Below are 50796 nucleotides of genomic sequence, written 5' to 3'. Positions count from 1 at the left end.
CCTCGGGGGGGGGGCCCGGCGCACCCTCGGGGCGCCCCCCCCCGCCTCTCCCGTCACCCGAGGCGGCGCAGGGCGGCGTCGGTGATCGCACCGATCAGCCCGGCCGCCTCCCTGTTCAGCATCTCCTCGTGGTCGCAGGGCACCCGGTGCACCGTGAGCGGCCCGCCGAGGTGCGGCTGCCAGCGCTCGGCCACCAGACCGTCCCCGGCGCCGTCCCCAGCGCCGTCCCCAGCGCCGTCCGCGACGAAGAGCAGCAACTCCCCGTCGAACCGCCCGGGGGTGAACTCCCGAGCGATGTCGGTGTGGTGACGCATCACGGTCATCAGCCGGGACAGCTCCGCCTCGTCCACACCCGCCCCGGCGGCGTGGTGGTCCAGGAAGGCGGACCGGATCTGCTGGTCGGTGGGGTTCGGGTCGCCCGGGTGCACCGGCTGGACGTCCAGCGCCGCCAGGAAGGCCACCGGCTCGCCGGCCGCCCGGAGTTGGACGGCCATCTCGTGGGCGACCAGCCCGCCGAAGGACCAGCCCAGCAGGTGGTACGGGCCGTGCGGCTGCACCCGCCGGATCCGGGCCAGGTACTCGGTGGCCAGCTCCCGCACCCCGACCGGCTTGCGCCACTGCCCGGCCGGCGCCGCGATGCCGTCGGACTGCAGGGCGTACACCGGCCGGTCCGGGTCCAGGTGCGCGGCCAGTTCGGCGTACGGCAGGCCGAAGCCGACGCCGCCGTGCACGCAGAACAGCGGCTCGGCGGTGCCGCCGGGCCGGATCGCCAGCAACGGCTCCAGCAGTGCCGACGGGAGCGGACCCCGCTCGGTGGGCCGGGCGGCCGCGGCCAGGGCCGCCACCGTCTTGTGGGTGAACACGTCGGCCAGCGAGAGGGTCAGCCCGGCCTTGGCCGCCCGGCCGACGATCTGCACCGAGCGCAGGCTGTCGCCGCCGAGCGCGAAGAAGTCCCCGTCGGCGTCGACCCGGTCCAGCCCGAGGACCTCCGCGAAGACCGCCGCGATCACCTCCTCGGCCGGGGTGCGCGGCGGGCGCACCCGGTCCGCGGCCCGTCCCGGCGCCACCGGCTCGGCCCCCGGCTCCGGCAGCGCCCGGACGTCCAGCTTGCCGTTGGCGGTCAGCGGCAGGGCTGGCAGCGTCACCAGGGCGGCCGGCACCATGTGCGCGGGCAGCGACTCGCCGAGGAAGGCCCGCAGCACCGGGACGTCGACGGCGGCCACTCCGGGCAGCGGCACCACGTACCCGACCAGCTGCCGGCCGCCGGTCGGCGTGCTGCGCACCCGTACCGCGGCCTGGACCACCACCGGGTGCCTGGTCAGCGCGGCCTCGATCTCGCCGGGCTCGATCCGGAAGCCGCGCAGCTTGATCTGGTGGTCCGCCCGGCCGACGTGCTCCAGGCTGCCGTCGGCCCGCCAGCGGACCAGGTCCCCGGTGCGGTACATCCGGGTGCCGGGCTCGCCGTACGGGTCGGCGACGAAGCGCTCGGCGGTGGTCACCGGGCGGCCCGGGTAGCCCCGGGCGAGCCCGGCCCCGGCGAGGTACAGCTCGCCGGTGACACCGACCGGCACCGGGGCCAGCGCCGCGTCCAGCACGTACGCCCGGTGGCCGCCCAGCGGACGGCCGATCGGCGGGCGGCCGGTGGGCAGCGGGCCGGTGCCCGGGAGCAGCCGGTCGCTCCAGGTGGCGCAGACCGAGGCCTCGGTCGGGCCGTAGGCGTTGCGCAGGTCGAGCCGCCCGGCGAGGCGGTCCACCAGGGCGGGCGGGCAGGCCTCGCCGCCGACGGCGAGCAGCAGCCCGTCCGGCAGCGGCGCGTCGTCCGGCAGCCCGGCCGCGACGGGGGGCGGCAGGATGGCGTGGTCGACCCGGTGCTCGGCCAGCAGCGCGGCCAACCGGTCCCCGGCGAACCGGCTCTCCTCGGTGGCGAACACCAGGGTGCCGCCGGTGCACAGCGAGGCGCCCAGCTCCCAGACGCTGGCGTCGAAGCTGAAGGACGCGAACTGCAGCACCCGCCGGCCCGGGCCCAGCAGCCCGTGCAGGGCGGCCACCAGGTTGACCGCTCCGGCGTGCGGCACGGCGACGCCCTTGGGCAGGCCGGTGGAGCCGGAGGTGTAGATGACGTACGCGGTGTCCTGCGGGGTGAGCGGCCGGGTGCGGTCGGCGTCGCCGGGGTCGGTGTCCGGCTGCCCGGCCAGTTCGGCGAGCGTACCGGGGGCGTCCAGCAGCAGCGGGACGGCGGCCGTCGGGGGCAGCTCCACCCCGTCGACGGCCAGTACCTGGACGGGCGCCGCGTCGCCGAGCAGGTGGGCGATCCGCTCGGCCGGGTAGCGCGGGTCCACCGGCAGGTAGGCGGCACCGGTCTTGAGCACCGCCAGCAGGGCGACCACCAGCTGCGGGGAGCGCGGCAGGGCCAGCGCCACGACGTCCCCGGGGCCGGCGCCGCGGGCCAGCAGCAGGTGGGCGAGCCGGTTGGCACGGGCGTTCAGCTCGCGGTGGTCCAGGCGTACGGTGCCGGGCCCGGCCGGGACGGCGTCGGGGGCGATCAGCGCCGGGCGGTCCGGGTGCTCGGCCGCGGCCCGCTCCAGCAGCGCGGGCAGGGTGGCGGCGCCGGACCACCCGGCGGCCGGCGGCGGGGCCGGCGGGCCGCTCCACTCGGTCAGCAGGACGCGCCGCTCCTCGGCGGTGAGCAGCTCCAGGGCGCTGAGCGGGGCGTCGGGGGTGCGGGCGGCGGAGTCCAGCAGGGTGGCCAGCGAGCGGGCCAGCCGGGTGGCGGTGGCGGCGGTGAAGAGGTCCTCGCGGTACTCCAGCAGGATCTCCAGCCCGGCCGGACCGCCGTCCGCCGCGGTGCGCTCGCGGACCTGGAAGGACAGGTCGAACTTGGCCGCGGTGGTGTCGACGGGCAGCACCTCGGCGGTCAGGCCCGGCATCGACGGCAGCGCCGCGTTCCCGGCGGCGGCGTTCCCCGAGGCGGCGTTCCCCGAGGCGGCGTTCCCGAAGGTGGCGTTCCCGAAGGTGGCGTTCTCGAAGGCCAGCACCACCTGGAAGAGCGGCTGGCGGCCGGTCGAGCGGACCGGGTTGAGCCCCTCGACCAGCTGCTCGAAGGGCAGCTCGGCGTGGGCGTAGGCGGTCAGGTCGGTCTCCCGGACGCGTCCGAGGAGTTCGCGGAAGGCCGGGTCGCCGGAGGTGTCGGTGCGCAGCACCAGGGTGTTCACGAAGAAGCCGACCAGCTCCCGGACGGCCTCCTCGGTGCGCCCGGCCACCGGGCTGCCGAGCGGGATGTCGGTACCGGCGCCGAGCCGGGTGAGCAGGGCGGCCAGCCCGGCCTGGACGGCCATGAACAGGCTGGCGCCGCCGTCCCGGGCGAGGGCGGCGAGCCGGGCGTGCGCCTCGGCGGGCAGTGCGCAGCGGACCTCCGCGCCGCGCTGCCCGGCCCGGGCCGGGCGCGGGAAGTCGGCGGGCAGCTCCAGCTCCTCCGGGATGCCGGCCAACACCTCGCGCCAGTGGGCGAGTTCGGCGGCGGCCAGGCTGTCCGGGTCGTCCTTGGCGCCGAGCAGGGCGCGCTGCCAGAGCGCGTGGTCGGCGTACTGCACCGGCAGCGGCAGCCAGTCGGGCGCCCGGCCCTCGGCCCGGCACCGGTAGGCGGTGGCGAGGTCGCGCACCAGCGGGCCGAGCGACCAGCCGTCGGCGGCGATGTGGTGCACCGTGAGCACCAGTGCGTGGTCAGTCGGTCCGAGGACGAACAGCCGTGCGCGCAAAGGGACTTGTGCGGACAGCACAAAGGGGTGGGCGGCCTCGGCGGCCAGCGTGCCGGGCAGTTCGGCCGCCCGCAGCTCCACTGACTCCAGTGCGCCGCCCGCGAGTTCGGCCTCGGCGACGGTGAGCACCAGCTGCGAGGGCAGGCCGTCCGCCTCGGCGAAGACGGTGCGCAGGCTCTCGTGCCGCTCCAGCACGTCCCGGACGGCGGCGGTCAGCGCGGCCCGGTCCAGCGGACCGGTCAGCCGGACGGCCAGCGGGATGTTGTAGGCCCCGGTCGGACCGTCCATCCGGTCCAGGAACCAGAGCCGCTCCTGGGCGTGCGACAGCGGCACGGTCGCGGGCCGCTCGACGGCGCGCAGCACCGGCCGGGCCCGCCCCCCGGCGGCCGTGGGCACCGGCGACCCGCCGGCCGGTCCTTCGCCGGCCCGCCCCCCGCCGGCCGGTCCTTCGCCGGCCGGTCCGCCGCCGGACAGCGTCCGGGCCAGCCCCTCGGCCGTCCGGGCGTCGAACAGCGCCCGCAGCGGGACGTCCCCGCCCAGCTCGGAGCGCAGCCGGTTGACCACCCGGGTCGCCGAGAGCGAGTGGCCGCCCAGCGCGAAGAAGTCGTCGTCCGCACCGACCCGCTCCAGCCCGAGGGCCTCGGCGAACACCGCGCAGAGCAGTTCCTCGCGCTCCCCCACCGGCGCCCGCCCGGTGCCCGCGCGCTCCTCCGCCGGGGCGGGCAGCGCCTTGCGGTCGACCTTGCCGTTGGGGGTCAGCGGCAGCTCGTCCAGCGGCACGTACACCGCCGGCCGCATCGACACGGGCAGCACCTCCGCCGCCCGCTCCCGCAGTCGGTCGAGGTCGAGGCCGGCCGGCACCACGTGGGCGACCAGCCGGACGTCCCCGGCCCGGTCCGCGCCGGCCGTGACGACGGCCTGCCGGACGCCGGGCTGCGCGGCCAGCACCGACTCGATCTCGCCCAGCTCGATCCGGTGGCCGCGGATCTTCACCTGGAAGTCGCTGCGCCCGGCGTACTCCAGCACCCGGCCGCCGGTGTCCCAGCGGGCGATGTCGCCGGTGCGGTACATCCGGCTGCCGGGCGGGCCGTACGGGTCGGCGGTGAAGCGCTCGGCGGTCAGGCCGGGCCGGCCCAGGTAGCCCCGGGCGAGGCCGGCGCCGGCCAGGTAGAGGTCCCCGTAGGTGCCGTCCGGGACCGGCCGCAGCGCGCCGTCCAGCACGTAGGCCCGGGTGTTGGCGATGGGGGCGCCGATCGGCGGCGGACCGGACCGCTCCCCGTCCAGGACGGCGGCCGTGGACCAGACGGTGGTCTCGGTCGGGCCGTAGACGTTGGTCACCGAGGCGCAGTGCGCGGTGAGGGTGCGGGCCAGCGGCTCGGGCAGCGCCTCGCCGCCGACCAGGGCGCGCAGCCCGGCCAGCCGAGGGGCGTGGTCGGCGGCGAGCGACTGCCACAGACTGGGGGTGGCCTGCAGCACGGTCGCGCCGAGACCGGTGACGGCCCCGGCCAGCGCGGCCGGGTCGCGGACGGTCTCCCGGTCGGCGAGCAGCAGTTCCGCGCCGGTGACCAGCGGGACGAACAGCTCCAGGTTGGCGATGTCGAAGCCGAAGGTGGTGACGGCGAGCAGCCGGTCGGCCGCGGTGACGGCGAAGCGCTCGGCCATGTCCCGGACCAGGTTGACCAGGGCGGCGTGCGGCACCACCACGCCCTTGGGGCGCCCGGTGGAGCCCGAGGTGTGGATGACGTACGCCGGGTGGTCGCCGGACGGCTCGCGCGGCGTGCCGGGCGCGGCCGCCGGCGGCAGGCCGTCCGGATCGTCCAGGACCCACGACTCACCGGCGAACGGGAGCAGTTCGCGCACCCGGCGGTGGGTGAGGGTGACCACCGGGGCGGCGTCCTCGATCATGAGCCGCAGCCGCTCCACCGGGTGGTCCGGGTCCAGCGGCAGGTAGGCGGCGCCGGACTTGAGGACGGCCAGCGCGGCCACCACGAGGTCCGTCGAGCGGTCGAGGGCGATCGCCACCACCCGCTCCGGGCCGGCCCCGGCGGCGACCAGTCGCTCGGCCAACTCGTCGGCACGACGGTGCAGTTCGCGGTAGCTCAGGCGCTGCCCGGCGCACCGCACGGCGGGCGCGTCCGGGGTACTGGCCGCCTGGGCGGCCAGCAGCGGGGCGAGCCAGGGGCCCGGCGGCGGGGTCGCGGTGGCGTTGCGGTCCTCCAGGATCCGGGCCCGTTCGGTCGCGTCCAGGACGTCGAGGCGGCCGCAGGGCCGGTCGGGCGCGACCACGGCGGCGGCCAGCAGCCGGGCGAAGCGCCGTCCGATCAGCTCCGCCTCGGCGGCGTCGACCATCGTGGGCAGGTGGTTCACCGCGAGGCCGAAGGGCGTGCCGGGGAAGACGGTGAGGGTGACCGGGAAGTCGGTGGCCGAACGGATGTCGACGCCGGTCACCCTGGAGTCGCCGGCGACCCCCAGACTGCCCATCGGGTAGTTCTGGAACATCAGCGCGGTGTCGAAGAGTTCGCCGCGCACGGGGGTGAGCTGCTGCACCTCGGCCAGGGTGAGGTGCTCGTGCGGCAGCAGCCCGGTCTGGGCCCGCTGGACGGCGGCGAACAGCTCGGCGGGGGTGCGCTCCGGGTCGACGTCCACCCGGACCGGCAGGGTGTTGGCGAACAGCCCGACCATCCGCTCGACGTCCGCGAGCCCGGCCGGGCGGCCGGAGCTGACCGCGCCGAACACCACGGTGGACTGGCCGGTCAGCCGGGACAGCAGCAGCGCCCAGCAGCCCTGCACCACCGCGTTGACGGTCAGACCGCGCGCCCGGGCGAAGGCGGTCAGCCGCTCCGCCACCGCCGGGTCGAGGTCCAGCGGGACGGAGCGCGGCAGCGCGTCCGCGCCCTCGCCCCGGCTGCGGCCGGCCGGCACCAGCCGGGTCGGCTCGGTCACCCCGGCCAGCGCCGCGCCCCACGCGGTCCGGGCCGCCGCGCGGTCCTGGGCGCCGAGCCAGGCGAGGTGGGACTGGTAGCGGGTCGGCGGCTCGGACGCCCCGGATCCGCCGGCCAGTTCGGCGAGTTCACCGAGCAGGGTGACCATCGACCAGCCGTCCAGCAGGATGTGGTGGACGGTCCACAGCAGCCGGCAGCGCCCGTCCCCGGCGCGGGCCAGGGTGAGCCGGTGCAGCGGCGGGCGGGCCAGGTCGAAGCGGCGCAGCCGGTCCTCCTCGGCCAGGCGCTCGAACCCGGCGTCGGCCTCCGCCCCGGCGCCCGGCACCGCGACCTCCCGCCAGGGCAGCGCGACCGCGGTCGGCACCACCTGCACCACCTCGCCGTTGCGACGGGGCCGGAAGCAGGCCTTGAGGTTGGGGTGCCGCTCCAGCAGCGCGCCCGCGGCGGTGCGCAGGGCGGCGGCCCCGGCTTCGGTCAGCTCCTCGAAGTCGAGCACCAGCTGAATGGTGTAGACGTCCGTCCCGGCGCGGTCGTACTCCGAGAGAAAGAGCAGTCCCTGTTGCAGCGGCGAGAGTGGAAGGACTTCACTGATGGCGGACGGCCGATTCAAACCGGGCTCCTCACGGAAGGCCCGCACAAGTGCGATGCAGGTGCGGTGCACGTACGGATTAACAAACGTTTTCCGATGGCGCTGACGGGCAACTGACCGGCAACTGACGGACGGCTGACGCACGACCGCCACCTGCGTGGTCGAACGCCGCACGGGGCCCGTCAGCAATCCGTCAGCCCTCCGTCAGCTCCTCGTCAGCGATCGGCGGGAGGCTTGCCGTCGAGGCTAATTCCTTACCGAAGGCCAGGAGTTCTCCGTGCCGGTCATTTCCGCGTCACACGAATTCGAGGTCAGTGACCTCTTCGTGAATCTTCAGCCGATCTTCGGGCACCGCCTCTTCCTGAAAGTGGAGGGATTCAACTTCGCCGGGTCCATCAAGCTGAAGGCGGCCCGGGAAATGGTCGCCCGGGCCGAGGAGTCCGGCGCGCTGCGGCCCGGTTCGACACTGGTGGAGTCCTCCTCCGGGAACATGGGCGTGGCACTGAGCGTGCTCGCCGCGGCGCGCGGCTACCGGTTCGTCTGCGTCACCGACTCCCGCTGCAACGAGGCCACCCGGCGGATCATGGAGTCCTACGGCACCGAGGTGCACGTGATCACCGAGCCGCACCCGGAGGAGGGCTTCCTCGGGGCGCGGATCCGGCACGTCCGGGCGCTGCTGGCCGAGGACGAGCGGCGGGTCTGGCTCAACCAGTACCTCAGTCCGGGCAACTGGATGGCCCACTACCGCACCACCGCGCCCGCCATCGCCCGCCAGTTCCCGGACCTCAGCGTGCTGTTCGTCGGCGCCGGCACCACCGGCACCCTGATGGGCTGCGCCCGGTACTTCCGGGAGCGGCGCCCCTCGGTGCGGGTCGTCCCGGTGGACAGCGTCGGCTCGGTCACCTTCGGCACCCCGCCGGCCCCCCGGCACATCCCGGGCCTGGGCACCAGCGTCCGCCCGCCGCTGCTGGACGACTCGCTGGTGGATCCCGCGATCCACGTCGAGGAGCGCGACACCGTGCGCACCTGCCGGGAACTGATGCGCGGGGGCTTCCTGTTCGGCGGCTCCACCGGCACCGCGGTGAGCGGGGCGGTGCGCTGGCTGGACGAGCACCACGGCGACGGCGTGGGCGGCGTGCGGACGCGGGTGACGGCCGTGACCATCGCGCCGGACCTCGGCGAGCGCTACCTGGACACCGTCTACCACGACGAATGGGTGGCCCGCTCGATCGGTCCGGAGGGCTTGCTGCCGGGCGTCGCCCGCGGCGGGATCGGCCTCGACGCCGGGTTGCACGCCGTGACGGGCTGAGCCGGGCGGACCGGGTCCGAAGGGTCACCACGGATCCGGTGGAGCGAGAGTTGCCAGAGACTTCGAAGCGGGCTGGGGCAGGGATGACGGAGCACGACGCAAGGACGACGAACCGGGGCGCGGTCCTGCCGCTCACCGCGGCGCAGGCCGAGATCTGGTTCGACGAACAGTTCGCCGCCGGGCCGCTGGCCTACAACATGGCGGACTACATCGACCTGCGCGGGCCGCTCGACCCCGAGCTGCTCGGTCGGGCCCTGGGGCAGCTGGGCCACGAGGCCGAGGCGCTGCGGGTGCAGTTCGTCGAGGAGGACGGCGGGCCCGGCCAGATCATTCGCCCGCTCGCCCAACTCCCACTGAAGCGAATGGACTTCACCGGCGACACGGAGCCGCTGGCGGCGGCCGAACGGTGGATGCGGGCGGACCACGCCGACCCGATCAAGATCAACGACTTCCCGCTGTTCCGCGGCGCGCTGATCCGGCTCGGCCCCGAACACCACCTGCTCTACCTGTGCATGCACCACATCCTCGCGGACGGCTTCAGCCGCGGGCTGCTCTACCCGAAGCTCGCCCGGCTCTACTACCGACTGGGCGCCGGGGCCGGGGCGCCGGAGCCGGAGGCCGGGGCGCCGGAGGACGGGGCGATGCCGCCCTTCCACCAGCTACTGGAGGCCGAACGCCGCTACCTCGACTCCAAGATGGTCGGCAAGGACCGCGACCACTGGACCGACCGGCTCACCTCCGAGCGGTACGGCCCGCGGCCGGAACTGGTCTCGCTCTCCGAGCAGGAGCCGGCCCCCGCCCGGGTCGCGCTGCGGGAGAGCGTCCGGCTCTCCCCGGAGACCACCACCGCGCTGAACGCCCTGGCCCAGGACGGCAAGGTCACCCTGCCGGTGCTGATGGTCGCCGCGATGGCCGCCTACACCCAGCGGGTCACCGGCGTCGCCGCGCCGCTGCTCACCCTGCCGGTCACCGGCCGGGTCGGCGCGGTCAGCCGGGCGATCCCCGGGATGCTCGCCAACTACCTGCCGCTGGCCGTCCGGATCCGGCCGGAGCTGACCCGCACCGAACTGCTGCGCGCGGCCTGGCGCGAGGTCGCCGGGGCGCTCCAGCACCAGCGCTACCGCGGTGACCGGATCCGCCGCGACATCGGCCTGCGGATCGACGACCAGCGCCCCTTCGGGCCGTTCATCAACGTGCTCGCCCAGGACCCGGAACTGGCCTTCGGCCCGGACTGCCGGGGCCTGGTGGTCAACCTCTCCACCGGCATCGTCAAGGACCTCATCCTGACCGTCCTCAACGCCGACGACGGCACGGTGGAACTGCACCTCGACGGCAATCCCGCCCTCTACACCGCCGCCGAACTCGCCACCCACCTGGCCCGGTTCGCGGCCTTCCTGGGCGCCCTCGCCACGATGCCCGGAGACCTCCCGCTCGGCCGGATCGGCCTGGGCGCGGACGGCGAGCCGCTCGGACTGCTCGGCGACTGGGACCGCACGGCCGCCCCCGACCAGGACCTGGTGGAGCGGGTGCGCGCGGTCGCGGCCGAGCGGCCCGACGCGCCGGCCGTGCGGGACGGACGTGAACGGGTCTCCTACCGCCGACTGCTGGCGCGTGCCGCCGGATCGGCCGCCCGGCTGACCGCGGCGGGCACCGGCCGGGGATCGGTTGTCGCGCTGCTCGCCGAGCCCGGCGTGCCGTTCGTCACCGGGGTGCTGGCCGTCCAGGCGGTCGGCGCCGCCTACCTCCCGCTGGACCCGGCCGCCCCCGCCGCCCGCAACGCCGCCCTGCTGGCCGACAGCGGCGCCTCCCACCTGCTGCTCGGCGCCGGCTGCACCGCGCCGGACGGCACCTCGGCCACCGTCCTGCCGCTGACCGAGCCCTCGGACGCCGACTGCACGGCCGAACTCCCCTCGCTGGGCTGTGGATCCGACCTCGCGTACGTGATGTTCACCTCCGGCTCGACCGGCCGCCCCAAGGGCGCGATGGTCCAGCGCTCCGGGATGATGAACCACCTCTGGGCCAAGGTCCACGACCTGGAGCTGGTCGCCGGCGAGGCGGTCGTCCAGAACGCTCCGCTGACCTTCGACGTCTCGGTCTGGCAGATGCTGGCGCCGCTGGTCGTCGGCGGCAGCGTCCGGGTCACCGGCACGGAGACCGCGGCCGACCCGCACGCGCTGTTCGCGCTGGTCCAGGACGAGGCCATCGCCGTCCTGGAGGTCGTCCCCTCGCTGCTGCGGGCCGCCCTGGACTCCTGGGACCTCGACGGCGACGCGCCCGAACTCCCGGAACTGCAATGGCTGGTGGTCACCGGCGAGGCGCTGCCCGCCGACCTCTGCCGCCGCTGGCACGACCGCTACCCCGACGTCCCGATGATGAACGCCTACGGCCCGACCGAGTGCTCCGACGACGTCACCCACGCCGTCATCGCGGTCGACGACGAACTCGACGCCCGGGTGCCGATCGGCGGGGCCGTCCGCAACACCCGGCTGTACGTGCTCAGTGACGAGCTCCAGCCGGTACCCGTCGGCGTGCCCGGCGAGCTGTACGTCGGCGGCGCCGGCGTCGGCCGCGGCTACCTCCACGACCCGGCCCGCACCGCCGCCACCTTCATCGCCGACCCGTTCGCCGGCCGGGGCAGCCGGATGTACCGCACCGGCGACCGTGTCGTCCAACGCCCCGACGGACAGCTGGAGTTCATCGAGCGCCGGGACCACCAGGTCAAGATCCGCGGCCGCCGGGTGGAGACCGGCGAGATCGAGGCCGTGCTCCGCGGCCTGGACACCGTCACCGACGCCGCCGTCGCCGTCCTCCCCGACGCCTCCGGCAACCCCCGGTTGGTCGGCTACCTCACCGGTCCGGGCGTCCGGCCCGACCAGGTGCGGGCCGAACTCGCCCAGCTGCTGCCCGCGTACATGATCCCGGCCTCCTGGCTGGTCCTGGACGCCCTGCCGCTCACCCCGAACGGCAAGCTCGACCGCAAGGCCCTGCCCCAACCCGACCCCACCCAGCAGGCCGAGCGCCGCGGCCCGCGCACCGAGCGCGAGCGGATCCTGTGCGAGGTCCTCGCCGAGGTGCTCGGCACCACCACCGTCGGCATCGACGAGGACTTCTTCGCCCTCGGCGGGGACAGCATCCGCTCCATCCAGGTGGTCAGCCGCGCCCGCAAGGCCGGACTGCTGTTCACCACCCGGGACATGTTCACCCACAAGACGGCTGCCGCCCTGGCCCGGATCGCGGGCGGCGGCACCGCCGACGAGCCCGCCGCGGAGGACCGCGAGGACGGCACCGGCCCGTACGACCTCACCCCGATCAGCGCCCAGTTGAGCCAGGACACCGGCAGCCTGGACGGGCCGGTGTCCTCGTACGGCCAGTACGTGGTGGTCAAGGTCCCCGTCGATCTGGACGTCGAGCGGCTGGACGCCGCCCTGCACGCCCTGGTCGACCACCACGACGCGCTGCGCACCCGGGCCACCGAGCCCTCCCCCGGACTCTGGCAGCTGGAGGTGCTGCCGACCGGAGCCCTGGCCGGCACCCGGCTGGCGACCACCGCGGAGCCCTCCGTACAGCCGGAGCAGTCCGGCCAGTCCGACCAGCCCGGCCAGCCCGGCCAGCCCGGTGGCCCCGATGTGCTCGCCTTCGCCGAGCGGCAGGCCACCGCCGCCCTCGCCCGGCTCTCGCCCGCCGACGCGGTGATGCTCCAGGCCGTCCTGATCCCCGCCGCGCCCGGTGCCGACAGCGCCCACCTGGTGCTCGGCGCCCACCATCTGGTCGTCGACGGCGTCTCCTGGCGGATCCTGCTGCCCGACCTGGCCGACGCCTGCACCGCGCTCGCCGAAGGCCGCGCCCCGGCCCCGGACCCGGTCGGCACCTCCTACCGCGCCTGGTCCCGGCTGCTCGCCGAGCAGGCCCGCACCCCGGTCCGCGGCTCCGAACTCGCCCTCTGGCAGGGCATCCTGGACGGACCGGACCCGCTGATCGGCAGCCGCCGGCTCGACCCGGCCACCGATGTGTACGGCACCCGGCGCACCCTGCGCCTGGAACTCGGCCCCGAGATCACCGGCCCGCTGCTCGCCGATGTCCCGGCGGCCTTCCACGCCGAGGTCAACGACGTGCTGCTGACCGGCCTCGCGATCGCCGTCGCCGACTGGCGCCGACGCCACGGCCACTCCGACCGCACCGGCACCCTGATCGAGCTGGAGGGCCACGGCCGCGAGCAGCTCAGCGACCGCCTGGACCTCTCCCGCACCGTCGGCTGGTTCACCGCCGCCTTCCCCGTCCGGCTCGACCCCGGCGCGCCCGACTGGGACGAACTGTGGTCCGGCGGGCCGGCGTTGGCCACCGCCCTGAAGCGGATCAAGGAACAGCTGCACGCCCTGCCCGACCGGGGCGTCGGCTACGGCCTGCTGCGCCACCTCAACCCGCACTCCGCCCGACTGCTGGCCGACCGGCCCGGGCCGCAGCTCGGCTTCAACTACATGGGCCGCTTCGACGCCCGGCGCAGCGGCCACTGGGAGCCGGCCGGCGGGGACGGCGTGGTCGGTACCGGCGCCCACCCGGACCTGCCGCTGCCGCACCTGCTGGACGTCACCCCGGCCACCGAGGACCGGCCGGACGGCCCGCACCTGGTCGCTAACTGGTCCTGGGCCGGCCGCACCGTCAGCGAGGAGACCGCCCGGGACATCGCCCGGACCTGGTTCCGCGCCCTGGAGCTGCTCGCCCGCCACCCCGGCCCCGGCGGCCACACCCCCTCCGACCTGCCGCTGGTCCGGCTCGACCAGTCCGAGATCGACGAGTACGAGGCCGAACTCCGCGCCGCCGGGAACGCGTTGACCGACGTCCTGCCGCTCACCCCGCTCCAGCAGGGCATGCTCTTCCACGCCGACCACGACGCCACGACCGAGCAGGACGTCGACGTCTACACCCTGCAGATCGTCGCCGACCTCGAGGGCGAACTCGACCCGGCCGCCCTGCGCGCCGCCGGCCAGGCCCTGCTCGACCGCCACCCCAACCTGCGCGCCGCCTTCCGTGCCCGGGCCGCCGGCGAACCCGTCCAGGTCATCCCCCGGCAGGCCCGGCTGCCCTGGCTGGCCACCGACCTGACCGAACTCCCGGAGCCCGTCCGGGCCGCCGAGCTGGCCCGGCTCACCGAGGCCGAACGCACCCGCCGCTTCGACCTCGCCGACCCGCCGCTGCTGCGCTTCGCCCTGCTCACCCACGGCGAGAACCGGCACCGCTTCGTCTGGACCAGCCACCACATCCTGGTCGACGGATGGTCGATGCCGCTGCTGGTCCGCGAACTGTTCGCGCTCAGCGCTCCCGCCTCCCCGGCCACGCCCGGCCCGGACGGCGCGCCCGTCGCCCCGGCCCCCGCCGCGCTGCCCGACCCGGCCCCCTACCGCGACTACCTCGCCTGGCTCACCGCCCAGGACCGCGAGGCCGCCCGTACGGCCTGGCGCGGGGCACTGGCCGAGCTCGACGGCCCGACCCTGGTGGTCCCCGCCGACCCGTCCCGGGTCCCCGCACTGCCCGAGTCGGTCCGCACCGAGCTGCCGCCCGAGCACACCGCCGCGCTGGCCGCCTGGGCCCGCGGCCGGGGCCTGACCCTGAACACCGTGGTCCAGGGCTGCTGGGCGCTGCTGCTCGGCCGGCTCACCGGCCGCCAGGACGTGCTGTTCGGCGCCGTCACCTCCGGCCGCCCGGCCGAGGTGCCGGAGGTCGAGGCGATGATCGGCATGTTCCTCACCACCGTGCCGGTCCGGGCCCGGCTGGACCCCGGCACCACCCTCGCCGAGCTGCTGCACGCGCTCCAGGAGCAGCAGAGCGCGCTGCTGCCGCACGAGCACCTCGGACTCGCCGCCATCCACCAGGCCGCCGGGCTCACCGGCGAGGCCTTCGACACCGTGGTGCTGTTCGAGAACTTCCCGCTGGACGAACGCCACCTGGCCGCCGGCGACGGGGGCCCCCGGGTGGTCCGCGCCGAGGCCCTGGACGCCCGGCACCACCCGCTCAGCCTGGTGGTGCACCCCGGCGAGGCGCTCAGCCTGCGCCTGGACCACCACCCGGAGCTGTTCGACCGGGCCGGGGTCGAACGGATCGCGACCGTGCTGCTGCACCTGCTGCGCACCGTCGCCGAACGGCCGGACCTGCCGCTGGCCCGGATCGACGTCACCGCCCCGACCGACCTCACCGGCACCGCCACCCCCGGCGAGCTCGGCGGACTGCTCGGCGACTGGGACCCTTCGCTCCCCGAGGAGAGCCTCGGCGTGGTCGAGCGGGTCCGGGCGGTGGCCGGGCGCACCCCGGAGGCCGTCGCGGTCACGGACGACGGCGGCGCGCTGAGCTACCGGGAGCTGGTCGAGGCGGCCGGCGGCCTCTCCGCGGCCCTGACCGGGGCCGGGGCCGGCACCGGCTCGGTGGTCGCGATGCTCGCCGAACCCGGCGCGCCGTTCATCACCGGGGTGCTCGGCGTCCTCGGTGCCGGCGCCGCCTACCTTCCGCTGGACCCGGCCGCCCCCGCCGCCCGCAACGCCGCCCTGCTGGCCGACAGCGGCGCCTCCCACCTGCTGCTCGGCGCCGGCTGCACCGCGCCGGACGGCACCTCGGCCACCGTCCTCGGCCTGGAGGGGGCGCTCACCGCCCCGACCCTGCCCGCCCCGACCCTGCCCGAGCCGGTCGGCACCGGGGCGGACCTCGCGTACGTGATGTTCACCTCCGGCTCGACCGGCCGCCCCAAGGGCGCGATGGTCCAGCGCTCCGGGATGATGAACCACCTCTGGGCCAAGGTCGGGGACCTCGACCTGGCCGCCGGCGAGGCGGTCGTCCAGAACGCTCCGCTGACCTTCGACGTCTCGGTCTGGCAGATGCTGGCGCCGCTGGTCGTGGGCGGCAGCGTCCGGGTCGCCGGGACGGAGACCGCGGCCGACCCGCACGCGCTGTTCGCGCTGGTCCAGGACGAGGGCGTGGCCGTCCTGGAGGTCGTCCCCTCGCTGCTGCGGGCCGCCCTGGACGCCTGGGACCTCGACGGCGACGCGCCCCGGCTGCCCTCGCTGCGCTGGCTGGTGGTCACCGGCGAGGCGCTGCCCGCCGACCTCTGCCGCCGCTGGCACGACCGCTACCCCGACGTCCCGCTGATGAACGCCTACGGCCCGACCGAGTGCTCCGACGACGTCACCCACGCCGTGCTGCGCGCGGGCGACCGGCCCGGCACCCGGGTGCCGATCGGCGGGGCCGTCCGCAACACCCGGCTGTACGTGCTCGGCGACGAGCTCCAGCCGGTACCCGTCGGCGTGCCCGGCGAGCTGTACGTCGGCGGCGCCGGCGTCGGCCGCGGCTACCTCCACGACCCGGCCCGCACCGCCGCCACCTTCATCGCCGACCCGTTCGCGGGCCGGGGCTGCCGGATGTACCGCACCGGTGACCTGGTCGTCCAACGCCCCGACGGGCAGCTGGAGTTCATCGAGCGCCGGGACCACCAGGTCAAGATCCGCGGCCGCCGGGTGGAGACCGGCGAGATCGAGGCCGTGCTGCGCACCCTCGACCCGGTCACCGACGCCGCCGTCACCGTCCTGCCCGACGACTCCGGCAACCCCCGGCTGGTCGGGTACCTCACCGGCCCGGGCGTCGACCCCGGGCGGATCCGCGACCGGCTGGCCGAACTGCTGCCCGGCTACATGGTCCCGGCCTCCTGGCTGGTCCTGGACACCCTGCCGCTCACCCCGAACGGCAAGCTCGACCGCAAGGCCCTGCCCCAACCCGACGCGACCGCCGACCAGCCCGCCGGCCGGGGCCCGCGCACCGAACCGGAGCGGATCCTCTGCACCATCCTCGCCGAGGTGCTGGGAACGGCCACCGTCGGCATCGACGAGGACTTCTTCACCCTCGGCGGGGACAGCATCCGCTCCATCCAGGTGGTCAGCCGCGCCCGCAAGGCCGGCCTCGCCCTCACCACCCGGGACGTCTTCACCCACAAGACCGCCGCCGCCCTGGCCCGGATCGCCGAGGAGGCCGGGGCGGAGGCCGCCGAGCCGGTCCCGGCCGAGCCCGCGGGCAGCCTGATCGAGCTCTCGGACGACGAACTGGCCGATCTGGAAATCGAGTTGAACGAGGAGCTGTCGTGACGACCGGCCTGAGAACGAGCCCATCCGGCACCCCCGCCCCGGCCGGGTCCGACACCAAGGGGAAGATCAGCGAGGTCCTGCCCCTCTCCCCGCTCCAGCAGGGCCTGCTGTTCCTCTCCTCCTACGACCGGACCGCGCCCGACCTGTACACCCTCCAGCTGGTCGCCGAACTGGACGGCCCGGGCGCGGCCGACGGCGAGCGGCTCGCCGCCCGGCTGCGCGCCGCCTCCGCCGCCCTGCTGCACCGCCACCCCAACCTGCGGGCCTGCTTCCGCCACCGCAAGAACGGCGAACCGGTGCAGGTCGTGCTCAAGGACACCGAGCCGCAGTGGGAGCTGCGGGACCTCACCCACCTGCCCGAGGCCGAGCGGGAGGCCGAGGCCCGGCGACTGACCGAGGAGGACCGGCTGCGCCGGTTCGACCTGGCCCGGCCACCGCTGATGCGGTTCACCCTGATCCGGCTCGGCGAGGGGCGCCACCGCTTCCTCTGGTCGGTGCACCACATCGTCCTGGACGGCTGGTCATTCCCGCTCGCCGTGCGGGAGCTGGGCCTGCTGGGCGACCCGGCCGGCGCCGCCGCGCTGCCCGCGCCCGCGCCGTACCGGTCCTTCCTGACCTGGCTCAACGGCCGCGACCACACCGCCGCCAGGGCCGCCTGGGCGGAGCTGCTGGGCGACCTGGACGGGCCGGTCCGGGTGCTGCCGCCGAGCGGACCATCGGCCGAACTCCCCGCCACCGCGGGGCGGTTGTTGAGCGAGCGGCACACCGCCGCGCTGTCCGGCTGGGCCCGCGGCCGGGGCCTGACCCTGAACACCGTGGTCCAGGGCTGCTGGGCGCTGCTGCTCGGCGGGCTCACCGGCCGCCAGGACGTGGTGTTCGGCTCGGTCACCTCCGGCCGCCCGGCCGAGGTGCCGGAGGTCGAGTCGATGATCGGACTGTTCGCCAACACCCTGCCGGTGCGCGCCGAACTGCGCCCGGACCGCCGGGCGAGCGAGCTGTTCGCGGCGCTGGCCGCGCAGCAGCTGGCGATGATGCCGCACGAGCACCTGCCGCTGGCCGAGGTGCAGGCCGCCTCCGGGGTGCGCGGCGAGCTGTTCGACACCGTGCTCGCCTTCCAGAGCTTCCCGATGGACGAGGCGGCGCTGTACCGGGAGTCCGGCGGCACCGTCAGCGCGGCCCGCATCCTCTCCGCCACCCACTACCCGCTGAGCCTCACGGTCTTCCCGGGCGACCGGCTGGACCTCCGACTCGGTCACCGGGCCTCGGTGTTCGGAGCGGACGAGGCCGAGCGGCTGCTCGACCGGCTGGTGGACGTCCTGGCGACGGTCGCCGAGGACCCGGACACCCTGCTCGCCCACCTCGGCGCGCCCGAAGGCGTCCCCGAAGGCGTCCCCGACGCGGCCGCCCCGCAGGGCACCCCCGCCGAGCGCACCCCGCCGGTCCGCCACACCACCGTCCCCGCGCTGTTCGCCGAACAGGCCGCCCGCACCCCGGAGGCCGTCGCGGTCACCGCGCCGGACGGCGAACTCAGCTACCGCGAACTGGACGAGCGCGCCAACCGGCTGGCCCACCTGCTGATCGCGCACGGCGCCGGCCCCGAGTCCTTCGTCGCCGTCGCGCTGCCGCGCGGCACCGACCTGGTCGTCGCCGTCCTCGCCGTGCTCAAGGCGGGCGCCGGCTACCTGCCGCTGGAGCCCGCCCACCCGGCCGAACGGACCGGCCACGCCCTGGCCGACGCCCGCCCCGCCCTGCTGCTCACCGCCACCGGCCTGCTGCCCGACACCCCCGGCCTCCCCCGGATCGACCTCGACGCCCCGCAGACCGCCGCGGCCCTCGCCGTCGCCCCGACCGACGCCCCCGCCACCTCCGTCGGCCCCGACCACCCGGCGTACGTGATCTTCACCTCCGGCTCCACCGGGCGCCCCAAGGGCGTGGTCGTCCCGCACCGCAACGTGGTCCGGCTGCTCGACGCCACCGAGCGGCGCTTCGGCTTCGGCCCGCGGGACGTCTGGACGCTGTTCCACTCGATCGCGTTCGACTTCACGGTCTGGGAGCTGTGGGGCGCCCTGCTGTACGGCGGCCGGCTGGTCGTGGTCCCGTACGACGTCTCGCGCTCCCCCGAGGCCTTCCTGGAGCTGCTCGCCGCCGAGCGGGTGACCGTCCTCAACCAGACCCCGTCCGCCTTCTACCAGCTGATCCGCGCCGACGCCGAACGCCCGCGCGAACTCGCCCTGCGCACCGTGGTGTTCGGCGGCGAGGCACTGGACCACGGCAAGCTGGCCGACTGGTACGCCCGGCACCCCGAGGACGCGCCGCGGCTGGTCAACATGTACGGCATCACCGAGACCACCGTGCACGTCACCGCGCACGAGCTGACCGCCGCGCCCACCGGGAGCGGCAGCGCGATCGGCCGCGCCGTCCCCGACCTGCGGACGTACCTGCTGGACGGCGCCCTGCGACCGGTCCCGGCCGGGGTGCCCGGCGAGCTGTACGTGGCCGGGCCGGGCCTGGCCCGCGGCTACCTCGACCGGCCCGCGCTGACCGCCGAGCGCTTCGTCGCCTGCCCGTTCGAAGGCGGCGGCGCCCGGATGTACCGCACCGGCGACCTCGGCCGGTGGCGGCCGGACGGCACCCTGGAGTACCTGGGCCGGATCGACGAGCAGGTCCAACTGCGTGGCTTCCGAATCGAGTTGGGCGAGATCGCGAGCGTCCTCGGCCGGCATCCGCTGGTCGCCGAGGCCACCGTCCTGGCCCGGGAGGACCGCCCGGGGGACCAGCGACTGGTCGCCTATGTCGTGCCGGCTGCCGCCGACCACGCCGAACCGGCCACCGGCCACGCCGAACCGGCCGCCGGCCACGCCGAACTGTCCGCCGAGCTGCGGGCGTTCGCCGCCGAACGACTGCCCGAGCACATGGTGCCCGCCGCCGTGGTCACCCTCCCCGCGCTGCCGCTGACCGGCAACGGCAAGCTCGACCGGCGCGCCCTGCCCGCCCCCGTCTACGCCACCTCCGCCCGGGCCCCGCACGGCCCAGGGGAACGACTGCTCTGCGCGATCTTCGCCGAGGTGCTCGGGCTGCCCGAGGTCGGTGCCGACGACGAGTTCTTCGCCCTCGGCGGCCACTCGCTGCTCGCCGCCCGGATCGTCAACCGGGTCCGGGCCGAACTCGGCGCCGAGCTCCAGGTCCGGGACCTCTTCGAGGCCCCCACCCCGGCCCGGCTCGCCCGGCGGCTGCCCGGCGCCGCCGGCCCGCGCCGCACCCCGCTCACCGCCGGCCCCCGCCCGGCCGTCCTCCCGCTCTCCCCCGCGCAGCAGCGGCTCTGGTTCGTCGAGCAACTGGGCGCCCCCGCCGGGCTGTACCACATCCCGCTGGCCGTCCGGCTCTCCGGCCGCCTCGACACCCCCGCCCTGGCCGCCGCCCTCCAGGACGTAGTGGCCCGGCACGAGGCGCTGCGCACCGTCTTCCCGCGCCGGAGCGCCGAGCCCACCGCCGAACAGCGGGTGCTCACGCCCGCCGAGGCCACCGTCGCCCTTCCGGTCAGCCGCAGCACCGAGGCAGACCTGCCCGCCGCACTCGCCGACGAGGCCGCCCGGAGCTTCCGGCTGGACCGCGAACTGCCGCTGCGCGCCCGGCTCTTCACCCTCGGCCCGGATCAGCACGTGCTCTCCCTGGTGCTGCACCACATCGCCGCCGACGGCTGGTCGCTCGCCCCGCTCACCCGGGACCTCACCGCCTGCTACCTGGCCCGCCGCGACGGCCGGCCCGCCGAACTGCCCCCGCTGCCCGTCCAGTACGCCGACCACACCCTCTGGCAGCAGGCACTGCTCGGCACCGAGGACGACCCGGAGAGCCGCACCTCCCGCCAACTCCACTACTGGACGGAGCGGCTGCGCGACCTCCCGGCGGAGCTGGCCCTGCCCTTCGACCACCCCCGCGGCCCCCGGACCGACCACCGCGGCGCGGCCCACCACGCCCTCGTCCCCCCGGAGCTGGCCGAACGGCTGCGCCGCACCGCCGCCGACTGGTCGCTCAGCCCCTTCATGCTGCTGCGCACCGCCCTCGCCGCGCTGCTCACCCGGCTCGGCGCGGGCACCGACATCCCGCTCGGCAGCCCGATCGCCGGCCGTACCGACGAGCAGCTCGACGACCTGGTCGGCATGTTCGTCAACACCCTGGTGCTGCGCACCGACACCTCCGGCGACCCGGCCTTCCGCGAACTCGCCGAGCGGGTGCGGGAGTCCGACCTGGCCGCGCACCAGCACCAGGAGCTTCCGTTCGAGAAGCTGGTCGAGGTGCTCAACCCGGAGCGCTCCACGGCCCGGCACCCCCTGTTCCAGGTGATGATCGGCCATCACCGCCCCGGCCCGGCCCCCGCCCCGGATCCGGAACTCACCGTCAGCGCGGAACCCGTCCCGACCGGCACGGCCAAGTGGGACCTCTTCCTCCAGGTCACCGAGGAGCCGGACGACCCGGGTTTCGGGCTCACCCTGGAGTACCGCACCGACCTCTTCGAGGCCGCCACCGCCCGGCGGATCACCGAGTGCTACCTGCGGCTGCTCGCCGCCGCCCTCGCCGCCCCCGCCACCCCGCTCTCCCGGCTGCCCCTGATCGCCCCCGAGGAACGGGCCGAACTGCTCGCCCTCGGCACCGGCCGGCTCGGCGAGACCGGGCCTCCCGGCACCGTCACCGCCCTGGTCGACCGCCGGATCGCCGCCGCCCCGCAGGCCGTCGCACTGGTCCACGCCGGACCGGACGGGCTCCGGCACACCAGCTACGCCGAACTGGACGCCCAGGCCAACCGCCTCGCCCGGCTGCTCACCGCCCACGGCGCCGGCCGCGGCGAGCTGATCGCCCTGCGCCTGGAGCGCGGCCCGGCCGTGGTGCGCACCCTGCTGGCGATCGCCCGCACCGGCGCGGCCTACCTGCCGATCGACCCCTCGTACCCCGCCGAGCGGGTCCACCACATGCTCGCGGACAGCGGCGCCCGGCTGCTGCTCACCGAGCGCTCCCTGGCCGGTCTCGACCTGCCCCCGCAGGTGCGACCGCTGGTCCTGGACGACCCGGCGACGGAGGCCGACCTGGCCGCCCGGCCGGCCGTCGCGCCCGAGGTCACCGTCCACCCCGACGACCTGCTGTACGTCATCCACACCTCGGGCTCCACCGGCCGCCCCAAGGGCGTCGCGGTCACCCACCGCGCCGCCGTCCGCCTGGTGCTTGGCCTGCCGGAGCTCGCCCCCACCGCCGAGGACACCTTCCTGTACTTCGCGCCGGTGGCCTTCGACGCCTCCACCTTCGAGATCTGGGGCCCGCTCGCCCACGGCGCCCGGCTGGCCGTCCAGCCGCCCGGCCCCGCCGATCCCGGGGCCCTGGAGGACTTCCTGGCCCGGGCCGGGGTGACGGTCGCCTTCCTCACCACCCAGCTGGTCAACACCCTGGCCGACACCCGCCCGCGCGCCCTGGCCCCGCTGCGCGCCCTGCTCACCGGCGGCGAGGCCCACTCCCGGGACCATCTGGACCGGCTGCGCGCCGCCCTGCCCGGCACCACCGTCCTCCACGTCTACGGCCCCACCGAGGCCACCACCTTCGCCACCGGCCAGGACCTCGGCCGCGCCGACGGCACCGTCCCGATCGGCCTGCCGATCGGCGACACCGGCGCGTACGTCCTGGACGAGGCGCTCGAACCGGTGCCGCGCGGCGTGGTCGGCGAGCTGTACCTGTCCGGCCCGGGCCTGGCCCGCGGCTACCTCAACCGGCCGGGAGCCACCGCCGAACGCTTCACCGCCGACCCGTACGGCCCGCCCGGCACCCGGATGTACCGCACCGGGGACCTGGTCCGCTGGGACCGGCACGGCCGGATCGAGTACGTCGGCCGGGCCGACCAGCAGGTCAAGATCCGCGGCCACCGGGTCGAACTCGGCGAGGTGGAACGCCTGCTGGCCGCCCACCCGGCCGTCGCCCGGGCCGCCGTGCTGGCCCCCGCCGACGCCGCCGGCCAGCGCCGGCTGGTCGCCTACCTGGTGCCCGCCGCGGGCCTCCCGGCGCCCGGGCCGGCCGAACTGCGGCGCCACCTGGCCCGCTCGCTGCCCGGCCACCTCGTCCCGGAGGCCTACGCCGCGCTGCCCGAGCTGCCGCTGAACGCCAACGGCAAGCTGGACGTCCGCGCCCTGCCCGCGCCGGTCGCCGCCCCCGCCTCGTCCCGCCCGCCCCGGACGGTCGCCGAACGCCTGCTCTGCGCGGCCGTCCAGGAGGTGCTGGAGCTGCCGGCCGCCGGACCGGACGACTCCTTCTTCGCCCTCGGCGGGGACAGCCTCAAGGCCATCCGGCTGGTCAACGCGACCACCCGGGCCGGCCTGCCGCTCACCCTCGGCGCGGTCTTCGAGCACCGCACCCTGGAGGCCCTGGCCGCCACCGCCGAACCCGCCTCCGGCTCCGCGACCGGCCTGGACCCGCTCGCCCCCGTCCTGCCGATCCGTCCCACCGGCAACCGCCCCCCGCTGTTCTGCGTGCACGGCGGCCTCGGCTTCGCCCTGCCCTTCGCCGCCCTCGCCGAGCACCTCGACCCCGCCCGCCCGGTGTACGGCCTCCAGGCCGACGGGCTGTCCGGCGACGGCCCGCTGCCCACCGACCTCGGCGGGGTCGCCGAGGAGTACGTGGCCCGGATCCGGGCGATCCAGCCGCACGGCCCCTACCACCTGCTCGGCTGGTCCTACGGCGGGGTGGTCGCCCACGAGATGGCCGTCCGGCTGCGCGCCGCCGGCGAACCGGTGGCCCTGCTGGCCAACCTGGACGCCTACCCCGACGACGCCCGGGGCGTCCGCCCCAGCGACGCCGAGTTCCTCGCCGACTTCTTGGCCGAAGCCGGCGCCGAGCCCGTCGACACCGGTGACTCCGCCCCGCTCACCCCCCGGAGCGTGGCCGCCCACCTCGCCCGCACCCCCGGCCCGCTGGCCGGCCTCCGGCCCGACCTGCTGGAACGCCTGCTGGCCGTCATGCGCAACAACCTCGAACTCTTCCAGCGGTTCACCCCGAACCGCCTCGACGACTGCCCGATGACCCTCTTCGTGGCCACCGGCGGCCCCCGCCGACCCACCCCGGAGGAGCGCGCCCTCAAGCTCAAGAGCTGGGCGCCGTACGTCGGTTCGGCCGTCCACGCGCACGACGTGGACGCCGGCCACCAGCAACTGCTGCGCCCCGGACCGGCCGCCGCGATCGGCGCCGTCCTCGAAGCGGCCCTCTCCGCCACCGACCACCAGTGACCCACCGAACCACCGACAGGAGCGCACCAGCATGGCGAACCCCTTCGACCGCGAAGACGGCACCTTCCTCGTCCTCGTCAACGAGGAGGGCCAGCACTCCCTCTGGCCGTCCTTCGCCGCCATCCCCTCCGGCTGGTCGGTGACGCTGGACGCCACCGACCGGGCCACCGCCGTCGCCCACATCGAGGCCAACTGGACCGATCTGCGCCCGCTCAGCCTGCAACGGCAGGGCTGAACCCGTAGGCCGCCGCCGGGGAATTCGCATTCCCCGGGGGCCGGCCCCGCCGACGCCGCCCGCCGCACCCGTGGAGCCCCCGTCCACGCGGTGCGGCGGGCGGCCGCGTTCCGTCCCCGGCCACCCTCCCCACCTGGGCTTTCAGCGGCGGCCAACCTCCGTCAGCGAAGAGTCAGTTGGACGTCATCGACCCGTCATCGGCGCTGATTAGTTTTCTGGCCGGAAGCTCATTCCGGGTGTCTGAAAAACGGAGGAAACGAGAATGACGACGGTTGCGCCGGAGCGCCTCACCCGTATCCGGGAAATCATCGCCGAGAACATCGACGTTCACACCGAGTTCTCCGACTCCGCCCTGTTCGTCGACGAGTTGGGCGCAGACTCGCTCAAGCTGATCGACGTGCTGAGCGCGCTGGAGATGGAGTACTCCATCGTCATCGACATGAACGAGCTGCCGAAGATGGTGAACGTGGAGACCACCTACCAGGTGACGGCGGCCGCGGCCGGCTGGTAGCCCACCCGCACCTCCCTCCCGTCACCCAACGCTCAAGGAGAGGTCCCATGGACTCCACCGCACAGTCACCAGCGGCCCCCCGGTCCGGCACCCCGGCCGGGCGCCGCCGGGTCGTCCTCACCGGCCTCGGGGCGATCTCCAGCATCGGCACGGGCGTCGCGGAGTACACCGAGGGGCTGCGGACCGGCCGCTCCGGCGCACGGCCGATCACCCGCTTCGACACCGAGGGCTTCGGCCAGAACACCGCCTGCGAGGTACCGGACTTCGAGCCGGAGCGCTGGATCCGCCGGGTCCCGCTCGAGGAGATGGGCCGGGCCGGACAGTTCGCCGTCGCCGCGGCCCGGATGGCGGTGGACGACGCCGGACTGACCGAGGCGGACCTCGGCGAGCGCCAGGCCGTGATCAGCGTCGGCACCACCGACGGCGAGTCCCACGACATCGGGCTGCTGGTCGAGCAGGAGCTGGCCGCCGGCCACCCGAAGGCGATCGACCCGGTGCTGTCCCGCCGGATCAACGCCGGCCGGCTGACCACGGTGATCGCCCGCGAGCTGCGGATGCCGAACGTGGAGCCGACCACCATCACCACCGCCTGCGCGGCCGGCAACTACTCGATCGGCTACGGCCTGGACGCGATCCGCTCCGGCGAGGTGGACATCGCGCTGTGCGGCGGCGCCGACGCCGTCTGCCGCAAGGCCTTCGCCCTGTTCAAGCGGTTCGGCGCGCTCACCCCGGACGTGGTCCGGCCGTTCGACCGCGACCGGCAGGGCATCCTGACCGGCGAGGGCGCCGGCATCCTGGTCCTGGAGAGCCTGGAGTCCGCGCTCGCCCGCGGCGCCCGGATCTACGCCGAGGTGCTCGGCTACGGCCTCAGCTGCGACGCCGCCCACGCCACCGCCCCCAACCGGGACGGCATCGCCCGCGGCATCCGGCTCGCCCTGGACGACGCCGGCGTCGAGCGCGACGAGATCGACTTCATCTCCGCCCACGGCACCGGCACCAAGGCCAACGACCGCACGGAGTCGGCCGCGATCCTGGACGTGTACGGCGACACCCCGCCGCGCACCGTCGCCGTGAAGTCGATGCTCGGCCACTCGATGGGCGCCGCCAGCGCGCTCGGCGCGATCGCCTGCAGCCTCGCCATCGAGCACCAGTTCATCCCGCCGACCATCAACCACCGGGAGACCGACCCGGAGTGCCCGCTGGACGTCGTCCCCAACCGGGCGGTCGACGCCGAGGTCCGGATCGTGGAGAACAACTCCAGTGCCTTCGCCGGCAACAACGCCATCCTGATCCTGGGCACGTACGGAGAGCGAGTCCGCTGATGACCACCACCACCCGCGCCCCCGAGGCCGCCGAGGCCCACCTGGCCCCCGAGACCCCGGTGATCACCGGCTGGTCCGCCGTCTCGCCGTACGGCCTGACCCGCCGGGCCTTCACGGAGGGCCTGCGCTCCGGCGCCCGGACCGCCGTCGAACCGGCCGAAGCCTACGGCCCGCTGCCCTCGCCCGAGGTCTGCCTGGTGCCCGGCTTCGACATCAAGGGCCTGCTCGGCCCGACCGGCACCGCCAAGATGGACCGGCTCACCGCCCTCACCCTGGTCGCCTCCGACGGCCTGCTGAACGACGCCGAGGGCAACCGGGTGGTGGCGACCGACGAGCGCACCGGCGTGGTCCTCGGCATCTCGATGGGCAGCCTGGAGAACGTCACCAACTTCCTGAAGCAGTCGTACACCAACGCGCTGCCCTTCCACGTGGACGCCGGCCGGATCCCCTTCGGCAGCCTCAACCACGCCGCCGGCGCCACCGCGATCCGGCACGGGCTCACCGGCCCCAACACCACCGTCGCGGGCGGCCGGGTCAGCGGACTGCTGGCGCTCAACTACGCCCGCCGGCTGCTCGGTCAGGGCCGGGCGACCAAGTACCTGGTGGGCTCGGCCGAGGAGTTCTCCGCCGCGCACGCCTGGATCGAGCACGCCGCCGTCGCCCCCGGCGACTCCTCCCCGCTGCTCGGCGAGGGCTGCGGCCTGCTGGTGGTCGAGCCGGCCGGCACCGCCCAGCACCCGCCGCTGGCCGCCGTGCTGGCGGTCGAGACCCGGGTCGACATCGACGACGACCCGGGCGCCGCGGTCACCGCCTGCGTGCGACGTGCCCTCACCCGGGCCGGCGCCGCCCCCGAGGAGGTCTGGGCCGCCGTGCCCAGCGCCGCGCCCACCGCGGCCGGCCGGGCCGAACGGGCGGCGCTGGAAGCGCTGTTGCCGGCCGAGGCGCTCACCGCGGTCCCGTCCATGGCCCTGCTCGGTGACACCAGCGCGGCCGCCGCCACCTTCCAGATCCAGGCGCTGCTCGGCGTCGCCGAGGCCGAGCCGGCCGCGGCGGGCCGGATCGCCCTGGTCACCGCCGTCGACCGGGACGGCGCGGTGGGCTGCGCGGTGCTGCGGCTGCTGAACCCCGCCCCGGCCACCACCACGAACGGAGTCCCGGCATGATCGCCCTGGTCAGCGGCGGTTCCCGGGGCATCGGCCGGGCCATCGTGCTGCGCCTCGCCCGGGACGGCTACGACGTCGCCTTCTGCTACCACTCCAACGCCGACGCCGCGGAGCGCCTGGTCAAGGAGGCCGGGGAGGCCGGCACCCGGATCACCGCCACCCGGTGCGACGTCGCCGACTCCGCCGAGGTCCGCGACTGGTTCGCCCGCACCGAGCGCGAACTCGGCCCGGTGGACGCCGCGGTCACCTCGGCCGGGATCACCAGGGACCGCCCGGTGATCCTGATGCCCGAGACCGACTGGGACCAGGTGCTGCGCACCAACCTCGACGGGGTCTACCACGTGTGCCGCGCGGCAGCCTTCGCGATGAGCAAGCGCCGCAGCGGAGCGATCGTCAATCTGTCGTCCGTGTCGGGGATTTACGGTAACGTCGGCCAGGCCAACTACGCCGCCTCGAAGGCGGGGATCATCGGCTTCACCAAGTCCCTGGCCAAGGAGTGCGGCCCGCGCGGTGTGCGCGCCAACGTGGTCGCCCCGGGTCTGATCGCCACCGACATGGTCGGCGACATGTCCGAGGCCGCGCTGGCGCGGATGCTGGGGAGCGTCGCGCTCGGCCGGGTCGGCAAGCCGGAGGAGGTGGCCGACCTGGTCTCCTTCCTGCTGTCCGACCGGGCGGCGTACATCAGCGGGTCGGTCTTCGAGATCCACGGCGGCGGCACGTTCTGATGGTCCGACGAGTGGGGGCGGGAATGCCGGAAGTGCAGGGTCCGACGGCCGGGGGCGGCAGGAACCGCTATGACGCGATCGTGGTCGGCAGCGGCCTCGGCGGCCTGTCCGCCGCGGCCTACCTGGCCGCCGACGGGCGCAGCGTGCTGGTACTCGAACAGCACGACGTGGCCGGCGGCAACGCCCACGTCTTCCGACGCCGGCGCAAGTACGAGTTCGACGTCGGCACCCACTACGTCGGCGACTGCGGCCCGGACGGGATGCTCCCGGCGATCCTGTCCGGACTCGGCGTCCGCGACCGGGTGGCGTTCCGCCCGATGGACAACGAGCAGGGCTTCGACCGGATCATCACCCCCACCGCCACCCTGGACGTGCCGGCCGGCTGGTCGGCCTACCGCGACCGGCTGCGCGCCGCGCTGCCCGAGGAGGCCGAGGGGATCGACCGCTTCGTCCACCTCTCCGAGGCGGTGGCCGCGGCCACCCGGGAGGCCCTGCTCGGCCGGCACCTGGTCGACCTGTTCCGCGAGTCCCCGGACACCATGCGCTGGGCCCGCCGGGCCCGCACCCTCGCCGACGCCCTGGACCACTGCCGCCTCTCCCCCAAGGGCCGTACGCTGCTCGCCGCCCAGGCCGGCAACTACGGCACCATGCCGGACGGCATCGCCTTCGCCGATCACGCCGCCATGATCGACCACTACATGCGCGGGGCGTACTACCCGGAGGGCGGCGGACAGGTCCTGGTGGCGGCCTTCGTCGAGGCCCTGGAAGCCCATGGCGGCGAGCTGCGCACCCGCTGCGAGGTGCGCCGGATCCTGATCGACCAGGGCCGCGCCACCGGCGTGGAACTCGCCGACGGCACCCGGATATCCGCCCCCCTGGTGATCTCCAACGCCGACTACCGCCGCACCGTGCTCGACCTGTGCGGCGGCGAGCGGGCCTTCCCCGCCGACGTGGTCGAGCGCACCCGCGAGGCCACCACGCGCGGCTCCATGGTCGCGGTGTACGTCGCCCTCGACACCGAGCTGTCCGGCCTGCCCAACGCCAACATCTGGTGGCACGGCAGCGACGACATGGAGGCCGCGCACGCCGCGACGCTCGAGGAGTGGGAGCGCCGCGGCACGGTGGACGAACTGCCCCAGCTGATGTTCTCCTTCGCCTCCCAGAAGGACCCGGGCGCGACCGCGGTCTGCCCGCCCGGCCACACCAACTTCCAGGTGCTCACCCTCAGCCCGCCCGGATACGGCTTCTGGGGCGTCCGGGGCGGCCCGGCGGACGGCGTCCGCTACCGCCGCGAAGCCGCCTACCAGGCCCGCAAGCAGCAGCTCACCGAGCTGATGGTGGCCGGCGCCGAGAAGGTGATCGGCCCCTTCCGGGACCGCGTCACCCACCTGGAGACCGCGACCCCGCTCAGCCACGAGCGCTACGTCCTCAGCTCCGGCGGCACCCCGTACGGCATGGCCGACTGGGGCAACGGCAACCAGCGGCCCGACGTGCGCACCGACGTCGAGGGCCTCTTCGTGGTCGGCCAGAGCACCCGCTACGGCAGCGGCCTGGCCGCCGTCGCCGGCGGCGGCACGGTCGCCGCCGGGCAGATCCTCGGCCGCCCGCTGCTGAACGAGGTGCTCGCCGGGACGGTGCTCGGCGACCCCGCCCGGCTGCCCGACCGAGGTCCGGGCTGGGACCCCCTGCTGGTCTCCCGCGGCCTCGCCCGCCGGCGCGCCAAGGGCCTCGCCCGGATCGGCTGAACCTCCCCTCCCGCCCTCGCCCCACCAGGAGCAGTGTTCCCATGACCAGTGCCACCACGGCAGACACCGCCGCCCCGGGTGTTCCGACCGCCGCCGCGCCGACCTTCTCCGTGGTCTCCGGCGCCCAGGTGCACGAGGCCCTCCACGGCCACGAGCAGGACGTCATCGCCACCGTCGAGGCCGCCTACCGGCTGCACGGCGAGGGGCGGACGGTCAACCCGGACTCGTACTTCCTGCGCTTCCCGGACCGTCCCGCCGACCGGATCATCGCCCTGCCCGCCTCGGTCCAGGGCGAGGTCGGGGTGCACGGCGTCAAGTGGATCTCCAGCTTCCCGGGGAACGTCGCGGCCGGCCTGCCCCGCGCCTCGGCCGTGCTGATCCTCAACGACGAGCGGACCGGCTACCCCTTCGCCTGCCTGGAGAGCTCGATCATCAGCGCGGCCCGCACCGCCGCCTCCGCCGCCCTGGCCGCCGCCCGGCTGGCCGACGCCCGCGGCGAACGCCCGCGCCGGGTCGGCTTCTTCGGCGTCGGGCTGATCGCCCGCTACATCCACACCTACCTCGCCGCCAACGGCTTCGAGTTCACCGAGGCCGGCATCCACGACCTCTCCGCCGAGCACGCCCACGGCTTCGCCGACTACCTGCGCCGGGCCGAGGGCGAGGAGCTGGCGGTCACCGTCCACGAGAAGCCCGAGGACCTGGTCTGCTCCGCCGACCTGGTCGTCTTCGCCACCGTGGCCGGCGAACCGCACGTGACCGACCCGGACTGGTTCGCCCACCACCCGCTCGTGCTGCACGTCTCGCTGCGCGACCTCTCCCCGGAGATCGTCCTCGGCGCCTGGAACGTGGTCGACGACATCGACCACTGCCTGAAGGCCGGCACCTCCCCGCACCTGGCCGAACAGCGCGTCGGCAACCGGGAGTTCGTGGCCGGCACGCTGTACGACGTGCTCACCGGGGCGATCACCCCGCCCGCCGACCGCCCGGTGGTCTTCTCCCCGTTCGGCCTCGGCGTGCTCGACCTGGCCGTCGCCAAGCACGTCTACGACCGCGTCCGGGCCGCCGAGGGGCTGCACACCGTCCCGGACTTCTTCCACGAGCTCAAGCGCTACGGCTGACCCGCGCCACCGGACGTCCCTCGGCGGACGCCCGGTGACCCGACGCCCGCCCCGGACGCCCGCCCCGCACCCGGGGCGGGCGTCCGTCGTCCGCCCCCGTCCCCGCGTCAGTCCCCGCGCCCGTCCCCGCGCCCGTCCCCGTCAGCAGCACGTCAGTTGAGCGTCAGCAGCCGGGGCGGAGAATCACCCCATGAGATCCTTTGCCACCCTGGCCGAGTTCACCGAGGCGACCGGCGAGCACCTCGGCTACAGCGACTGGCTCGAAGTCACCCAGGAGAACGTGGACCGGTTCGCCGGCGCCACCGGCGACCTCCAGTGGATCCACGTGGACCCCGTACGCGCGGCCGGTGGACCGTTCGGCGCCACCATCGTCCACGGCTACATGACGCTCGGCCTGCTGCCCGCGATGATGCGCGCGATCTTCGAGATCGAGGACGTCACGATGGGCGTCAACTTCGGCCTGGACAAGGTCCGCTTCCCGCACCCGGTCAAGGTCGGCGCCCGGGTCCGCGGCGGCGCCCGGGTGACCAGCGTCCGGGAGACCCCGGTCGGCCACCTGGCCGCGGTGCGGATGACCGTGGAGATCGAGGGCGAGTCCCGCGCGGCCTGCGTGGCCGACACCCTCTCGCTCTTCCTCGCCGACCCAACCCCCGTGGACGAAGAGGGGAGTTAGTACTACCGATTTCCACCTCCCGCCGCCCCCAGAATGGTCTCCACGGCCACCACGGCCGGGCAACGCGAAGGCACCAGAGAGGAGCGTGTCCATGGACCGCACGATGCAGCTCGGGGCGGACCCGGCACCCGTCGAGATCAGGGGCTTCTCCGCCTCCGCCGGATTCATCGGGCTGGGGCGCGCGTTGACGCTCTGCTGGCTCTCGGCCGCCGCATTCGGCCGCTCCCTGGGGCTCTCCACCGCGATCTCCCTGGTCGGCCGGGGCCTCGGCCTGGTGCCCCGGTCGATGGAGCGGGTGCGCGCCCTGGCGGCCCGCCAGCGCGCGCTGGCCGAGGACTGGTCGGGCGTCCGCATCCCGGGCCCGCCCGGGCCGCTGCCGCCCGCCCCCGAGGGCGCCTCCGGGGCCGTCGCCCGCTACCGCTGGATCCTGAGCGACCCGCAGACCAAGCGGGAGTTCACCTGGGTCCTCACCGACCCGATCGTCGGCGGCCTGCTCGCCTTCGGCCCGATCGCCCTGGTGCTCAGCGGCTTCTGGGGCATCTTCCTGGCCTTCTTCGGCGTCCCGCTGTCGCTCGAGTGGGACGGCCTCTGGTACCAGTTCATCCCGATCGACGGCCAGGCCACCGCGGTACTGGCCGGCGTGCTCGGCCTGCTCCAACTCCCGCTCGCCCTCTGGGTCGCGCCACGGGCCGTGCGCAAGCACGCCCTCTACACCCGCTCGATGCTCGCCCCGAGCGAGCAGGAGCTGATGGCCAGCCGGATCGAGCACCTCACCACCACCCGCAGCACCGCGGTGGACACCCAGATGGCCGAGATCCGCCGGATCGAGCGCGACCTCCACGACGGCGCCCAGGCCCGCCTGGTGGCGATGGGCATGACCCTGGACGCCGCCGAACACCTCCTGGAGACCAACCCGGACGCGGTCCGCGCCCTGCTGATCGAGGCCCGGGAGTCCTCCTCCAAGGCCCTGGAGGAGATCCGCAACCTGGTCCGCGGCATCCACCCGCCGGTCCTCGCCGACCGCGGACTCGCCGACGCGGTCCGGGCGCTGGCGATGGTCTGCCCGGTCCCCACCGAGGTCGCGGTGGACCTCCCCGGCCGCCCGGAGATGCCCGTCGAGTCCGCCGCCTACTTCGCCATCTCGGAGATCCTCACCAACGTCTCCAAGCACTCCCACGCCGACCGCGCCTGGATCGACATTCGGTACGATCACGGCATGCTGCGCATCACCGTCACGGACACCGGACGCGGCGGCGCGGACGCCACCCGCGGCACCGGTCTGCGCGGCATCGAACGACGGCTGGCCACCTTCGACGGTGTCCTCGCCGTCAGCAGCCCCGTCAACGGCCCGACCATGGTCACCATGGAGCTCCCGTGCGCATTGTCCTCGCCGAAGACCACTTCCTCCTGAGGGACGGCCTGATCCGCCTCCTCCAGGCCTACGGCCACGAGGTCGCCGCCGCCGTCGACAACGGCGCCGACCTCCTCCGCGCCCTCACCGACCACCAGCCGGACGTCGCCGTCGTCGACGTCCGGCTCCCCCCCAACTTCACCGACGAGGGCCTGCGCGCCGTCCTCACCGCCCGCCGCACCACCCCCGACCTCCCCGTCCTCCTCCTCTCCCAGTACGTCGAACCCCTCTACGCCCGCGAACTCCTCGCCAGCGGCGGCCGCGGCGTCGGCTACATGCTCAAGGACCGCGTCACCAACGGCTCCCAGTTCCTCGACTCCATCCGCCGCGTCGCCGACGGCGGCACCGCCATGGACCCCGAGGTCATCTCCCAGCTCCTCGTCCGCAAGGAACGCGACGAATCCGTCGCCGCCCTCTCCACCCGCGAACGCGAAGTCCTCGAATGGGTCGCCCAGGGCCGCTCCAACGCCGGCATCGCCCAAGGCCTCTTCATCACCGAGAAGGCCGTCGCCAAACACATCAGCAACATCTTCACCAAGCTCAACCTCCTCCCCACCGACGGAGACAACCGCCGCGTCCTGGCCGTCCTCGCCTACCTCGACCAGTGACCCCCGCCCCGGAGCACCCCAGAAGGCCCGGCCAGCTCAGCTGACCGGGCCTTCCACCTGCTGGGCCGCCTTCGGGACCCGAACCCGCGCCCCCCGACCTGGCCGCTCAGCCGGCCGGGCTCGTGCGCCGGGCGCTCACCAGGCCGTGCAGCGCCCGACCCGACCAGGCCCCGAGCACTCCCTGGAGCAGAGCGACCAGCAGCGTCACGGCCAGGATGAGCCAGCCGGTGGGCGGCAGGCCGGCGAGGGCGGCCGCGACCCGGGCCGTCGCGAGCACCGGCTCGGCGTCGATCGACCGCAGGGCGAGGGGCAGGGCCCAGCCGAGGGCCGCCGCCACCCCTGCGCACAGGACCCCCGTCCCGGCACGCGCCGACCGGAGCGACCCCCATGTGCCGACGACCCCGCCGACGACGAACGGCACGAACCACAGGTGCGCCGCGGTGCCCAGGGCGACGAGCAGCACGCCCCCGCCCGATGCGGCCAGCACCGCACGGGCACGGGGAGCCCCGGCCCGGCCGGCCGGCCGCTCCCGGGTGCCCGTGGGCATCGCGGATCCGGCCCGGGTGTCGATCTCGCCCATCAGCTCAGCCCTTCGCTCGCAGTGTCCACAACGCCCCGGCCTTCGCCTGGTCGTCCGCCCACGGCATGGGGCGCAGCTTGTCGTTCCACCAGTCCTCGACGAAGTTCCGGTACCACGGGGAGGCCGGGTTCTCGCTCTGGCCGCCCGGGTAGACCGCCGAGGCCGAAGCCGACCCCGGGCCGGTCCAACCGACCACCATCCGCCAGCTCGGTCCGAACGACGAGTTCATGCCGCCCTCCGCGGCGTTCACCGTCCAGCGGTCGCCCGGAGCCGGGTCCGGGCCGTGGCCGAGACCGCCCGCCCCGCTGATCGCCGGGATCTCCCTGGTGTGCAGGCGACCCCAGTTCCAGCCCGTCTGATCCTTGCCGAGCTTGGTCCGCAGGTCGCCGACAGCACGCTCGAAGGCGGTGCGCATCGCGCTGCTCGCGGTGCCGGTCCGGCCCGGCGGGCTGAAGGCGGCGTTCCCCGGGTCGCCCAGTGTCCAGGCCTCCAGGTCCTCGTCGAGGCTGGGCAGTCCGGCCGACACCTTGAGGTTCGGATGGGAGCCGACCGGCACCTTCGCGTCGTCCCACCAGGGCTGGAACACCTCCGAGAGGTAGTCGTTCCAGAAGGTCCACCAGATGCTCGCGGCGGCCGAGGACTCGGTCATCCGGTGGTCCCACCCGGTCAGCCGGGCGAGTGCGCCGCGCTGGTCGTCGTCCAGCGGGGCACCGCGCAGCGCCGCTTCGAGCTGCGGCACGATCAGCGTCGAGAGGTGGTCGGTGACATCGCCCTGGAGGGTGCCGAAGTCGGCGGCCGTCAGACCGGTCCGGCCCTCCAGGCTCTCGTACACCTGATCGGCGCGGTAGCCGTTGTCGAAGTACAGGCTCGTACCGATGTAGTACGGGTAGTCGCCGGAGACCGGCCGCTGGTTGGTGGTCGCCAGGACGTGTCCCGGCGGGTTGTGGGCCTGCGGCGTGGCCGCGTACGGAATCACTCCGGCCAGGTCGTCCTCGCCGGTCCCCGGCAGCGGCAGCCACGGCTCGCCGGCCTTGACGACCGGGAAGTACCCGGCGGACACCACGCCGATGTCGCCCTGCCCGTCGGCGTAGCTGAAGTTGAGGGTCGGCGCGTGCCAGTCCTGCAGCGCGTCGCGGAACTGCTGGTAGTTCTGGGCCTTGTCGACCGCGATGATCGCCTTGAGCGACCGGGAGACGTAGTTGCCCATCCAGGTGACCGAGGTGGTCCTGCCGTCCTCGGTCGACACCACCGGGCCGTGGACGGTGAGGTCGACGTCGAGCGGCACGGCGGCGCCGGCACGGACCGGAATGGTGTAGTGCACCTGCTGCATCTGCTGCCAGGCGCCCTGCCAGTAGTACTGGTGCGGCCGGTCGGGGCTGGTCCGCTCGTCGTAGAAGAGGTTCGACTGGTTCTGCTCGGACGTCATCGACCAGGAGATCTGCGCGTTGCGCCCGACCACGACCCCCGGCAGCCCGACCAGGCTCGCACCCGACGCCGTGGTCGTCGGCGCCGACAGCGCGATCTGGAACCAGAACGACGGCAGGGTGAGGTCCAGGTGCGGGTCGCCCGCGAGCAGGGACGCGCCACCGGCGACCGACGGCCCGTTCGCCACCCAGGAGTTGCTGTCGGGGTAGGTGTGGATCTGGGTGGACGGCAGCTGCTGGAGCCTGGCCAGCAGGCTGTCGGCCGCGCCGAGGGCGGCGGGAGACGCGGTCCGGCCGTCGTCCGCGGGATCGGCCGCCGCGGGGGCCGGACCGCCGGCCGACCCGGCGGCGTTGACGTTGCCGTCGGCCGGCAGCGGATCGACCCCCAGGTCCTGGTACGGCCCGACGTCGTAGGGCCGTTGGGCGTCCGCGGGCAGCACCGGGAAGAAGGCCTTGGTCCGCTCCGGTCCCAGCGAACCGTTCAGCACCCGGTAGTCGAGCGGCTGGGTGGTGAAGCTGAGCACCTGGGACAGCAGTCCCTGGACCGCCAGGCTGTCCACCGGCGTCCAGTCCCGGGGGTAGACCCCGGTCAGCGTGAAGACGGCCGGCCAGGAGCCGGTGGCGCGCAGTTCCTTGAGCCGGGCGTTCACGCCCCGGCTGAAAGCGTCCAGCGCCTGCCCGTCCGGACTGTCCGGCGGGGTGGCCCGCAGCGTCGCCTGAGCGGTTCGCAACAGCCCGGTCTGCAGTTCGAAGGTGTCGGAGGCGACTCCGCCGGGCCCGTTGAGCTCCGCCAGGCTGCCCTCGGCGGTGCGCCGTTCGAGGTCCAACTGGCCCAGCCGGAAGTAGGCCTGGACGTAGCCCTGGGCCAGGAAGAGGTCCTCGTCGGTGCTCGCGCGCACCGTGGGCACTCCGCCGGTGTCGAAGGAGACGGTGGCCGGCGCGTGCATCCCGGGGAGGTCGATCGTCCTCGACCCGACCGGGAGGGCGTCGGCGGCGGGGTCCCAGATCCCCGTGCCGGGATCGAGCACCACCCCCAGCGGGGGAACGGCTCCGGTACCCAGGCCCAGGAACGCCATCACGAGCAGCGAGACCGCAACCGCGGACGCGGCGTTGGCACGCCTGCGGAACGAACCGCCCTTCGGCGCAAACCTGCTGAGTGTGAGCATGCGAAGGAACGTATCGCCAGGCCTACGGCGGGGCCTGTCACCAGAACCCGGTACGACCGGCCGTCGGCCGCGCTGGATACCGTGCGGACCAGCGGGCCGCGACCGGCCGGTAGCGCGCCGTCCGAGCACAGGGGGAAGCGGATGCAGATCACGGTCACCGACCGGCCGGATGCCGGAATCTTCACCCGACTCGGCCTTCCCGCGCCGGCGTTCTGGCGGAGCGAGCTGGACCGGTTCCACCTGGTGCAGCGTCGCGGCGGCGCGGACGTCCACTACCTGGTGGCGCGTGACGGGCGGGGGGCGACCGTCGGACTGCTGCCGGTCTACCTGGCCTCGCCGCCGTGGGAGGCGGTCGTCGACCCGGCGCTGATCCTCGGCACGGCCGCGCCGGAGCCACCGGCCACGGGCAGCCCGAGCAGGCTGTGCCTGGCCGGCTCGGGCGGGGCCTACGGGAACCACCTGGTGGTGGGGGCGTCGGTCGCCGATCCCGCGGCCGTGGCGGTGGCCCTGGTGGAGCGGGCCCGCGCACTGGCCGCGGACGCCGGCTGCCGGCAGGTCCTGCTCCCGCACCTGGACGAGGTGCAGTCCTCCTGGCTGGACGGGTGCCTCGCCACCGCGCTCGCCACGGGCGTGCGCGAGAAGGCCGTCCTGCCGGTGCTCTGGGACTCCTTCGACGAGTACCTGGCATGGCTGTCGGTGAACGGGCGCCGAAGGGTGCGCCTCGAACGACGCGCGTTCCTGGAGGGCGCCGTCGAGGTGCGCGAGGAGTCCTTGCCGGAGCTGGCCGCCGCCCTGGCTCCCCTGGCCGCCCAGACCGAGCACCGGTACGGCCACGACATCACCGTCGAACAGGTCGAGTTCTACCTGACGATGCTCGGGATGGACCTCGACTGCGTCACCCTGGTGGCCTACCGGGACGGCCGGCCGGTCGGCTTCTCGCTCACCATCGACCGCGGGGACCGCTGGATCATGCGCTCCTGGGGCTGTGACTACGCGTCACCGGGCCCCGAGCCGCTCTACTTCAACATGGTCTTCCACGAGGTGATCAGCCGGGCGATCGAACGCCGGGTCCCGCTGATCGACTTCGGCGTGGGCAGCCTGACGGCCAAGACCCAGCGCGGCTGCCGCCCGGAACCGCTCCGCTCGGTGCTGATACCGGCCGGACTGTAGCGCGAACCGGGGACGGTCCCGTCACCGCCACCGCGGGATAGCGTCCCCGGCAGGGACCTTCGCTACCACCGGGAGACGCACGCGATGGCGCAGGACAGCGACCACGACCGGCCCGACCACCTGGTCAGACTCGACTCCGGCTGGGGGATCTGGCGCCTGGGGGTGCTCCGCTCGGCGGGCCTGCCCCTCTCCCTGCTGGACCGGTTCGCGGTCACCGGGGAGCTCGACCGGTCGCCCGGGCCGGAACGCGACGCCGCGGTACGGCGGATCGACATGGACGCGGTGAACGCCGCGCTCGCCGACGACACCCTGGTGTCGGCGATGACCTGGCAGAACCCCAAGGCGGTCCGCGACTGGGTGGCGGCCCACCGCACCGCGCTGCGCGCGGGCCCGACGGCCTTCACCGCCCGCCGCCGGGACACCCGGAGCAGCGCCGTCGCCCGCTACGCCCAGCGGTACTGCGCCAAGAACGAGTCCATCGGGTTCTTCGGCCCGGTCGCCTGGGCACGCTTCGACGACGGGCCCACCCGGATCACCGGTAGCGGGGAGCTGATCAGACGGACGATCAGCTACGAGGTGTGGGCGCTCAAAGCCGTCGCGCAGGCGTGGAACGAGGACCCCGAGCTCCTGCCGCACCTGCCGGTCCGGCTCGATCCGGCCTGCGCGCCGGACGGCGACACGGTGCGCCGTCCGCACCGCCCGCCGGTGCGGCTGGACGAGGCGGCCGCGCGCCTGGTGGAGCGGCTGGGCGAGGCGGGCTCGGTCGGCGAACTGGCCGACCTGGTCGGCCGGCCGCCCGCCGAGACCTTCGCCGGACTGAAGACCCTGCACGACCAGCGGATCGTGCAACTCGGTTTCCTGGTACCGCTGCACGAGAGGCCCGAGGAACTGCTGCGGGCCCAGGTCCGCCAGGTGCCGGACGACCGGGTCGCGAAGCGACTGCTGGACCGGCTGGACCGGCTGGACCGGGCCAGGGCGGTGCTGACCGCGGCGGCCGACCCCGACGCCCTGCTCGCCGCGCTGGCCGGGATCGACCACGCCCTCGCCGAGGCCGCCGGCGAGGCCGGGCCCGGCCAGGACGCCGCGCCCCGCGAACACGCGCGCTTCGGCCGGCGCACGCCGGTGTACCACGACTGCCGCCGGGACCTCGACGCCACGATCGGCCCCGCCGAACTGGACGACCTCGCCGGACCGCTGGGCCTGCTGCTGGACAGCGCGAGCTGGCTGGCCCGCCAGGTCGGCGAGGCGGTCGAGGAGGGACTGCTGGAGCGCTACCGTTCGCTCGCCGCGACCCGCGGCCGGGTGACACTGAGCGAGCTGCAGTTCGCCGCGGCCGACCTGCTGTCCGGCGGCGGCCCCGGGGTGGCGGAGGCGGTCACCGACTTCCAGCTGCGCTGGGCCGAGATCCTCGACCCGGCCGGCGCCGCGGACGACGTCCTGACGGTCGACGCCGGCCGGGCCCGCGCCCTGGCCGACGCCCTCTTCCCCGGCGGGACACCGCGCTGGTCGGCCGCCCGGCTGCACAGCCCGGACGTGATGATCGCCGACACCCCGGCCGGGCCGCGCTGGGTGATCGGCGAGCTCCATGTCGCGGTCAACACCATGGAGAGCCGGCTGTTCGCCACCCAGGCCGACGACCGGAACGAGCTGGTCGAGTCGGTCCGGGCCGACTGGCCCGGCGGCCGGGTGGTCCCGGTGTACCCCACGGACGGGGCTCTGGTCAGCTCGCGGACCTACCCGCCGCCCGCGCTCGACCCGCCGGGGCTGTTCCACTACTGGTCGTACGGCACTGACGACGGCCACCCCAGCGGGGCGTCCAGCACGCCGGCCGCGGCCATGGTGGTGCTGGAACAGGACGGCGAGCTGGTGGCCGGCGCCGGCGACGCCGGTTGGACCGCCCCGGTGCTGGAGTGCTTCGGCGAGTTCGTGAGCGCGCTGGCGGCCGACCTGTTCCAGATCCTGCCGCCGGCGGAGCGCACTCCCCGGGTGGTGATCGGCGACGTCACGGTCGCCCGGGCGAGCTGGCGCTTCGCCCTGGCGGACGTCCCCGCGGGCGCCACCCGCGCCAAGGACGTCGGGCACGACCGGCTGCGGGCCTGGGCGGCGGCGCAGGGCATGCCGCGGCACGTCTTCGTCCGCACGCCCCTGGAGCGCAAGCCGTTCTACGTCGACTGGCACGCGCCGCTCCTGGTGGAGAACCTGGGCCGGCTGGTGCGCAAGATGCGGGCCGAGGGGACCGGGGGCTGGATCAAGGTGGCCGAGATGCTGCCCGCCCCGGACCAGCTCTGGCTGACCGACCCGCACGGGCGCCGGTTCACCTCGGAGCTGCGTCTGGTGGCCGTCGATCCGGCGCCCGCACCGGACGTGCTCCGTCCACCGCGCTGAGTCCGGCCCACACCTCCGAGCCGCCAACTGACCTGGCCGGTCGCCGGTTTCAGCGACACGACACCTCCGGAGCACCGACCGTAGCGTCCTCGGAGTGCGGTCCTTCGATCAGGGGAGTCTGTCAGTGCTGGATACGGATGATGCCGTCGCGGTGATCGGACTGGCCGCCAGGGTGCCGGGCGCGCGGGACGTCGAGGAGTACTGGTCGAACCTCGTCCAGGGCCGGGAGTCGGTCACCGAGCTCACCGAGGCGCAACTGCTCGCCGCCGGTGTGACGCCGGAGGCGCTCGCCGATCCCGACTACGTCAGGGCCGCCGCGATGATCGCCGACGCCGAGTACTTCGACGCCCGGCTGTTCGGCATGACCCGGCGCGAGGCCGAGACCTGCGACCCGCAGATCAGGCTCTTCCTGGAGGTCGCGCACTCGGCCATCGAGAACGCCGGCTACGACCCGGCGGCCGTCGACGCCGGCGTCGGCGTCTTCGCCTCCTCCGGTCCGCCGTTCTACGCCGAACAGCACCTGCTGCCGCATCCGGAGATCGCGGGCTCCCCGGTGTCCGGCCTGATGTCGCTCAACCACGGCGGCTACGTGGCCACCACGGCCTCCTACAAGCTCGATCTGCGCGGCCCCAGCATCACCGTGCAGACCGCCTGTTCGAGCACCCTGGTCGCGCTGCACCAGGCCTGCCAGTCGCTGCGCGTCGGCGACTGCGACATGGCCGTGGTCGGCGGCGCCGACGTGGAGTTCCCGTTCGGCCACGGCTACCGGTGGACCCCGGGCGGAGTGCTGTCCAAGGACGGGCACTGCCGTCCGTTCGACGCCCGGGCCACCGGAACGGTCTTCGGGGCGGGCGCCTGCGCCGTGGTGGTCAAGCGCCTGTCCGACGCACTGGCGGACGGTGACCACGTCAGCGCGGTGATCAGGGGCATCGCCCTCAACAACGACGGCGCGCAGAAGGTCAGTTTCAGCGCGCCGAGCAAGTCGGGCCAGACCGCTGTGATCATGGAGGCCATGGCGCTGGCCGGCCTGCTGCCCGAGGACATCGGGTACGTCGAGGCCCACGGCACCGGCACGGACCTCGGGGACTCCATCGAGGTGGCCGCGCTGGCCGAGGCGTACGCCGGCCTCGCGGGCGACCGGGGGACCGCCGGCGGCTGCGCCATCGGCTCGGTCAAGGGGAACATCGGGCACCTCGGCCCGGTGGCCGGGATGGCGGGTTTCATCAAGGCGGTGCTGTCGCTGGAGCGCGAGCAGCTCCTCCCGACCGCGAACTTCAGCGCCCCCCACCCACGGCTCAACCTCGGGGCGACCCCGTTCCGGGTCCAGGACCGGCTGGAGCCCTGGCCGAGGGATCCGGACCGGCCCCGGCGCGCGGCGGTCAGCTCGATGGGGATCGGCGGGACGAACGTCCACCTGGTGCTGGAGGAACCCCCCGTGCGGCCCGTGGCGGCCCCGGCCGACGACCCCCGGGTGGTGCTCTGGTCCGCCTCCTCCGTCGAGGCCGAGCGGGAGGGCCGCGAGCGGCTGGCCGAGTTCTTCTCCCGCTGCGGGGAGCACGGATTCGCGGACTCCGTGGCGACCCTCCAGCACGGCAGGGCCGGCCACCCGGTCCGGGCCGCCGCCGTCTGCTCCAGCGCGGGTGAAGCGGCCTCGGTGCTGCGCACCGGCTCCGGCGGACGCGTCGTCACCCCCGGTCGGCCGACACCGTCGCCGCTCCCGGTGACCATGCTCTTCCCCGGCCAGGGCACCCAGCAGGTGCGGATGGCCCACGGCCTCTACCGGGCGGTGCCCGCCTTCGCCCGCGCGCTCGACGGCTGGTTCGACCTGCTCGACCGCCCCGACCTGCCCCTGCGGGACTGCTGGTCCGGTGCCGAGGGAACGGACGTCGACGACACGCTGTTCGCCCAGCCACTGCTGTTCGCCGTCGAGGCCTCGCTCGCCCAGCTGTGGCAGCAGGCCGGGATCCGCCCGACCGCCGTACTGGGGCACAGCATCGGTGAACTCGTCGCCGCCACGGTCGCCGGGGTGTTCACCCCCGCCGACGCGGCCGCGCTGGTGGTCGCCCGGTCCCGCGCGATGAGCGAGCACTCGGCCGGCGGCGGGATGCTGGCCGTGGCCTGCACCGAGGACGCGCTCACCGGCCTGCTGCACGGCGCCGTCGGCGTCGCCGCGGTCAACGCCCACGACCGGGTCGTCCTGGCCGGACCGGTCGGGGACCTCCAGGCGACGGCTGCCGCACTCACGGCGCGCGGCATCCCGGCCAGACCGCTGCGCGCCTCCGGCGCCTTCCACACCCGGATGCTCGGTGCGGCCGGCCCCGCCTTCGAGCGCGCCTTCGCCGGCGTGACCTGTCGACCGCCGGCCGTCCCGCTGTACTCAGCCGCCACCGGCCGCCCGGTCTCCGCCGAGGAGGCGACCGACCCGGCCTTCTGGGCACGGCAGTTGACCGAGCCGGTGCGCTTCGCGGACGCGCTGGACACGCTGTTCGAGGGCGACGGGGGCGTCCTGCTGGAAACCGGGCCCGGCCAGGTCCTCAGTGGGCTGGTCCGCCGCCATCCCGCCTTCGACGCGGAGAAGTTCACCGTCGCCACCACTCTGCCGAAACACGGCGGTGACGACCGGGCGGACCTGGAGTCCCTGCTCACCGCCGCCGCCCGGCTGTGGACCGCCGGGCACGGCCTCGACTGGGAGCAGCTCGGGCAGGCCCCGCTCCGGCAGCGGGTGCCGGTGCCCGGCTACCCGTACCAGCGCGAGCGGTTCTGGATCGACCCGCCGGTGCCGGCCGCGGTCCCCGCGCCCGCGCCATCGACCCCGGAAGCCCGGCCCGACTCCGCGGCCACGGCCACGGCCACGGCCACGGCTCCGGCTCCGGCTCCGGCTCCGGCTCCGGCTCCGACGACGCCCTTCTCGGAGGTGCGGTGGTTCCCCGCCCCGGCCGCCCCGGCCGTCCCGGCCCCGGCCGGATCGACGGCCCTGGTCTTCCTGCCGGAGGACCCGGACCGCGCGCTCGACATCGTGCTGGCCCTGCAACAGGCCGGGTACCGCACCATCCGGGTCCGGCCCGCCGACGCGTACCACGGCACCGGCGGCGAGTTCGGAGTGCGCCCCGGCGCGGCCGAGGACGTCCGCCGGGTCTTCGAGGAGCTGGCGGAGCGGGGAACGGACCCCGACCTGCTGGTGCACGCCGTCGGCACGGCCGGCTGGTCGCCGAGCTCCACCAGGAACGTCCAGGACCAACTCGACCGGTCGTTCTACGGTCTTCTCGCGGTGATCCAGTACGGCCTCCGCACCGGCGGAGCCGGTCGGCTGCCCGGACTGCTCACGCTGGTGACGGGCGCCGTCGACGTGTCGGGCGCAGACCCGGTGGAACCGGTGAAGGCGGCACTGCTCGGCACCATGCGCACCATCGCCGCCGAAGTACCTTGGCTCAGCGCCAAGTTGGTCGACACATCGGCGAACACCCCGGTCGAGGAGCTGCGCGAGGAGCTCGGCCGCACGGACGCACCGGTGGTCGCACTGCGCGGCCGGGCGCGCTGGCTCCCCCGCGAGCAGCCGCTCACGGTCCGGCCGGGACAGCAGCAGGCGCTCCGCCAGAACGGGGTGTACGTCATCACCGGCGGACTCGGCGGACTCGGCCTGGAGACGATGCGGCGGCTGGCCGCGACCGGCACCTGCCCGAGGATCGGCCTGCTCGGCCGCACCCTGCCGGCCGAGGGCCCGGAACGCGACCGGCTCCTCGCGGAGGGCGACGAGTGGACGACCCGCGTGACGGCCGCGGTGCGGGAGGCGGTCGCCCTCGGCGCCCAGGTCAGGCCGGTCCGGTGCGACATCGGCGACGTCCGGCAGGTGCGGCGCGCCTTCGACGTCGTCGCCGCCCACTACGGCCCCGTCAACGGACTCCTCCACCTGGCCGGGGTGGCCGGCGACGGCATGCTGCAGGTCCGCCGTCCCGAGCAGGCCGCGGAGGTGCTCCGCGCCAAGGTCACGGGCACCCTCGCGCTCGCCGAGGTGCTGGCCGGCCGGCCCGCCCTGGACTTCGCCGTGTTCTTCTCCAGCCGGGCCGCGGTCGACGGTCTGGTGGGCAGCGGCGACTACGCCGCCGCCAACGCGTTCCTCGACCTGTACGCCCGGACCGCGGGCCTGCCGGCCGCGCGGGTGCTGAGCGTCAACTTCCCCAGCTGGACCAAGGTCGGCATGGCCAGCCGGTCCCCGATGCCGGACGACGGCTCCGTGGGGATCGATCCCGCGGTGGGCACCGAACTACTGCTCTCCCTGCTGCACGCACGGACACCGGAGCAGGTCGCGGTGCGGCCCTTCGTGAACGGCGGCCCCGTGCCGCTGCCGAAGCCGGCGGACGCGGCGGCCGGCCCCGAACCGGACGGGCGGCCGGCGGCGGAGACGGCCCGAACCCCGCAGGCATCACAGGCGTCCCAGGCACCACGGCCGTCGCAGCCACCGCACGCGTCACCGGCCACGCCCGCACCGCGGGCAGCCCCGGCCCCCGGCGGCGAACGGCCGGTCCTCGATCGGATGCGGGAGCTCTGGACGCGCACGCTCGGCACCGAGGCCATCGGGCTGGAGGACGACTTCTTCGACCTCGGCGGCGACTCCCTGGCCGCGGTCAACCTCATGGCGCAGGTCCGGGACACCTTCGGCGTGGAGCTCAGCATCGCGCTCCTCTTCGAGGCACCGACCCTGTCCGACCTCGTCGAACTCCTCGAACAGCAGACCACCGGCCGAGTCAAGGAAGGCACTCCGTGATGTCGAAGAGCGGGTATCCCCCCGCAGCCTGGAACAGGACCGACCACCCGTTCCGTTCCGACGCCGTGATCACCCAGCTCCTGACGGAGGCTGCCGACCGGTATCCCACCGCCCCCGCGATCGTTGTCGGTGAACGGACGGTCCACACCCACGCCGAGCTCCGGGCGGCCGCGAACAGGCTCGCGCACCTGCTCGTCGACGAGCTCGGCGTGACCGTCGGCGACCACGTGGCCGTCGTCGGCCGGCACCGGCCGGAGACCGTGGTGGCACTCCTCGGCGTCGCGCTCACCGGCGCGACGTACGTACCGGTGGACCCGCAGTGGCCGACCGACCGGCTGAGCCACGTGCTGACCTCGACCGGGGCCCGCTGTCTCCTGGGCACCTCCGAGGACCTCACCGACCTGGACCGGCTCGCCGCGGCGGTCGGTGCGCTGACCGACTTCGTGGCCCTGGACGTCACCGGCGAGACGCCCGCCCGCTCCCCCCGGGACCGGATCCTGCGGCAGCGGAAGTCGGCCCGCCCGGCCACCGCGCACCCGGACGCCGAGGCCGCCGCGGACCGGACGAGCCGACTGGTGCTGGCCGAACGGCCGGCCTCGGTCCTCGAACTCGGCTTCGGCCCGGGCACGCTGCTGCACCGACTGGCGCCGAGCGTCGACCTCTACGCCGGAATCGACACCGACGAGGACGCGGTCCGGGCCGGTAACGCCTGGGCGGCGGAACGGGGCCTGTTCGTCGACCTGGTGCGGGGGGACGCCGACGAGGTCGCCACCCTGCTCCCCGGGAGCTACGACGCGGCCGTCATCGCCGACGCCGGCCACCGCTTCGGACGGGACGGCTACCTGTACCCCCTTCTCGACGCACTGGCCGCGGTCGTCCGGCCCGGCGGCCGGGTCGTGCTGGCCGACCTCCTGCCGCCGCCCGGAGCACCCGAGGGGTCGGGACTCACCGTCGACTCCCTCCGGTCACTGCTCGGCACCGCGTGGTCCGCACCCGGGGACGCGGACCCGGCCCCGTCCCGGGACGTCGTCCTGTGCCGCACCACGGCCGACCCGGCGACAGCCGCTCCGGACTCGCCGCCGCCCGCCGAAGCGCTGCCGCGGGTCTGGACCGGTCGGCACGTGCTCCGGCAGCCCGCCACCGAGCTGCCGACCGGGGCCCGCCCCACGGACACGGCCTACGTGATCTTCACCTCCGGATCGACCGGCCGGCCCAAGGGCGTCGCCGTGGCGCACAGCGCGCTGGTCAACGTCGTCCAGTGGGTGAACGACACCTTCGCGGTCGGCCCCGGCGACCGGATGCTGCTGACCAGCTCCTTCTGCTTCGACCTGTCCGTCTACGACGTGTTCGGCATCCTGGCCGCCGGCGCCTCGATCCGGATCGCCGCCGACGACGAGCTCGCCGAGCCCGCCCGGCTGGCCCACATCCTCGCCACCGAGCCGATCACCTTCTGGGACTCGGCGCCGGCCATGCTCGCCTGGGTGCTGCCCTTCCTCGACGCGGCACCGGCCCGCACCCCGCCGAGGGCGCTGCGACTGGTGTTCCTCAGCGGTGACTGGATCCCGGTGTCCATGCCCGACGAGATCCGCGCGGCCTTCCCCCAGGCGCAGGTCATCGCCCTGGGAGGGGCCACCGAGGCGGCGATCTGGTCGAACTCCTACCCCGTCCGCCGGGTCGACCCGGACTGGCCGAGCATCCCGTACGGGCGACCGATCCACAACGCCCGCTACTACGTGCTGGACGAGCGGTGCGAGCAGACGCCGATCGACGTCGCCGGCGACCTCTACATCTCCGGAGACTGCCTGGCTCTGGGCTACCACGGCGATCCCGCCCAGACCGCCCGGCGTTTCGTGCCGGACCCCCGGACGGTCGGCGGGCGGATGTACGCGACCGGCGACCGGGCCCGCTGGCGGCCCGACGGGCAGTTGCAGTTCCTCGGCCGGTCCGACAACCAGGTCAAGATCCGGGGGTTCCGGGTCGAGCTCGGTGAGATCGAGTCCGTCATGGCGGCACTCGATCCGGTCCGGGCCGCCGTGGTGGTGGCCCCCGAACGGGGCGGCTCCCGCTCACTGGCGGGGTTCTACACCTGTCGCGAACCCGGCCTGGATCCCGAGCAGATGCGGGCGGCGCTCGCCGACCGCCTGCCCGGATACATGCTGCCGGCCCGGCTGAGCCTGCTGGACGAACTCCCGCTGACGCCCAACGGCAAGGTGGACCGGGCCGCGCTGGCCGAACTGGCCGGCACCCTGCCGGGCACCGCCACGGAGGTGGCGCATGCGTGAGGACGGCGACGGCGACCCGGTCGCCGCCCGGGTCAGCGCCGCGTGGACCGCCGCGCTGTACGGATCCGATCCGCGCGGCACGCCCCTCGACCCGGGCGAGCGCTTCCTGGCCGCCGGCGGGCACTCCCTGGCCGCGGCCCGGCTGATCGCCCGACTGCGCACCGACCTGGCCGTCGAGCTGCCGGTCTCGGTGATCCTCCGCGACGACCCGCCACTGACCGAACTCATCGACCTGGTCGGCGACCTGGTCGCGCGGCGGTCCGACGAGGCCGCGCCCCCCGGCGACACGCCTCCGCCGCTCTCCACCGACGTGGCCGGCGCGCCCCGGTCGGCACGGCTCGCACCGAGCATGCGCCGGGTGTGGACCTGGCACCGGCTGCACCCCGAATCCCCGGCGTACAACGTGGTGCGGGTGCTCGAAGTCGCCGACCGGATCCAGCCGGCCGCGCTGCGCGCGGCCCTGGCCGACCTGACGAACCGTCACGAGACGCTGCGGTGCTCGGTGGTGGAGCCGAGCCCGGCCCGGCCCGAGCTGTCGGTCGACGACCAGGTCACGGTGCCGCTCTCGGTCGACGTGGTGCGGAGCCCCGACGGCGACCCCGCCGAAGCGGTCGACGCGGCACTGCGCCGCACCGCCGACCGGCCCTTCCCGATGGATGCGGCACCGCTGTGGCGGGTCGGCCTGGTGTACGCCCCGCAGGCAGGACGGTCCTGGCTGATCCTGGTGATGCACCACCTGGTCTCCGACCTGCGGGCCTCGGACCTCGTGCTGGCCGACCTCGCGCAGGCGTACCGCGCCCGCGCCGGCGGCCGCGCACCCGAGTTCGCCGGGCCGGCGCCGAGCCTCCTCGACCACCTGGCCCACGAACACGGCCTGGTGGACACCCCGCGGTGGGAGGAGCAGCTGGACTGGTGGGCCCGGCGGCTCGCCGGCAGCCGGGCGGCCCGGCCGCTGCCGCTGTCCACCGCGGCACCGGCGGAGCGGACCCACCGGGCCACCACCCACACCGTCGAACTGCCGCCCCCGGCCTCCGAAGCGGTCGACCGGGCACTGCACGAGCAGGGACTGACCCCGGCGCTCTACTTCCTGACGGTGGCGAACGCCGTGCTCGGCGCCTGGCGCGGCGAGGACCGGACCGCGGTGGTCGGCCTGCCCAGCGCGCGGATCAACCGGCCCGACGACGAGCGGCTGGTCGGCTTCCTGCTCGACACCCTGCCGCTGCCGCTGCCGACCGACCGCGGGCGGAGCTTCACCGACGCCTGCCGGACCGTGCGCGACGTCTACGCCGGTGCCGCCGACCACGCGCTCCCCGCCTACGACGACATCGTGGACCGGCTCCGGCTGCCGCGCGCCCCCGGTTCCGACAGCCCGCTGATCGAGCTCTGGTTCAACGACCTGACCCGGGCCTCGCCCCCGCCCTCCTTCGGCGGTCACACCGCGACCGAGTACGACCTGCCGCCCGCCTGGGCGCTGTTCGGCCTCAGCCTCTACCTGCACCGCGGACCGACCGGCTTCCGCCTGCACCTGGTCGCCCCGCTCGGTGCCGTCGAGCCGGCGGACCTGGCCGCACTGGCCGAGCAGATCGTGCGGACCGCGACCCGGGCGGCCCTCGACCCGACGGCCTCGCTCGGCGAGCTGCTCGAACCGCCGGCCGGACCGGACGGCGCGGCCGGGCACCCCGGCGGTGCGAGCGCGGTGGAGAGCACGGTGGACCTGGTCCGCCGGCACGCCGCCCGGCGGCCCACCGCGGTGGCACTGACCGACCGGGCCGGCACGCTCGACTACCGCTCGCTGGACGCCCGGATCGACGAGGTGGCGGCGGAGCTCGCCCGCACCGCCGGGTCGAGCGCGGTCGTCGCGATCCCGGCCGCCCGGGACCGCTGGTTGGCGATCCGCCTGCTGGCCTGCTGGCGGGCCGGGGCCACCGCCGTGCTCATCGACGCCAAGTGGCCGCGGCGGCGGCGCGAGCGGGCCCTGGAGATCGCGGCGGTGACGCACGCGTTCCCGTGGTCGGGCGACGGCCCGGCGCAGCCCGTGCCGCACTCCGCTCCCCCGCTCGACGGCGGTCCGAGCGGCCCGGCCTACGTGCTCTTCACCTCCGGCACCACCGGCGACCCGCTCGCGGTCCGGGCGCCCGCCGACCGTGCCGACGCGGCGCTCGCGGACCTCGTCGAGCGCCTGGGCGTCGGTCCGGCGGACCGGGTGTCGATGCTCAGCGGGCCCGCGCACGACCCGGTGCTCCGCGACCTCGGCGTGGCGCTGCGGGCCGGCGCCACGGTGTGCGTGCCACCGCCGGAGCTGGTCGCCGACCCCGCGCGGCTGGGCTCCTGGCTGCGCCGGGAGCGGGTGTCCGTCACCCACGCCACCCCGGCGATGCTGGCGCTGGTGCTGGGCGCCGACCCGGACCCGCTGCCCGACCTGCGCGCCGTGGTGTCCGGCGGCTCACCGCTGTCGGCGGCCACGGTGGGGCTGATCCGCGCCCGGGCGGCCGGGGCCGTCGTCCTGAACGGCTACGGCTGCACCGAGACCCCCCAGCTCGTCATCGCCCACGAGATCGGGCCGGACCAGCCGGTGCCGCGAACGGCGCAGGTCCCGATCGGCGAACCGCTGCCCGGCCGCCGGGTCGAGCTGCGCACGACGGACGGCCGCCGGTGCGACGTCGGGCAGGTGGGAGAACTGTGGGTCGCCGGACCGCACATCGCGGACGGCTACCTCGGGGCCGCGGGCCCTGACCGCTTCGGCGCCGACGAGACCGGTCTGCGCTGGCTGCGGACCGGCGACCTCGCCCGGCGCGACGCCCGGGGCCGGCTGCACCTCGGTGGCCGCCGGGACCGGCAGACCCTCGTCAACGGCCACCGGGTGACGCTGGAGGAGATCGAGTCGGCGGCGCGCGGCCACGCCGGCGTCACCGAGGCGGTCGCCGAGGTCGTCGGCGCGGGCGGGAGCCAGTCCCTGCGGGTGTGGGTGCAGCGGTCGGCGCGGGCGCAGGTCACCGGGGACTCGGTGCGGGCCCACCTGGAAGCGGTGCTGCCACCGACCGTGGTACCGGCCCGGGTGCTGGTGGTGGACCGCCTGGAGCTGTCCGGGAACCTCAAGCCCGTGGCTCCCGGCAGCGTGCCTCCCCCGGTCGGCGACCCGGCCGGGACGACCGCGGACCGACGGGTCCGGGACCTGGCCGGATCCGTGCTGGGGCGGCCGTTCGACCCGGCGGCGAACTTCTTCGACGCCGGGTTCACCTCGGTCTCGCTGCTGCAGCTCAGTGCCGAGCTGGCCGAGCTGCTGGGTCGCCCGGTGGACCCGATCGCGCTGTTCGACCACCCGAACCTGAACGCCCTCACCGCGTTCCTGGTCGCCGGCCCGGCGGACCGGCCCACCGCCGTACCGCCGCCCAGCGGCCGGTCGGACCGGTCCGACCGGTCCGACCGGCTGGCCGGGATCCGGGCCCGCCGCCGGCAGGCACGCGCCGTGGCCCGGCCCCCGGTCGCCCCGGCCGGTGACGCCACCGAGTGAGCTGACAGCACTGCGCGCCGCGAGCCCCCTCCGGGGC

At 75.1% G+C, this 50796-nt stretch carries 21 protein-coding genes; 18 read left to right on the top strand and 3 right to left on the bottom strand.

Translation table 11 applies throughout. From position 1 onward, the window contains the following. Window positions 1–53: 53 nt before the first annotated feature. Window positions 54–7307, bottom strand: coding sequence for an amino acid adenylation domain-containing protein (locus ACFWIS_RS30840; protein ID WP_380462197.1), 7254 nt, complete (start codon window positions 7305–7307; stop codon window positions 54–56). 256 nt (window positions 7308–7563) lie between these two features. On the opposite strand from ACFWIS_RS30840, the gene sbnA reads away from it, so the two are divergent. The 13 genes from sbnA to ACFWIS_RS30775 all read left to right on the top strand — a co-directional run bounded on the left by sbnA (window position 7564) and on the right by ACFWIS_RS30775 (window position 33479). Beyond that, window positions 7564–8595, top strand: coding sequence for a 2,3-diaminopropionate biosynthesis protein SbnA (sbnA, locus tag ACFWIS_RS30835; RefSeq protein WP_380462198.1), 1032 nt, complete (start codon window positions 7564–7566; stop codon window positions 8593–8595). Between the two features lie 83 nt (window positions 8596–8678). Further along, on the top strand, window positions 8679–16712 hold the full coding sequence (locus tag ACFWIS_RS30830; RefSeq protein ID WP_380524062.1) for an amino acid adenylation domain-containing protein: 8034 nt from the start codon (window positions 8679–8681) through the stop codon (window positions 16710–16712). After that, window positions 16709–23968: an amino acid adenylation domain-containing protein gene (locus tag ACFWIS_RS30825; RefSeq protein ID WP_380462200.1), complete on the top strand. Its 7260-nt coding sequence runs from the start codon at window positions 16709–16711 to the stop codon at window positions 23966–23968. The genes ACFWIS_RS30830 and ACFWIS_RS30825 overlap by 4 nt, the downstream gene beginning before the upstream one ends. Window positions 23969–23999: 31 nt before the next feature. After that, the gene (locus ACFWIS_RS30820) at window positions 24000–24203 is read left to right on the top strand and encodes an MbtH family protein (protein ID WP_380462201.1); all 204 of its coding nucleotides are present in this window, start codon (window positions 24000–24002) and stop codon (window positions 24201–24203) included. 262 nt (window positions 24204–24465) lie between these two features. Continuing rightward, window positions 24466–24714: an acyl carrier protein gene (locus ACFWIS_RS30815; protein ID WP_380461887.1), complete on the top strand. Its 249-nt coding sequence runs from the start codon at window positions 24466–24468 to the stop codon at window positions 24712–24714. A gap of 47 nt (window positions 24715–24761) precedes the next feature. Further along, the gene (locus ACFWIS_RS30810; protein ID WP_380461886.1) at window positions 24762–26036 is read left to right on the top strand and encodes a beta-ketoacyl-[acyl-carrier-protein] synthase family protein; all 1275 of its coding nucleotides are present in this window, start codon (window positions 24762–24764) and stop codon (window positions 26034–26036) included. After that, on the top strand, window positions 26036–27199 hold the full coding sequence (locus ACFWIS_RS30805; protein WP_380461885.1) for a beta-ketoacyl synthase N-terminal-like domain-containing protein: 1164 nt from the start codon (window positions 26036–26038) through the stop codon (window positions 27197–27199). The genes ACFWIS_RS30810 and ACFWIS_RS30805 overlap by 1 nt, the downstream gene beginning before the upstream one ends. Further along, the gene (gene fabG, locus ACFWIS_RS30800) at window positions 27196–27924 is read left to right on the top strand and encodes a 3-oxoacyl-ACP reductase FabG (protein ID WP_380461884.1); all 729 of its coding nucleotides are present in this window, start codon (window positions 27196–27198) and stop codon (window positions 27922–27924) included. Before ACFWIS_RS30805 ends, fabG begins: the two co-directional genes overlap by 4 nt. Window positions 27925–27947: 23 nt before the next feature. Then, complete coding sequence (locus ACFWIS_RS30795; RefSeq protein WP_380461883.1) at window positions 27948–29669, top strand: phytoene desaturase family protein; 1722 nt, start codon at window positions 27948–27950, stop codon at window positions 29667–29669. A 41-nt stretch (window positions 29670–29710) separates the two neighbouring features. Beyond that, a complete protein-coding gene (gene sbnB / locus ACFWIS_RS30790) occupies window positions 29711–30787 on the top strand; it encodes a 2,3-diaminopropionate biosynthesis protein SbnB (RefSeq protein ID WP_380461882.1) in 1077 nt (358 codons plus the stop codon). 190 nt (window positions 30788–30977) lie between these two features. Further along, a complete protein-coding gene (locus ACFWIS_RS30785) occupies window positions 30978–31460 on the top strand; it encodes a MaoC family dehydratase (protein ID WP_380461881.1) in 483 nt (160 codons plus the stop codon). A 91-nt stretch (window positions 31461–31551) separates the two neighbouring features. Then, on the top strand, window positions 31552–32871 hold the full coding sequence (locus ACFWIS_RS30780; RefSeq protein WP_380461880.1) for a sensor histidine kinase: 1320 nt from the start codon (window positions 31552–31554) through the stop codon (window positions 32869–32871). Beyond that, on the top strand, window positions 32835–33479 hold the full coding sequence (locus ACFWIS_RS30775; protein ID WP_380461879.1) for a LuxR C-terminal-related transcriptional regulator: 645 nt from the start codon (window positions 32835–32837) through the stop codon (window positions 33477–33479). Before ACFWIS_RS30780 ends, ACFWIS_RS30775 begins: the two co-directional genes overlap by 37 nt. A 106-nt stretch (window positions 33480–33585) precedes the next feature. On the opposite strand, the gene ACFWIS_RS30770 is transcribed toward ACFWIS_RS30775, so the two are convergent. Together ACFWIS_RS30770 and ACFWIS_RS30765 are read right to left on the bottom strand one after the other, a co-directional pair. Next, window positions 33586–34059 carry a hypothetical protein gene (locus ACFWIS_RS30770; protein ID WP_380461878.1) on the bottom strand — a complete coding sequence of 158 codons (474 nt, stop codon included), beginning with the start codon at window positions 34057–34059 and terminating at the stop codon, window positions 33586–33588. A gap of 4 nt (window positions 34060–34063) precedes the next feature. Beyond that, window positions 34064–36649, bottom strand: a complete 2586-nt coding sequence (locus ACFWIS_RS30765) for a penicillin acylase family protein (RefSeq protein WP_380461877.1) — start codon at window positions 36647–36649, stop codon at window positions 34064–34066. Between the two features lie 141 nt (window positions 36650–36790). On the opposite strand from ACFWIS_RS30765, the gene ACFWIS_RS30760 reads away from it, so the two are divergent. The 5 genes from ACFWIS_RS30760 (at window position 36791) to ACFWIS_RS30740 (ending at window position 50759) form a co-directional block, all read left to right on the top strand. Next, window positions 36791–37819, top strand: coding sequence for a GNAT family N-acetyltransferase (locus tag ACFWIS_RS30760; protein ID WP_380461876.1), 1029 nt, complete (start codon window positions 36791–36793; stop codon window positions 37817–37819). 84 nt (window positions 37820–37903) lie between these two features. Further along, the gene (locus ACFWIS_RS30755; RefSeq protein ID WP_380461875.1) at window positions 37904–40204 is read left to right on the top strand and encodes a lantibiotic dehydratase; all 2301 of its coding nucleotides are present in this window, start codon (window positions 37904–37906) and stop codon (window positions 40202–40204) included. Window positions 40205–40328: 124 nt separating this feature from the next. Next, window positions 40329–44966, top strand: a complete 4638-nt coding sequence (locus ACFWIS_RS30750; protein WP_380461874.1) for an SDR family oxidoreductase — start codon at window positions 40329–40331, stop codon at window positions 44964–44966. A 65-nt stretch (window positions 44967–45031) separates the two neighbouring features. Then, a complete protein-coding gene (locus tag ACFWIS_RS30745; RefSeq protein WP_380524060.1) occupies window positions 45032–47248 on the top strand; it encodes an amino acid adenylation domain-containing protein in 2217 nt (738 codons plus the stop codon). Next, entirely contained in the window at window positions 47241–50759 is a 3519-nt protein-coding gene (locus tag ACFWIS_RS30740; RefSeq protein ID WP_380461872.1) for an AMP-binding protein, read from the top strand. The genes ACFWIS_RS30745 and ACFWIS_RS30740 overlap by 8 nt, the downstream gene beginning before the upstream one ends. Window positions 50760–50796: the final 37 nt, after the last annotated feature.

It is taken from the genome of Kitasatospora sp. NPDC127060, assembly GCF_042724935.1.
Classification (GTDB): domain Bacteria; phylum Actinomycetota; class Actinomycetes; order Streptomycetales; family Streptomycetaceae; genus Kitasatospora.
The sequence above is the reverse complement of the archived record's forward strand: the minus strand, read 5'-3'. Positions and strand labels throughout refer to the sequence as shown.

Excerpts from the sequence above, each read along its gene's own strand:
- ACFWIS_RS30805 (WP_380461885.1), top strand. The coding sequence starts at position 26,036 with ATGACCACCACCACCCGCGCCCCCGAGGCCGCCGAGGCCCACCTGGCC.
- ACFWIS_RS30780 (WP_380461880.1), top strand. The coding sequence starts at position 31,552 with ATGGACCGCACGATGCAGCTCGGGGCGGACCCGGCACCCGTCGAGATC.
- ACFWIS_RS30795 (WP_380461883.1), top strand. The coding sequence starts at position 27,948 with ATGCCGGAAGTGCAGGGTCCGACGGCCGGGGGCGGCAGGAACCGCTAT.
- ACFWIS_RS30820 (WP_380462201.1), top strand. The coding sequence starts at position 24,000 with ATGGCGAACCCCTTCGACCGCGAAGACGGCACCTTCCTCGTCCTCGTC.
- ACFWIS_RS30760 (WP_380461876.1), top strand. The coding sequence starts at position 36,791 with ATGCAGATCACGGTCACCGACCGGCCGGATGCCGGAATCTTCACCCGA.
- fabG (WP_380461884.1), top strand. The coding sequence starts at position 27,196 with ATGATCGCCCTGGTCAGCGGCGGTTCCCGGGGCATCGGCCGGGCCATC.
- ACFWIS_RS30810 (WP_380461886.1), top strand. The coding sequence starts at position 24,762 with ATGGACTCCACCGCACAGTCACCAGCGGCCCCCCGGTCCGGCACCCCG.
- ACFWIS_RS30830 (WP_380524062.1), top strand. The coding sequence starts at position 8,679 with ATGACGGAGCACGACGCAAGGACGACGAACCGGGGCGCGGTCCTGCCG.
- ACFWIS_RS30770 (WP_380461878.1), bottom strand. The coding sequence starts at position 34,059 with ATGGGCGAGATCGACACCCGGGCCGGATCCGCGATGCCCACGGGCACC.
- ACFWIS_RS30785 (WP_380461881.1), top strand. The coding sequence starts at position 30,978 with ATGAGATCCTTTGCCACCCTGGCCGAGTTCACCGAGGCGACCGGCGAG.
- ACFWIS_RS30740 (WP_380461872.1), top strand. The coding sequence starts at position 47,241 with ATGCGTGAGGACGGCGACGGCGACCCGGTCGCCGCCCGGGTCAGCGCC.
- ACFWIS_RS30755 (WP_380461875.1), top strand. The coding sequence starts at position 37,904 with ATGGCGCAGGACAGCGACCACGACCGGCCCGACCACCTGGTCAGACTC.
- sbnB (WP_380461882.1), top strand. The coding sequence starts at position 29,711 with ATGACCAGTGCCACCACGGCAGACACCGCCGCCCCGGGTGTTCCGACC.
- ACFWIS_RS30765 (WP_380461877.1), bottom strand. The coding sequence starts at position 36,649 with ATGCTCACACTCAGCAGGTTTGCGCCGAAGGGCGGTTCGTTCCGCAGG.
- ACFWIS_RS30815 (WP_380461887.1), top strand. The coding sequence starts at position 24,466 with ATGACGACGGTTGCGCCGGAGCGCCTCACCCGTATCCGGGAAATCATC.